The organism is Planifilum fulgidum (genome assembly GCF_900113175.1).
Classification (GTDB): domain Bacteria; phylum Bacillota; class Bacilli; order Thermoactinomycetales; family DSM-44946; genus Planifilum; species Planifilum fulgidum.
Map to the genome: position 1 here is coordinate 56,782 of NZ_FOOK01000003.1, position 57,671 is coordinate 114,452.

The 57,671-nt window shown below is 59.2% G+C and carries 51 protein-coding genes and 1 pseudogene (2 of these 52 only partly in view); 33 read left to right on the forward strand and 19 right to left on the reverse strand.

Going from position 1 to position 57,671, the window contains the following annotated elements:
* The 4 genes in view from BM063_RS02285 to BM063_RS02300 are tightly spaced (at most 39 nt apart) and all read left to right on the forward strand, a layout consistent with a single transcriptional unit that may run on beyond the window.
* Positions 1 to 227, forward strand: the 3' portion of a protein-coding gene (locus BM063_RS02285; RefSeq protein WP_218154398.1) for a DsrE/DsrF/DrsH-like family protein. It extends 178 nt beyond the left edge of the window; the window shows 227 of its 405 coding nt (coding positions 179-405); its start codon lies beyond the left edge, outside the window; its stop codon occupies positions 225 to 227.
* A gap of 39 nt (positions 228 to 266) precedes the next feature.
* Positions 267 to 506, forward strand: a complete 240-nt coding sequence (locus tag BM063_RS02290; RefSeq protein ID WP_092035708.1) for a sulfurtransferase TusA family protein — start codon at positions 267 to 269, stop codon at positions 504 to 506.
* Between the two features lie 30 nt (positions 507 to 536).
* The gene (locus tag BM063_RS02295; RefSeq protein WP_092035709.1) at positions 537 to 1,676 is read left to right on the forward strand and encodes an NAD(P)/FAD-dependent oxidoreductase; all 1,140 of its coding nucleotides are present in this window, start codon (positions 537 to 539) and stop codon (positions 1,674 to 1,676) included.
* 13 nt (positions 1,677 to 1,689) lie between these two features.
* A complete protein-coding gene (locus BM063_RS02300) occupies positions 1,690 to 2,232 on the forward strand; it encodes a helical membrane plugin domain-containing protein (protein ID WP_092035710.1) in 543 nt (180 codons plus the stop codon).
* Positions 2,233 to 2,374: 142 nt separating this feature from the next.
* Here BM063_RS02300 and BM063_RS02305 read toward each other — a convergent pair.
* Positions 2,375 to 3,053: pseudogene (locus BM063_RS02305) on the reverse strand (ABC transporter ATP-binding protein); the annotation flags it as partial.
* Positions 3,054 to 3,220: 167 nt separating this feature from the next.
* On the opposite strand from BM063_RS02305, the gene BM063_RS02310 reads away from it, so the two are divergent.
* Entirely contained in the window at positions 3,221 to 5,842 is a 2,622-nt protein-coding gene (locus BM063_RS02310) for a phosphoenolpyruvate synthase (RefSeq protein WP_092035711.1), read from the forward strand.
* A 1,300-nt stretch (positions 5,843 to 7,142) separates the two neighbouring features.
* Complete coding sequence (locus BM063_RS02320) at positions 7,143 to 7,652, forward strand: hypothetical protein (protein ID WP_245751981.1); 510 nt, start codon at positions 7,143 to 7,145, stop codon at positions 7,650 to 7,652.
* A 165-nt stretch (positions 7,653 to 7,817) separates the two neighbouring features.
* Here BM063_RS02320 and BM063_RS02325 read toward each other — a convergent pair whose 3' ends face one another.
* Positions 7,818 to 8,636, reverse strand: coding sequence for an ion transporter (locus tag BM063_RS02325; protein ID WP_092035714.1), 819 nt, complete (start codon positions 8,634 to 8,636; stop codon positions 7,818 to 7,820).
* Between the two features lie 1,654 nt (positions 8,637 to 10,290).
* Complete coding sequence (locus BM063_RS02345) at positions 10,291 to 11,034, reverse strand: ABC transporter permease (protein ID WP_092035718.1); 744 nt, start codon at positions 11,032 to 11,034, stop codon at positions 10,291 to 10,293.
* A gap of 412 nt (positions 11,035 to 11,446) precedes the next feature.
* Between BM063_RS02345 and BM063_RS02350 the strand changes: the two genes are divergently transcribed.
* The 12 genes from BM063_RS02350 (at position 11,447) to modB (ending at position 22,553) form a co-directional block, all read left to right on the forward strand.
* Positions 11,447 to 11,902 carry an SRPBCC family protein gene (locus BM063_RS02350; RefSeq protein ID WP_092035818.1) on the forward strand — a complete coding sequence of 152 codons (456 nt, stop codon included), beginning with the start codon at positions 11,447 to 11,449 and terminating at the stop codon, positions 11,900 to 11,902.
* Positions 11,903 to 11,928: 26 nt separating this feature from the next.
* Complete coding sequence (locus BM063_RS02355; RefSeq protein ID WP_092035719.1) at positions 11,929 to 12,465, forward strand: (2Fe-2S)-binding protein; 537 nt, start codon at positions 11,929 to 11,931, stop codon at positions 12,463 to 12,465.
* Between the two features lie 2 nt (positions 12,466 to 12,467).
* The gene (locus BM063_RS02360) at positions 12,468 to 14,816 is read left to right on the forward strand and encodes a xanthine dehydrogenase family protein molybdopterin-binding subunit (RefSeq protein WP_092035720.1); all 2,349 of its coding nucleotides are present in this window, start codon (positions 12,468 to 12,470) and stop codon (positions 14,814 to 14,816) included.
* Positions 14,813 to 15,670 (forward strand): FAD binding domain-containing protein, encoded by an 858-nt coding sequence (locus BM063_RS02365; RefSeq protein ID WP_092035721.1) that lies wholly within the window; start codon positions 14,813 to 14,815, stop codon positions 15,668 to 15,670. The genes BM063_RS02360 and BM063_RS02365 overlap by 4 nt, the downstream gene beginning before the upstream one ends.
* A gap of 54 nt (positions 15,671 to 15,724) precedes the next feature.
* Positions 15,725 to 16,669 carry an AAA family ATPase gene (locus BM063_RS02370; RefSeq protein WP_245751982.1) on the forward strand — a complete coding sequence of 315 codons (945 nt, stop codon included), beginning with the start codon at positions 15,725 to 15,727 and terminating at the stop codon, positions 16,667 to 16,669.
* Positions 16,670 to 16,688: 19 nt separating this feature from the next.
* Positions 16,689 to 18,002, forward strand: coding sequence for a vWA domain-containing protein (locus tag BM063_RS02375; RefSeq protein WP_143085207.1), 1,314 nt, complete (start codon positions 16,689 to 16,691; stop codon positions 18,000 to 18,002).
* Between the two features lie 5 nt (positions 18,003 to 18,007).
* Positions 18,008 to 18,400, forward strand: coding sequence for an XdhC family protein (locus tag BM063_RS17825; RefSeq protein ID WP_218154399.1), 393 nt, complete (start codon positions 18,008 to 18,010; stop codon positions 18,398 to 18,400).
* The gene (locus BM063_RS02380; RefSeq protein WP_218154400.1) at positions 18,397 to 19,212 is read left to right on the forward strand and encodes an XdhC family protein; all 816 of its coding nucleotides are present in this window, start codon (positions 18,397 to 18,399) and stop codon (positions 19,210 to 19,212) included. The genes BM063_RS17825 and BM063_RS02380 overlap by 4 nt, the downstream gene beginning before the upstream one ends.
* An 18-nt stretch (positions 19,213 to 19,230) precedes the next feature.
* Positions 19,231 to 19,860 carry a nucleotidyltransferase family protein gene (locus BM063_RS02385; RefSeq protein ID WP_092035723.1) on the forward strand — a complete coding sequence of 210 codons (630 nt, stop codon included), beginning with the start codon at positions 19,231 to 19,233 and terminating at the stop codon, positions 19,858 to 19,860.
* Positions 19,861 to 20,069: 209 nt separating this feature from the next.
* Positions 20,070 to 21,083: a GTP 3',8-cyclase MoaA gene (gene moaA / locus BM063_RS02390; RefSeq protein ID WP_092035820.1), complete on the forward strand. Its 1,014-nt coding sequence runs from the start codon at positions 20,070 to 20,072 to the stop codon at positions 21,081 to 21,083.
* A gap of 13 nt (positions 21,084 to 21,096) precedes the next feature.
* Positions 21,097 to 21,900: a molybdate ABC transporter substrate-binding protein gene (gene modA, locus BM063_RS02395; RefSeq protein ID WP_245751983.1), complete on the forward strand. Its 804-nt coding sequence runs from the start codon at positions 21,097 to 21,099 to the stop codon at positions 21,898 to 21,900.
* Positions 21,897 to 22,553 carry a molybdate ABC transporter permease subunit gene (gene modB / locus BM063_RS02400; RefSeq protein ID WP_092035725.1) on the forward strand — a complete coding sequence of 219 codons (657 nt, stop codon included), beginning with the start codon at positions 21,897 to 21,899 and terminating at the stop codon, positions 22,551 to 22,553. The genes modA and modB overlap by 4 nt, the downstream gene beginning before the upstream one ends.
* Before the next feature lie 102 nt (positions 22,554 to 22,655).
* Here the strand turns inward: modB and BM063_RS02405 are convergent, their stop codons facing one another.
* Positions 22,656 to 23,588, reverse strand: a complete 933-nt coding sequence (locus tag BM063_RS02405; protein ID WP_177198934.1) for a prohibitin family protein — start codon at positions 23,586 to 23,588, stop codon at positions 22,656 to 22,658.
* 321 nt (positions 23,589 to 23,909) lie between these two features.
* On the opposite strand from BM063_RS02405, the gene BM063_RS02410 reads away from it, so the two are divergent.
* From BM063_RS02410 to BM063_RS02420, 3 genes are all read left to right on the forward strand, one after another.
* Positions 23,910 to 24,602, forward strand: a complete 693-nt coding sequence (locus tag BM063_RS02410; RefSeq protein ID WP_143085209.1) for a uracil-DNA glycosylase — start codon at positions 23,910 to 23,912, stop codon at positions 24,600 to 24,602.
* A 273-nt stretch (positions 24,603 to 24,875) separates the two neighbouring features.
* The gene (locus BM063_RS02415; RefSeq protein WP_092035821.1) at positions 24,876 to 25,769 is read left to right on the forward strand and encodes an LCP family glycopolymer transferase; all 894 of its coding nucleotides are present in this window, start codon (positions 24,876 to 24,878) and stop codon (positions 25,767 to 25,769) included.
* Positions 25,770 to 25,912: 143 nt separating this feature from the next.
* Positions 25,913 to 26,776 carry a CDP-alcohol phosphatidyltransferase family protein gene (locus tag BM063_RS02420; RefSeq protein ID WP_092035728.1) on the forward strand — a complete coding sequence of 288 codons (864 nt, stop codon included), beginning with the start codon at positions 25,913 to 25,915 and terminating at the stop codon, positions 26,774 to 26,776.
* A gap of 190 nt (positions 26,777 to 26,966) precedes the next feature.
* Here BM063_RS02420 and BM063_RS02425 read toward each other — a convergent pair whose 3' ends face one another.
* The 9 genes from BM063_RS02425 to BM063_RS02465 form a co-directional block, all read right to left on the reverse strand.
* Complete coding sequence (locus BM063_RS02425) at positions 26,967 to 28,007, reverse strand: CDP-alcohol phosphatidyltransferase family protein (RefSeq protein WP_245751984.1); 1,041 nt, start codon at positions 28,005 to 28,007, stop codon at positions 26,967 to 26,969.
* Positions 28,008 to 28,014: 7 nt separating this feature from the next.
* Positions 28,015 to 28,758 carry an ABC transporter ATP-binding protein gene (locus tag BM063_RS02430; RefSeq protein ID WP_092035729.1) on the reverse strand — a complete coding sequence of 248 codons (744 nt, stop codon included), beginning with the start codon at positions 28,756 to 28,758 and terminating at the stop codon, positions 28,015 to 28,017.
* 2 nt (positions 28,759 to 28,760) lie between these two features.
* Positions 28,761 to 29,573 carry an ABC transporter permease gene (locus BM063_RS02435; protein WP_092035730.1) on the reverse strand — a complete coding sequence of 271 codons (813 nt, stop codon included), beginning with the start codon at positions 29,571 to 29,573 and terminating at the stop codon, positions 28,761 to 28,763.
* A gap of 14 nt (positions 29,574 to 29,587) precedes the next feature.
* A complete protein-coding gene (locus BM063_RS02440; protein WP_092035731.1) occupies positions 29,588 to 30,682 on the reverse strand; it encodes an iron-containing alcohol dehydrogenase family protein in 1,095 nt (364 codons plus the stop codon).
* 15 nt (positions 30,683 to 30,697) lie between these two features.
* Positions 30,698 to 31,411 (reverse strand): phosphocholine cytidylyltransferase family protein, encoded by a 714-nt coding sequence (locus BM063_RS02445; protein WP_092035732.1) that lies wholly within the window; start codon positions 31,409 to 31,411, stop codon positions 30,698 to 30,700.
* A gap of 21 nt (positions 31,412 to 31,432) precedes the next feature.
* Positions 31,433 to 32,197, reverse strand: a complete 765-nt coding sequence (locus BM063_RS02450) for a CDP-alcohol phosphatidyltransferase family protein (RefSeq protein WP_092035733.1) — start codon at positions 32,195 to 32,197, stop codon at positions 31,433 to 31,435.
* Positions 32,157 to 33,200 carry a glycosyltransferase family 2 protein gene (locus tag BM063_RS02455; RefSeq protein ID WP_092035734.1) on the reverse strand — a complete coding sequence of 348 codons (1,044 nt, stop codon included), beginning with the start codon at positions 33,198 to 33,200 and terminating at the stop codon, positions 32,157 to 32,159. Before BM063_RS02455 ends, BM063_RS02450 begins: the two co-directional genes overlap by 41 nt.
* 697 nt (positions 33,201 to 33,897) lie before the next feature.
* Entirely contained in the window at positions 33,898 to 34,089 is a 192-nt protein-coding gene (locus tag BM063_RS02460; protein WP_092035735.1) for a hypothetical protein, read from the reverse strand.
* The gene (locus BM063_RS02465) at positions 34,086 to 35,006 is read right to left on the reverse strand and encodes a hypothetical protein (protein ID WP_092035736.1); all 921 of its coding nucleotides are present in this window, start codon (positions 35,004 to 35,006) and stop codon (positions 34,086 to 34,088) included. The genes BM063_RS02460 and BM063_RS02465 overlap by 4 nt, the downstream gene beginning before the upstream one ends.
* A gap of 587 nt (positions 35,007 to 35,593) precedes the next feature.
* Between BM063_RS02465 and BM063_RS02470 the strand changes: the two genes are divergently transcribed.
* The 5 genes from BM063_RS02470 (at position 35,594) to ligA (ending at position 42,468) form a co-directional block, all read left to right on the forward strand.
* The gene (locus BM063_RS02470) at positions 35,594 to 36,592 is read left to right on the forward strand and encodes a DUF3048 domain-containing protein (RefSeq protein ID WP_143085210.1); all 999 of its coding nucleotides are present in this window, start codon (positions 35,594 to 35,596) and stop codon (positions 36,590 to 36,592) included.
* A 189-nt stretch (positions 36,593 to 36,781) separates the two neighbouring features.
* Positions 36,782 to 37,090: a YerC/YecD family TrpR-related protein gene (locus BM063_RS02475; protein WP_092035738.1), complete on the forward strand. Its 309-nt coding sequence runs from the start codon at positions 36,782 to 36,784 to the stop codon at positions 37,088 to 37,090.
* A gap of 222 nt (positions 37,091 to 37,312) precedes the next feature.
* Positions 37,313 to 38,038 (forward strand): heptaprenylglyceryl phosphate synthase, encoded by a 726-nt coding sequence (gene pcrB / locus BM063_RS02480; RefSeq protein ID WP_092035739.1) that lies wholly within the window; start codon positions 37,313 to 37,315, stop codon positions 38,036 to 38,038.
* Positions 38,039 to 38,113: 75 nt separating this feature from the next.
* Positions 38,114 to 40,294 (forward strand): DNA helicase PcrA, encoded by a 2,181-nt coding sequence (pcrA, locus tag BM063_RS02485; protein ID WP_092035740.1) that lies wholly within the window; start codon positions 38,114 to 38,116, stop codon positions 40,292 to 40,294.
* A gap of 161 nt (positions 40,295 to 40,455) precedes the next feature.
* Positions 40,456 to 42,468 carry an NAD-dependent DNA ligase LigA gene (ligA, locus tag BM063_RS02490; RefSeq protein ID WP_092035741.1) on the forward strand — a complete coding sequence of 671 codons (2,013 nt, stop codon included), beginning with the start codon at positions 40,456 to 40,458 and terminating at the stop codon, positions 42,466 to 42,468.
* Here ligA and BM063_RS02495 read toward each other — a convergent pair.
* The 3 genes from BM063_RS02495 to BM063_RS02505 form a co-directional block, all read right to left on the reverse strand.
* Positions 42,422 to 43,408, reverse strand: coding sequence for a HipA family kinase (locus tag BM063_RS02495; RefSeq protein WP_143085211.1), 987 nt, complete (start codon positions 43,406 to 43,408; stop codon positions 42,422 to 42,424). The two genes, ligA and BM063_RS02495, sit on opposite strands and share 47 nt — an antisense overlap.
* Positions 43,409 to 43,450: 42 nt before the next feature.
* On the reverse strand, positions 43,451 to 44,542 hold the full coding sequence (locus tag BM063_RS02500; protein WP_177198935.1) for a YheC/YheD family endospore coat-associated protein: 1,092 nt from the start codon (positions 44,540 to 44,542) through the stop codon (positions 43,451 to 43,453).
* Between the two features lie 190 nt (positions 44,543 to 44,732).
* Complete coding sequence (locus BM063_RS02505) at positions 44,733 to 46,094, reverse strand: tetratricopeptide repeat protein (RefSeq protein WP_342713730.1); 1,362 nt, start codon at positions 46,092 to 46,094, stop codon at positions 44,733 to 44,735.
* Between the two features lie 435 nt (positions 46,095 to 46,529).
* Between BM063_RS02505 and BM063_RS02510 the strand changes: the two genes are divergently transcribed.
* Positions 46,530 to 48,212 carry a transglutaminase domain-containing protein gene (locus tag BM063_RS02510; RefSeq protein ID WP_245751986.1) on the forward strand — a complete coding sequence of 561 codons (1,683 nt, stop codon included), beginning with the start codon at positions 46,530 to 46,532 and terminating at the stop codon, positions 48,210 to 48,212.
* A gap of 13 nt (positions 48,213 to 48,225) precedes the next feature.
* Positions 48,226 to 49,140 (forward strand): RluA family pseudouridine synthase, encoded by a 915-nt coding sequence (locus BM063_RS02515; RefSeq protein ID WP_177198936.1) that lies wholly within the window; start codon positions 48,226 to 48,228, stop codon positions 49,138 to 49,140.
* On the opposite strand, the gene BM063_RS02520 is transcribed toward BM063_RS02515, so the two are convergent.
* A complete protein-coding gene (locus tag BM063_RS02520) occupies positions 49,141 to 50,007 on the reverse strand; it encodes a patatin-like phospholipase family protein (RefSeq protein WP_092035747.1) in 867 nt (288 codons plus the stop codon).
* 172 nt (positions 50,008 to 50,179) lie between these two features.
* Between BM063_RS02520 and BM063_RS02525 the strand changes: the two genes are divergently transcribed.
* The 3 genes from BM063_RS02525 to BM063_RS02540 all read left to right on the forward strand — a co-directional run bounded on the left by BM063_RS02525 (position 50,180) and on the right by BM063_RS02540 (position 53,192).
* Positions 50,180 to 51,823: an esterase/lipase family protein gene (locus BM063_RS02525; RefSeq protein WP_092035748.1), complete on the forward strand. Its 1,644-nt coding sequence runs from the start codon at positions 50,180 to 50,182 to the stop codon at positions 51,821 to 51,823.
* A 256-nt stretch (positions 51,824 to 52,079) separates the two neighbouring features.
* The gene (locus BM063_RS02535) at positions 52,080 to 52,337 is read left to right on the forward strand and encodes a hypothetical protein (protein WP_092035750.1); all 258 of its coding nucleotides are present in this window, start codon (positions 52,080 to 52,082) and stop codon (positions 52,335 to 52,337) included.
* A gap of 87 nt (positions 52,338 to 52,424) precedes the next feature.
* Positions 52,425 to 53,192 carry an SDR family oxidoreductase gene (locus tag BM063_RS02540; protein WP_092035751.1) on the forward strand — a complete coding sequence of 256 codons (768 nt, stop codon included), beginning with the start codon at positions 52,425 to 52,427 and terminating at the stop codon, positions 53,190 to 53,192.
* A 160-nt stretch (positions 53,193 to 53,352) separates the two neighbouring features.
* On the opposite strand, the gene BM063_RS17510 is transcribed toward BM063_RS02540, so the two are convergent.
* Positions 53,353 to 53,517, reverse strand: a complete 165-nt coding sequence (locus BM063_RS17510; protein WP_177198937.1) for a hypothetical protein — start codon at positions 53,515 to 53,517, stop codon at positions 53,353 to 53,355.
* A gap of 172 nt (positions 53,518 to 53,689) precedes the next feature.
* Here BM063_RS17510 and BM063_RS02545 point away from each other — a divergent pair, with 172 nt between their 5' ends.
* Both BM063_RS02545 and BM063_RS02550 read left to right on the forward strand, forming a co-directional pair.
* Complete coding sequence (locus BM063_RS02545; protein ID WP_092035752.1) at positions 53,690 to 56,245, forward strand: transglycosylase domain-containing protein; 2,556 nt, start codon at positions 53,690 to 53,692, stop codon at positions 56,243 to 56,245.
* Between the two features lie 131 nt (positions 56,246 to 56,376).
* Positions 56,377 to 57,429, forward strand: coding sequence for a YkvI family membrane protein (locus BM063_RS02550; RefSeq protein WP_092035753.1), 1,053 nt, complete (start codon positions 56,377 to 56,379; stop codon positions 57,427 to 57,429).
* A gap of 105 nt (positions 57,430 to 57,534) precedes the next feature.
* On the opposite strand, the gene BM063_RS02555 is transcribed toward BM063_RS02550, so the two are convergent.
* A protein-coding gene (locus BM063_RS02555; protein WP_092035754.1) for a hypothetical protein crosses the window boundary here: on the reverse strand, positions 57,535 to 57,671 show its 3' portion. The gene runs 91 nt beyond the window's last position; only the last 137 of its 228 coding nucleotides appear in the window; its start codon lies beyond the right edge, outside the window — the gene reads right to left on this strand; it ends in the stop codon at positions 57,535 to 57,537.

Consider the following 57,671-nt stretch of genomic DNA (forward strand, 5'->3'; position numbering starts at 1 on the left):
TTCAGACCGGAACCGTCGGAGCGGAAATGCTCAGCAAAAACATTCCCTTGTTTTGCGATCTCCTTCGGGAAGGAAAAGAGAACGGCGACCTCCGCCTCTACGCTTGCTCCATGGCGATGGATGTGATGGGGTGGAAGCGGGAAGATCTGATCGATCTCTTCGACGACGTGATCGGAGTGAGCTCCTTCCTGGGGATGTCGCAGGGGGCTCAAGTCATCACGATGTGATGCGGCAAGGGGAAAACGAGGTGAAGGGGAGGCGAAATCATGTCGGAGGTGGAAGTGAAAACGTCGATCGATGCCAGGGGCTCCTTTTGCCCCGGGCCGCTGATGGAACTGATCAAAGCGATGAAACAGGCCCAAACGGGAGACGTGATCGAGGTGCTGTCCAGTGACACCGGATCCGCCAAAGACATTCCCGAATGGGCGAGGAAAATGGGACACGAAGTGGTCTATTGCGAACAGGCCGGCGATCATTGGAAAATCGCCGTTCGCAAGGCGAGGTGAGCGGCGGAAGCCTGGGAGGGAGGGAGATTCATGCCCCGAAGGATTGTGGTCCTTGGCGGGGGGACGGCCGGCACCATGGTGGCCAACCGGCTGGCCCGACGCCTGACGGATCAGATCCGGTCCAAGGAAGTGGAAATCCTGTTGATCACCAACACCGAGAAGCACATTTATCAGCCGGGATACCTGTCCATCGTCTTCAACGAACAGGCCCCGGAGCATTTCATTCGGGAGGAAAAGGATCTGATCCGCCGGGATGTCCACCTGATCGTCGACGAGATCCAAAGAATCGAACCGGAACAAAATCGCGTCCTGTCTGATCGGGCCGAGTACCCTTACGATTACCTGGTGATCGCCACGGGCTCCCGCCCCGACTTCGGCAGCGTCCCCGGCCTGAGGGAAAGCGCCCACAACTTTTACACCCTGGAGGGGGCCATCCGCCTCCGGGACACCCTGGCCGGAATGAAAAGGGGGAGGATACTGATCACCGTCGACATCCCCCACAAGTGTCCGGCGGCGCCCCTGGAGATCGCCCTCATGCTGGACGACTATTTCCGGAGGCGGGGTGTCCGGGAGCAGGTGGAGATCAAATACACCTACCCCATCGGCCGGATTCACGCCTTAGAATCCGTGGCCGAGTGGGCCTTGCCCCGGTTCGAGGAGCGGGGCATCCTGCATGAGACCTTTTTCAACCTGGAGAGGGTGGATCCGGAGCGAAAGGCGGTCATCACCATGGACGGGGAGGAGCATCCCTTCGATGTGCTGATTTCCGTCCCGGCTCACAAGGGCGCCCAGGTCATTCTGGATTCCGGGATCGGCGACGGGATGGGGTTCGTCCCCACCGACCGGCATTCGCTGAAGATGAAGGGTTTCGACAATGTCTACGCGATCGGCGATGCGACCGATCTGCCGATCAGCAAGGCCGGTTCCACCGCCCATTACCAAAGCGAGCCCTTGATCCGCAATCTCGTCAGCCGGCTGCGGGGCCTGCCCGAAACCGCCGTCTATGACGGCAAAGTGGCCTGCTTTTTGGAAAACAGCCTGCGGGACGCCAGTTTCATTGTCTTCGATTACGAGCACCCTCCGAAACCCGCCGCCGCTTCCGAACTTCTGCACTGGATGAAGATGGCGTACGGGGAGATCTACTGGCTCAACGTCCGCGGAATCCTGTAAGGGGGCGAAGCCCATGAGCAATTCCATGACAAGGATGGGGCCTGGGGCGGAATGGGGGGAAGCCGTCCTGCAGTCCCTGACGGCGGAGATGGTGGCGGATTTGGCCGCCAAATTGGCTTCCGCCCTGGAGTCGGCCGACGAACTGCTGAAGCCGGAGACCCTGGCCCTCCTGCGCAGTCTGTCCGATGCGAGCGAAAGCCTGTCGAACGTTTTGGCCGAAGTGCGGCGGCTGGAGGAAAGCGGCACGCTGAAAAGCCTGGCGGAGTTGGGCGAGCTGTTGGCCGGCATGAAGGGGGCTTTGACCGGCCCCATGGTTGCGGACCTGATGGAACAAGGGGTGAGGCTTCTCGAGTGGGCCGATCTCCTGGGGCAAAGGGATGTGCGGGAGCGGATGACGGGCCTTTTGGCCGCCCTGGAGTCGGCCCGGGAAGAAAGCCGGAAAGCCGACGCCCCCCTGACCCTCTTCCGCATGTTCCGGGCCTTGTCCGATCCGGAAGTTCGCGAGGGGATCCGCTTTTTCCTCGCCTTCGCCCGGGCCTTGCCCAGGAAACTGTGAGGATTGCGGAAAATATTGCTTGGAAGGCGGTTCCGTCCCGCTCCGCGCGGCGAGACGCCCGGCGAAATCGCCTTCCTCTGACGGCTTGCGGGCGGCTTCGGGCCCCGATACTGATCCCTGCCTCAAGGCAGGGCTTTTTCCGTCATGCGGACGGTTGCAGCTGCTGCTTGGCCAGCCGCCGGTACAGATCGTGGGAGGTCATCAGTTCCTCATGGGTGCCTCTGCCGGTGATCCGTCCCTCCTTAAGGCCCAGGATCCGGTCGGCTTCCACACCGTGGACAGGCGGCGGGCGATGATCAGGGTGGTCCGGCCCTTCATCAGGTTTTTCAGCGCCTGCTGGACGTACATCTCCGATTCGCTGTCCAGATTGGAGGCGGCTTCATCCAACAGGAGGATCCGGGGATTTCGGAGAAAGGCCCGCGCGATGGCGATTCGCTGTCTCTGCCCTCCGGACAGCTATCCCCCTTTGTCCACTTCGGTTTCGTACCCCGCGGGAAGTTTCTCGATGAATTCGGCGGCGTTGGCCAGCAGGGCGGCCTTCCGGATTTCATCCTCTCCCGCCTCTCTGCCCAGGCCGTAACAGATGTTTTCCCGGATCGTCCCGGACATGATCGGGCTCTCCTGGGAGACGTGGCTGATCGCCCGGCGCCAGGCGGTCAGATCCAGTTTCTCGATGGGCACGGCACCCAGCCGGATCTGGCCCGCGTCGGGGGAAAAAACCGCTCGATCAGCGAAAAGATGGCGGTTTTGCCGCCGCCGCTCGGCCCCACGATGGCCACGGTTTCCCCCGGCTTGACGGTGAAATCGATTTCCCGCAGGACCGGTTTGCTTCCCGATTCCCGTCCCTTTCGCCAAAAAATAAAGTGAGTACTCACTTCACTGTTTGAGGTGATTCGTATTACAATGGATTTGGAATGACGCTCCTCGGCAACCGACCGGAAAAGCGCTTCATCATCCGCCGAATCCTTCTGAAAAGGGTGATTTCTGCATGAAACCCCGCGTTCTGTTTTTTGAAGAAGTTGACCGCTCCCGCCTGCCCGAAGTCGGGGGAAAGGGAGCCAACCTGGGGGAACTGGCCAGGGCAGGCTTTCCCGTCCCGGAAGGCTTTTGCGTGACCACCTCCGCCTACCGGGAATTCGTCGCCACCAGTTCCGAAATGGAGGAGCTGCTGGAGGAACTCGATGCCCTGGATCCGGAGGATGTGGAGGGTTTGCGGGCGCTGGGCGGGCGGATTCGCGCCCATCTGCTGGAGATGGAGATTCCCGCATCCCTCAAGCGGGAGATCACGGAAGCCTGGAGGAGGGCCGGGGAAGAGCACGCCTATGCCGTCCGTTCCAGCGCGACGGCGGAGGATTTGCCCACCGCTTCCTTCGCCGGGCAGCAGGACACCTATCTGAACGTGAAGGGGCGGGAAGAGCTGCTTTGGCACATCCGAAAATGCTGGGCTTCGCTGTTTACGGACCGCGCGATCGCGTATCGGATGAAAAACGGCTTTGACCACCGGCAGGTGTTTTTGTCCGTCGTGGTGCAGCGGATGGTGAACCCGGAGGTTTCCGGCATCCTCTTCACCGCCGATCCGCTGACCGGAAACCGGCGGGTCGTCTCCATCGACGCCAGCTTCGGGCTGGGGGAAGCGATCGTGTCCGGAAAAGTGTCGGCGGATTTGTACAAGGTGAAGGAGGGGCGCATCCTTCAGCGGGAGATTTCCGAGAAAAAAATCAGGATCCGCCCCCGGCCGGAGGGGGGAACGGTCACCGAGGACGTGCCGCCGGAGGAAAGGAACCGGCCGGCTCTCGCCGACGATCAGGTCCTGCGCCTGGCGGAGATGGGCAAGCGCATCGAAAAACATTTCGGCGCGCCGCAGGATATCGAGTTTTGCGTGGAAAAGGGACGGATCTATGTCGTGCAGAGCCGTCCGATCACGTCCCTGTATCCCCTGCCCGCCGACCTGCCGCAGGAACCCCTCGGCGTCCTGATTTCCTTCGGCCACATTCAGATGATGACCGATGCCATGAAGCCCCTTGCCCTTTCCATCTTTCGCAGCGTTTTTCCAAAGACGTTCCTGTATGAAGCGGGAGGGCGCCTGTTCATCAACCCCTCGGCGGTGCTCCGGACCCGGCCGGGCCGCAAGCTGTTTCCCAAGGTCCTGAAGAACCTGTTTGACGAGTCCCTCGGCCGGGCCGTCGAAGAGGTGATCCGGCGCCCCGAATTTCACCGCGTTCCCCCGCCGCCGGGGACCGGTCGGTTTTTTCGCAGGCACGTGCTTCCCATTGCGAAGAATCTGTGGAGAAACCTCTGGGCAAACGATCCGTCGGCGGTGAAGGAGGAAGTGGAGCGCTTCATTCGGGAAAAAAGGGAGGAGGTTCGCGGGGCCCTTCAGGGGGTGAGCGGCCACCGCCGCCTGGAGGAAGTCCGGCGGCAGATCCAAGGGCTGCCCAGGGAAGCGGTACCCAGACTTCTGCCCTATGTGCTCAGCTATCCGGTTTCCTTCCTGCTGCTCAGGCGGCTCCTGGGGGACGTGGACGAACTAAATCAGCTGAACAAATCCCTTCCCGGCAACGTCACCAGCGAGATGGGGCTTGCGATCGGCGATCTGGCCGACCTGCTCCGGGAACTGCCGGAGGTGGAGGCGTACCTGGCGCGGGCGGAGGATGAGACGTTTTTCGAAGGATTGCAGGAGGTGGAGGGCGGGACGCGGTTCAAAGAGGCCTTTGAGGAATTTCTCGACAAATACGGCCACCGCTGTCCGGGGGAAATCGACCTGACCCGGCCCCGCTGGCGCGAGGCGCCCACCCTGCTCGTTTCCGCCATTTTGGGGCACATGCGCAGCGTAAAGCCGGGGGAGCACCGGCTGCGGTTTAAAGAGGGAGAAAGGGAAGCCCGGGAAGCGGCGGAGCGGATCCTGGACCGGGTGGGAAGGCGCGGGTTCCGCGCCCGGCGGGTGCAGCGGTTGATGGTGGTGTTCCGCGAGATGGGCGGGCTCCGGGAGCATCCCAAATACTTGATCACCGCCGTTTTGGACGAATGCAGGAAGGCGATTTTGGCCGAGGCGGAGAGGCTGGCATCCGAGGGAGTGCTGGGGCGGCCCGAAGACGCGTTTTTCCTGACCCTGGACGAGTTGATCCGTCTGGCCAAAGGGGAGCCGTTCCGGGATGTTTCCGCGCTGATCGAGGAGCGGAAAGGGCGGCACGAATGGCAACAAACCCTGAAACCTCCCAAGGTGATGACCAGTGAAGGGGAGATCGTGACCGGCACCCCCCGCCGGGGCGAATATCCCGAGGGGGCGCTGGTGGGGATGCCCGCTTCCGCCGGCGTGGCGGAAGGGAAGGCCCGGGTCATCCTGAGCCCGGAGCGGGCGTCGCTTTCGGAAGGGGAGATCCTGGTCGCCCCCCACACCGATCCCGGCTGGACCCCCTTGTTTCAATCGGCCAGGGCCTTGGTGACCGAAGTGGGCGGGCTGATGACCCACGGCTCCGTGGTGGCGCGGGAATACGGAATTCCCGCCGTGGTGGGGGTGGACGATGCCACCCGGAAAATCCGGGACGGACAGCGCATCCGGGTGGACGGAAACCGGGGATATGTGGAGATTGTGGAGGACGCAGGTGAATAAACAGGCCCGCCCGGGTGCTCACGAGGATCTTGCCGGGGGCGGCGGCGAACCGATGATGAAAGACGTCCGCGGCCGCCATTTTGCCGCAGATCGTGGACCTGTTGGGAAGCTTCCAGCTGTTCGGATGGGTCTTGAGGGCGGAGTGGATCCCGCTCTTCGCCCGGATGGCGGATCTGTATGGTTATCGGCGGTTTTGCATTCAGGGGACGGCCCGGGATTTTGGAGCCGTCCCTTTCGTTTTTCCTCCTTGCCCGGCTGATCCAGGGCGCCGGCGTTCTCGGCCCTACATCGCTGGCTCGGCGTCTTGTTCCCCTGCGCCGTCCGGGGCAGTGCCCTGAGCGCCTTTGCCGCCGTCCAGATGCTCTCCCATCTATTGGAATCCGTCGCCGGCGGACTTGTCACCGCCTCCTTCGGCTGGCCCTTTGCCGATTCACTAACCCCCTTGGAGGAGCTTGTCTCCGTCTTTCGCACAGTTTTCCCGGTTCCGGAAGCGGCGCCTCGGACCCCCGAGCTGAAAAAAATGTCCTTTTGGGCGCACTGCTCTTCCGACGCGGCTTTTCGGCCGGCAGCGGACGATGGGCTGGGTCCCCTTCGGCAAAAGTCCGTCACGATCGGGACGAACCGGCCGCTTTTTCGCTGGACCTTAAGCGGCGTCTGGTCGATCGGCGGCTCCATTCCGACCCCGTCATATTCCCTGCATGAAGAAGATCCGGAACGGGCCAAGGAGGCTTTGTTCTGCTTTCCAAGAAAGCCAAACGACCGCCCGTCTCGGATTTCCGTACGCGAAGCGGTCACGTCAGGCGTGCCCCCAGGCGGCCGGCCGATGACGGCAATTATGGCGAGGGCTGCATCCCTCCAGCCGGCCTCGATGATTCCCCGGTCGGGAGGTTGGCTGGGCAGCTTCAGCGCCGCACCTCTGGCGAAACGATTTCGCCGGGGATTTTATGCGGGTGTTGCCCTTTGCCGGCATGGCGGGGTTTCGCTTGGTGTCGTGAAGGGCTCCGGTAAGCTGGAAGATGGTTATTTTGCGACGGCCTGCAGTGGGGCGTGAAACGCCATCCTCCACGCGGTGCGTCGGAAGACCGCTCCCCCGGATATGCCGGGGAGCGTATAAACCCCGGATGATGACTCGCCCGGGCATGCCCTCGGGTGCGATGAGGGCGGGCTGAATTCGTTTTGATCCGGCGGCGGTTTTCGAGTTTTGAGAGGATGGTATCCATGCTGTGTTTGACGGATGTAACAACATCAAAAACCCTTGCGTTTTTCAAGGATAAACCATCTGCTCTACAAGGTGATTCTGATGGATTATTTGCGGCTCGTTGCAATTTCCAGAGTAATTCCGGCCTTTTATTTATTGCTCCCAACAATGCTTTTTCTGATGGGTCGCCATGGGATACGTCATCTACAACCGTTCAGCGGCGGACACCGTCCACAACCGGCTGGCCAAGTATGCAGGCGGGTATGGGGCGTGGGACCGCGGGAAAAAACGAGCGAATTTCGCCGTTCTCAGGGAAACGACTATGCCGCCCGTGTTGATCGGGATGGCGTTTATCTCCAATCCTCGGGAACTGTCACGGTTGAAGAACAATGCATTCCTGAAAGGATTCGCCCGGAAGCCGGCGGCCCCGGCAGAAATCTTCGGACTGAAAAAGAAGCCGGATCCGCCCCCGGAGCCATCCGACCGTCAATACGCTTCTACGTCGACGGAAAAAAGTTCGGTTTCTCAACCGATAAAGGGGTTGTGGCGGATCGGGTCAAGGAAAACATCGGATGCAAGGACAAGATCGTGACGGAGCGGTACAGCATGTAGCAGTAAAATTGGGTCGAAGCCAAGATCCAATGGCACAATAAAGCCGGGCGGGGACATTCCTGCCCGGCTTTCTTTATGGGCATGAGGGGGGCAAGTGTAACAGGAACAAACGTACATAATATGCAGGATCAGCCTCACACCTTTGCTTTTACTTTGGTCTGTTTGTCATTCTTTGGCCTGGTGAATCAGTTTTTTTAACTCAGCGATCTCCAAACGCAATCGATGAACTTCTCGATACAGATCATCCACCTTCGTATCTTCTATGTTTTCCACTTTATTGACAATGATCCCCACAAACAAATTTAAAATGACAAAGGTGCCCATCATGATAAACAACACAAAATAGATCCAAGCCCATGGGACCTTCTCCAGTAAGGGCCGCATAATGTCACTCGCCCAAGACTCCAGCGTAACCATTTGAAAGAGAGTGAGGAAAGATTGATGGAGCGAACCAAAATACTCCGGAGAAGCCTTGGCAAATAAAGTTGTACCAGTTACAGCAAATATGTAAAAGAATAATCCGAGCAATAACGAAATATTGCCTAAGGTTGGGATCGTCAAAATGAGCGCTTCTACTAAGCGGCGCAACGAAGGAATGGCAGAGATTGCTCTTAGAACACGTAAAATGCGTAAGACTCGAAACACAGTCATAAAGTGAGCGCCGACAAAGACATATCCACTAACCACTAGAAGGAAGTCAAAGACGTTCCAAGGGTCCTGAAAGAACCGATAAAACGGCTTTTCCGACAAGAGGCGGAGTCCTAATTCGATGGTAAATACAGCGAGTATACATCGGTCCATGATATAAAACAACGTATGATGTTGATTTGCTATTTGAGGATAGGTCTCTAAGCCAACAAGAATGGCGTTCAGCAAAATCACCACGATGACGGTATTGGAGAAGAGAGGATGCTCAACAATTTTTTTAATCCAGTATCCACTCCACCATCTCACACGTTGTTTTTCCGCTTGCAGTTCTGACATCCCACAGTTTCCTTTCTTACTGAAATTCTGGGTATATAGGTTCCTTCGTATTTTTCTTCGGCTTGTTGGGTGAAGGGAAGTGCCTAAGAATTTTCGGCGCTTTTTACCATTAGCCCCGGGGATTCCAAAGATCTTTGGGGCACACGCTGTTTTCCTTTTTCACCAACAGACGGGTGATTCTCCGCCGGTCGGTTTCCTGCACAGTGAAGCAATTCATCGTGACGGACCGGATTCCCCGCCGCCGGTACCTGGGGGAATGCCCATCCACCGATGGCGTCGTTGTCGGATCTTCAATATTCATGCCGGCCGTTCATTTTTTTCACCAGAGGGCGTCGGTGGAGGTTTCCTCCCCGACGGCCTGGAAGAAGGGGCGGTTGTCGTCAAATTCGACCTGGATTTCACCCGCGACCTTCTCGATGATGTCCTCGGTGGTCACAAGACCGGACGTTCTCTCCGTACTCGTCGATCACGATGGCCATTCCGGCCCGGTTTTTCTGCAGGACGCATGGGACGCCCTTGATCGCCATTGTTTCCGGGACCAGGAGGCGGGTCGGGCCGAACGGTTCAAGTCCGGCGTCTCCCCTGCCGCAAAATCATCCGCTTCACGGATATGGATGATGTCCCGGATGTCGCCTTTGTCCCTCCCGCACAGGGGGAAGCGGGTATATGGGCTTTCCCGGAGGGCGGCCCGGTGTTGCTCCAGGCTTTGATCAGTGCAAAGGCAGACCATGTCCACCCGCGGGACTGCTTTTCGGTCCACCCGGTGGATGAACCCGAAGATGTTGTCGAAGAGGAAAAGTTCCGTTTGGTTGATGATGCCGCTTTTGCGCGCTGGGGGACCAGCATGCGGATCTCCTCTTCGTCGCGGACCTGCCGATGTTCCGGGCCCATTTCCACCTCCATCCGGCGGAGGAAGCGGTTGGACGCGCGTTCAAAATGAATGGATAAAACCCCTTGTAAAACCAGTGAAGGAAGGCGGCCGCCGCGACATCACCGGTTCCGCCTGCTGGATTTCTCCGAGAACGATGTGCAGAAGGTTGATGAAGGAAAAGGCGATGACAAAGCAGTGTGGACCAGCCATTCCGGGATACCCAAGGGAACCAGCGCCGGCTCGATTAGCCGGACAGCGTCCGATTCCCCGATCCACCCCGCCATTGAAGCCAGCGGGATTCTCAACTGGGTCGCCGAGAAATGGGCATCCAGGTTGGCGAGCGCCCTATTCCGCCACCCTGGCCCGCCGGTTTTCCTGTTCCGTTAACCGGTGATTCGGGTGGAACGCACTTTGACGATGGCAAACTCGGCGGCGACGTAGAAACCGTTCAACAGGACAAGGTCAGGTCCAGAAACAGGTTGAAAGAGGTTATAAGGGACTTCGCCCGCCCCGGCAAGCTGATCCGGGTGAAAGTCGATACACAGGGGGCGGCAGGGGATCAGTCAACTGGAAGGTGATCCGAAACGCGATGGGTTCGGGCCGTGTGCAAACGGGATTTTAATAAATATTCCCCGTTTGTTTTAATATTACCACACCTTCGCCGTTCAGGGGGATATTTTTGGCGAGCAACCACTGCCGTATATCCGATGTAAAATCCCGACATTCAGCCGCGAGGGGCTGACCGTCGGGATTTGTTATTACGTTGATATTTTTTCTAAGGGATTAGAACATCGATGTTTTAAACAGGCGCCTGTAGCTGAGAAAGCTTACGGTCAGGGCAGAGGTCACCGAAGAGGCCATCAAGCTGAGCAGGATCACGATCTGATACTTGACGGCGATGACCGGAGAGGTGCCGGCGATGATCATTCCCGTCATCATTCCGGGCAGATGGACCACGCCGATCGTTTTGAAGGAGTCGATGCTGGGAATCAGGGCGGCTTTCACCGTCGTTTCGATCAGGTCTTGGCTGGCCTGGCGGATCGTGGCGCCCAGGGCCAGCTTTCCCATGACCTGATCTTTGGTTTGCTGGAATTCGCGGAAAAGCCGCTCGAAGGAAAGCCCGGTGATGACCATCACGTTTCCGATGATCATTCCGCTCATCGGCAGGATGTACCGCGCCTGGAAGGGGACGACGCCGAAGAGCAGCCAGACGGAGAGGGAGACGACCTCGCCCAGAAAGATGGAAACGAAGGCGATCCCGAAGGGGTTGCGGAGCCACTTGCCCCGCTTCGCTGCGTCCCGGGAGGCGATGGTGATGATCAACAGCAGCAGTCCCGCCAAAAGCCAGCCCGTCTCGATGGAAAAGATCCAGGTGATCAGATAGCCCATGACGAGCAGTTGTGCCGATCCCCGAAGGGTGGACCACAGGATCTCTCTTTCCAGCCCGAGGTGCTGCCGGTATGAGATGAACAGCGGAATGGTCACGACGGTGGCCGTCAGCATGAGCACAGTCAGATCGATATCCATGACAATCCTTCCGTTTAATGGAGTGGATGCATGTGGACACGGAGATGTTCATCGTCATTTTTCATGATCCCCCTTTTTTTGACGGGCAGTCAAGGGGCGGCGGATGTGGGCAGGACCGTCGCGCCTTTCATGTGTCCGCTTCATTTGAAGCTTCGATGGCAGGGGCGATGGGTCCAAGGCGCCGGATCCGCCGGACTTGGCAAAGGACGGGGGGATCTCAGTGTTCAAGAGGTTGTTTCAAAATGAAACACCGAAACAATCTTCGGAACAGTTTGTGAAACAGCCGCGAGGGGCGGTTTCCCGTCAGGATGGCGGGAAGGCGGATTGGTACACATTTTGCATGGATAACCGGGTGCAGCAGGATGAGACTTCCGTGATGCGTTTTCACCCGTTGGCGCGAGGGGGGGATGACTTGAGGCTGGAGTTTCGGCACACCTTTTCGGCTCCGCGGGAAGTGGTCTGGTCGTCGCTGCAGGATGAACAGGTGTTGCGTCGCTCCCTGCCGGGTTGCCGGAAGCTCGTGGGAGTGGCGGAGGGCGCATACGATGCGGAACTCGGGCTGAACGTGGGGCCCGTCAAGGGCGTGTTTACAGGGGAGGTGAAGCTGTCCGAGCTGAGGGAGCCGGAATCCTACCGCCTCACCATGAGCGGAAAGGGAAAACCCGGCGAGATCCGGGGAGACGCCCGGATTCGCCTCGAAGAGGCGGAGCGGGGGACGCTCCTCGTCTGCGATGCGGAGGCTCAGGTGACGGGCGTGTTGGCGTCCGTCGGACAGCGGGTCATGGCCAGTGTGGCCAAGCTGATCCTCGGACAGTTCTTCAAAGCGGTGGAAAGGGAGATCCAGGGCCGACACCCGGTGGACGGGTAGCCAAAGTCTTTAGGGAGGTGGGCTTTTTGGAAACCGGCAAGGTGAACGTGACCATCACGGTCAACGGGACCCGGAGGAGCGCGGAAGTGGAGCCCCGGATGCTGTTGGTCCACTTTCTCAGGGATCAGCTGGGCCTCGTCGGCACCCACATCGGCTGTGACACCAGCCAGTGCGGGGCCTGCACGGTCCTGTTGAACGGGGAGGCGGTCAAATCCTGCACCGTTCTCGCGGTTCAGGCCGACGGCTCGGAGGTGACCACGGTGGAGGGGCTGGGCGATCTGGAGAACCTGCATCCCGTCCAGGAGGGTTTCTGGGAAAAGCATGGCTTGCAGTGCGGATTCTGCACGCCGGGAGTCATGATGACGGCGGTGGAGCTCCTGAAGCAAAACCCCAACCCGACGGAGCGGGAGATCCGGGAAGGATTGGAAGGGGTGATCTGCCGCTGCACCGGTTACCAGAATATCGTCCGCGCCGTGCAGTATGCGGCCGCGCGCCTGGCCGAGGAGGAAGGGCGGCGGGAAGCGGCCGCCGCCGGCAGTGACGGAACGGAGGGGGGACGCTGACGATGCCGAACGTGTTTGGCTCACCGCTCAAGCGGCGGGAGGATCCCCGCCTGATCACCGGACAGGGGAACTTCACCGACGACATCCAACTGCCGGGCATGGTGTACATGGCGGTTCTGCGCAGTCCCCACGCCCACGCCCGAATCAAGCGGATCGACGTTTCCGCGGCCCGTCGGGCGCCGGGGGTGGTGGCCGTCTATACGGGCAAGGATCTGGAAGGGAAGATGGGCACCATCCCCACGGCATGGCTGGTGCCGGACTCCGACATCAAAACGCCTCCCCACCACGCTCTGGCCGTGGACAAGGTGCGCTACGTGGGAGACGGCGTCGCCCTGGTGGTGGCGGAGGACCGCTACACCGCCCGGGACGCCCTGGAGTTGATCGAGGTGGAATACGAGGAGCTCCCGGCGGTGGTCGACCAGGAGGAGGCGATGAAGGAGGGGGCGCCGCAGCTGCATGAGGAGGTGCCGAACAACATCGCCTTCCGCTGGAAGGCGGGGGAGGTGCCCAACGAGGTTTTCGACCAGGCGGAGGTGGTGATCCGCAGGCGCTTCCGCCAGCAGCGCCTGATCCCCAACCCGATGGAGCCCCGGTCGGCGGTGGCCAAGTATAACCCCTCCACCGGGGAGATGACCATCTGGTGCACCACCCAGAATCCGCACATCCACCGGTTCATCCTCTCCGGGGTGTTGGGAATTCCCGAGTCGAAGCTGCAGGTGGTGGCGCCCGACGTGGGGGGAGGATTCGGCTGCAAGATCCCCGTCTACCCCGATGAGGCCCTGGCCGGTTACGTGGCCCGGGATCTGCGCCGCCCGGTGAAGTGGACGGAGGAGCGGCGGGAGAATTTCGTGGCCACCACCCACGGCCGGGACATGATCCTCGATGTGGAGCTGGCCGGCAGGCGGGACGGCACCCTGACCGCGCTCCGGGTGAGGAACACGGCGAACATGGGGGCTTATTTGTCGACGGCGGCGCCCGGCGTGCCGACGATTTTGCACGGACTGATCGTCCAGGGACCCTACAAGATTCCCCAGGTGGCGGTGGAAGTGATCGGGGTGATGACCAACACCACCCCGACGGACGCCTACCGGGGGGCCGGCCGGCCGGAAGCCACCTATCAGATCGAGCGGATGGTCGATCTGTTCGCCGACGAGATCGGCATGGATCCGGTGGAAGTGCGCCGGAAAAACCTGATCCGGGCGGAGGAGTTTCCCTATGACAACGCTCTGGGACTCCAGTACGACTCCGGAAACTACCACCGGGCGCTGGAGAAGGCGCTGGAGATGATCGACTATGACGCCTTCCGCAAGGAACAGGAGGAAGCGCGCAAACAGGGGCGTTATCTGGGGATCGGCTTTTCCACCTATGTGGAGATCTGCGGACTGGGCCCCTCGAAGGTGGCCGGCGCCGTCGGCTTCCAGGGGGGACTGTGGGAAAGCGCCACCGTCCGCGTCCATCCCTCGGGCAAGGTATCCGTCTTCACCGGCGCTTCCCCCCACGGACAAGGGGAGGAGACCACCTTCGCCCAGATCGTATCCCAGAAGCTCGGCGTTCCCTTTGAAGACGTGGAGATCATCCACGGGGACACCAACCGGATTTCCATGGGCTGGGGCACCTACGGCTCCCGGACCACGCCGGTGGCCGGCAGCGCCATCGCCATCGCCTGTGACCGGATCCTGGAAAAGGCGAAGAAAATTGCCTCCCACGCCCTGGAGGCCTCCGAGGCGGATCTGGAATTCGAAGGCGGTGCGTTCCGAGTGAAAGGGGTCCCGGACAAAAAGATCAGCTTCCAGGACATCACCCTTAAGGCCTATCTCGCCTGGGACCTGCCGGAGGGCGTGGAGCCCGCCCTGGAAGCTCAGGCCTTCTACGATCCCAGCAACTTCGTCTATCCCTTCGGCACCCACATCTGCGTGGTGGAAGTGGACGGAGAGACCGGCCAGGTGGAGCTGAAGCGGTATGTGGCCGTCGACGATCCCGGGCCGGTGATCAACCCGGTCGTCGCCGAAGGGCAGGTCCACGGCGGGATCGTGCAGGGGATCGGACAGGCCCTCTGGGAAGGGGCGGTTTATGACGAGCGGGGGCAGTTGATCTCCGGAACCTTCATGGATTACGCCATGCCGAAGGCCCGTTTCTTCCCCAACTTCGAGACGGCGTTCACCGAGACGCCCTCTCCCGTCAACCCCCTCGGGGTGAAGGGAATCGGGGAAACGGGAACCATCGCCTCCACCCCCGCCGTGGTGAACGCGGTGGTGGACGCCCTGAAACCCTTCGGTGTGAAGGATTTGGAGATGCCCCTGACGCCGGAGAAGGTGTGGAAAGCGATGCAGCAGGGGAGGGGAGACGCGTGATTCCCGACACCTTTGAATACGCGCGGGCCGGTTCGGTGGAAGAAGCCCTCAGGATGCTGAAGGAGGCGGGCGGGGAGGCGAAGCTCCTGGCCGGGGGGCACAGCCTCCTGCCCATGATGAAGATGCGGCTGACATCCCCCGGAAAGCTGATCGACATCAGCCGAATCCGGGAACTCCGGGGGGTTCGCAGGGAGGAGGACCGCCTGGTGGTGGGAGCCCTCACCACCCACCGCCAAGTGGCAGGCGATCCCCTCGTCCGGGAGCACCTCCCCGCCTTGGCCGAGGCGGCGTCCCAGATCGGGGATCTCCAGGTGCGCAACCGGGGAACCGTGGGAGGAAACCTGGCCCACGCCGATCCGGCCTCCGACCTGCCGGCGGTCGCCGTCGCCCTGGAGGCGGAGCTTGAGGTGCAAGGTCCGGACGGGAAGCAAACCTTCGGCGCCGACGGGTTTTTCCTCGGCCCGCTGATCACCGCCCTTCCCGAAGACGGCCTTCTGACGTCGGTCTCCTTCGCCATCCCGCCGGAAGGGGCGAAAAGCACCTATGTGAAATTTCCGCATCCGGCTTCGGGATACGCCGTGGTGGGTGTGGCGGCGGCCCTGGGAACCGGGGCGGACGGGACGGTGAATTATGTCCGGATCGGCATCACCGGCGCGTCCGACACGGCCTACCGGGCGGAGGCGGCGGAGCAGGCGCTTCTGGGGAAAAAGCCGACGGAGGAGACGATCCGGGAGGCGGCCGCCCGGGCGGCGGAGGGAAGGGAAATGAACGGGGACCTGTTCGCCTCGAGCGGCTACCGGCGCCATCTGGTTCAGGTGTATACCGCGCGGGCGCTGCGAAAGCTGCTGGGTTAGCCGTTCGGTTTTGACCGCGACGCAAAGGGTGGAAAGGTCGGGTGCGGGCACGTCGTGCCGGTCCCGGCCTTTTCTTTCCCCGGATTGTCCCAAAGGGGGTGCCGGAACATACTGGATCGCATCGAGTCCATCGAGAAGGCTTTTCGCGAGCAGGGATACATCGCCGACCGTCCCCTGGTGACCGCCCTTCACCTGGTGAGCACCCTCGAAAAGCCCCTGCTGGTGGAAGGTCCGGCCGGGGTGGGGAAGACGGAGATCGCCAAGGTGTTGGCCGCGGTGCTCGACACCCGGCTGGTGAGACTGCAGTGTTACGAGGGACTGGATGTGCATACGGCCTTGTACGAGTGGAACTATCCGAAGCAGATGCTGCACATCCGCCTCACGGAAAACAGCGGCGCGACGGTCGAAGAGCGGGAAAGGGAAATTTTCAGCCCTTCCTTTTTGCTCCGCAGGCCCCTCCTGGAGGCCATCTCCGCCGAGGAGAAATCCCCGGTCCTTCTGATCGACGAGGTGGACCGGGCGGACGAGGAATTTGAAGCGTTTCTGCTGGAGATTCTCGGGGAGTTTCAGGTGACCATACCGGAGCTGGGGACGATTCGGGCCAGGCACAAACCTTACGTGGTCCTCACCTCCAACCGGACCCGCGAACTGAGTGATGCCCTGCGCCGCCGCTGTCTCTACCTGTGGATTCCCTATCCCGACCCGGAGAAGGAAATCCGGATCCTGGAGGCGAGACTTCCGGGAATCCGGAGGCGGCTGGCGGAACAAATCGCCCGCGTGATGGCCCGGATCCGGACGATGGCCCTCCACAAGGTACCCGGCGTCGCCGAAAGCCTGGACTGGGCCCGGGCGCTGATGGCCTTGCACCGGGGGGAGCTGGACAGGGACTCCGTTCGGGAGACCCTCGGGTGTCTCGTGAAGGATCAGGAAGATTGGGAGGCTCTCGAGGGGGAGCTGGAAAAGGGGAGCCTGCTTCGGGACGCCGGAACCGGGACATGAGGAGGGCGTCGCCGGTTTCGTGAAAGTCTGTCGAAGGGAGCGTCCCTCCATGGTCCGATTCTCTTCTTCTGCAACTCCCAACCTTGTCGATCATCTGCTCCGTCTGTGCCGGGCTCTCCGCTCCCGGGGCTTTTCCATCGGTCCCGGGGAGGAGGTCGACATGTTTCGCGCCCTCGAGGCGGTCGACATCGGGGACCGGGAGGAGTTTGCTTCGGCCCTGCGCCTCGTGCTGTGCTCCAGCCGGGAGGAACAGGCCCTGTTCGACACCCTTTTTGAGCGGTTTCTCCTGGCGGCGGAATCGGATGCGGGCGGACGTTTCATCCAGCTCATCCCGGAAGCGGGGGCGGCGGAAGAAGAAGGGGAAAGGAAGGTTCCGCCGGACGGGTCGCCTTCCCGCCGGGAAGGGGAAAAAGCCATCCGGGCGGAAGGGAAATTCGCGGGATCGGAGCGGCCCGGGACGGAAGGGGACTCGCTTTCCGGAAGGGCGGAGGAGGGTTCCCGGAGAGGAGGCGGTCAGGCGCATCCGGCGGGCGGGGAGGAGAAGTGGGATGTTCCCCTTGCGCGGGTGGCCCGCTTCAGTGCTGACTTTCTGGCTGGCCGATCGGCCGCCGAAATCCCCGCGGACGGTCTGGAGGAGATGATGGAGGCGGCGGCCGCCCTGGTTTCCCGGATCCGGATCCGGCGAAGCCGCCGGCTGAAACCGCTGCGGCAGGGAAGTCGCCTCCATTTCCGCCGGGTGTTTCGCCGAAGCGCCAGCTCGGGCGGGGAGATGGTCCTTCCGGCCTGGTCGGGCCCAAGCCGCCGCCAGGCCCGGTTTCTCCTTTTCTGCGACGGCAGCCGGTCGATGTCCCCCTATGCCGGGCGTTTTCTCCAATTTGCCTATGCCCTCATCCGAAAGGCCCGCCGCGTCGAGGTTTTTCTCTTTTCGACGGATATCCGCCGCATCACCGACGAGCTCCGCAGGGACGCGAGGGGACGGCTGCCTCCGCTGACGGGTCTGGGCGCCGAGTGGGACGGAGGCACACGGATCGGGGAGTCACTGGAGCGCTTTTTGAGGGAACACGGGCAGCGCATGCTGGACGGGGACAGCCTGGTCATCATCGCCAGCGACGGCCTGGACGCCGGGGAGACGGACCGGCTGTCCCGCTCGATGGCCGAACTGCACCGCCGGTCCGCCGGAGTGATCTGGCTCAACCCGCTCCTTTCCCTCCGGGGATACCTGCCGGAGGCGGAAGGGATGAAGGCGGCGCTCCCTTACATCGACATCTTTTCGGAGGCCTGCGATCCCCTTTCCTTCCGAAAACTGGCCAAACGCATTTCCTTCCGGAGGTGACGGACGTGAAGGAGAATCGGGAGATTGCCCGGGCGATGGAGGAGGCGAAGCGGGCGGGCCGGAAGATGGCGCTGGCCACCGTCGTCCGCGTGAAGGGGTCCGCTTATCGCCGCGAGGGCGCCAAACTGCTGATCGATGAGGATGGAAACACCGTCGGCGTGATTTCCGGCGGGTGCCTGGAGCCGGATGTGGCGGAGACGGCGAAAAAGGTGATGGCCGACGGGCGCCCCGTCCTCAAGAGCTACGAGTTGGACGAGGAGCTGGTCTGGGGGTTGGGATTGGGATGTCCGGGAACCGTCGACATCTGGATCGAGCCGGTTCCGGACACGGACGTTCCGTCTTCCTTCCGCGAGGCGCGGAAGGCGGAAGGGGTTGAGGAAAGGAAGGGATCGACGTGAGCGGGGAGAAGGAACGGGAGCTTTATGCGTCGTGGCTCCGCTGTCTCAGGAAGGGACGGGCCGCGGTGCTCGCCCGGCTATTGGAATCCTCTTCGCCGGATCTTCCGGTGGGCGCCCGCCTCTTCATTCCCGAGGAGGGGGAGCCCGTGGGGGATCTGGGGGAGCCTTCCCTGAACCGGTCGGTGATCGAACGGGCCCGGGAAAAAATGGACGCCCTGTATCCGCGGTCGGAGACCTCTCTTCTTTCCCTGCCGGGAGGGGAACAGGTGCAGGTGTTTTTCGACGTCAACCTTCCTCCCTTCGAGCTGATGATTTTCGGCGCCGGCCATGATGCCGTTCCTGTGGCCCGGTTTGCCCGGGAACTGGGATTCCGCACGACGGTGGTGGATCCGAGACCGGCGTACGCCACCGGGGAGCGTTTTCCTGGAAGCCGGATCATCCTGGCCGATCGCCATTCGTGGGAGAAGAAGGTGACGATCGGGCGGCGGACGTTTGTGTTGGTGATGAATCACCACCTGGAGCGGGATCGGGCCGCCCTCCGCTTCGCCTTGAATTCGCCGGCTCCCTATGTGGGCGTGCTCGGGCCCCGGTCCCGCCGGCAGCGGATGCTGGAGGCCCTCGAGCAGGAAGGGGTCCGCTTCGACAAGGAGCAGCTGTCCCGGATGTACAGCCCGGTCGGTCTCGACATCGGCGCCGAAACGCCGGAGGAAGTGGCGATCAGCATCTTGGCCGAGATCTTGGCCTTTCGCAGCGGCCATCAGGGCGGCTTTTTGCGGGAGCAAAGCCGAAGCAGCATCCATCAGCCCCTGTGAGGGGGGAGGGTGTTGGGTATGGATGCGGGTGTGTTTGCCGTCATCCTGGCGGCGGGGACGTCTTCCCGAATGGGAAGGCCGAAGCAGCTCCTCGACTGGGGAGGTGTCCCCCTGCTCCAGGCGGTGATTCGCAAGGTGCTGGTTTACCCCTTTTCGGAGGTGATCGCCGTCATCGGTTACCGGGCGGCGGAGATTCAACGGGCGATCCGGATCGATGACGGCCGCTTCCGCTGGGTCGTCAACGGCCGTTATTCCTCCGGGCAGAGCAGTTCGCTGCTCGCCGGGGTGAGATCCGGAAAGGGCCATTCGTCGATGATCTTTTTGGGGGATTTGCCCCTGCTTGAGGACGGGACCATCCGCCGCATCGCCGAGGAGGGCTTGTCCAGGCTCCGGCGATGTGGTCCGTCGCAGCCCGTGGTGGTCCGTCCGACCTTTCGGGGAGTTCCGGGCCACCCGGTTTTTCTCGGAAATTGCCGGAGGATCGATTGGGTTCAACTGAGGGGAGATGCCGGGGCCAGGGGATTCCTTTGCCGCGTGCAAAACCGGACGCTTCTCCCCGTGGAGGATCCAGGGGTCGTCATGGATGTGGACACTCCTGAGGCCTACGAAAGCCTCCGGCATCTCGCCTTTCCCCCGCGGAAGGGGTGAGCGATTCCCCTGTGATATACTGAAAAGTGTGTCGCTTGCGGGCGCCAGATCCGCGTGACCCGGTTAAACCATCCGTCAAGTCGCCAAGGGTTTCCTGAGCGGGATTGTTGCCTGTTTCCTTCAAACTTTTCGCCTTTCGACCCTGTCGACGGGCGCTGTGGTCGGCGGTCATGGCGGGAAATGCGGAAAAAATGGGGGAGCGTGAGAACATGACGGGGATCAAAGACGCCCTGGGCCGTCCGCTTCGGGATTTGCGCATTTCCGTGACGGACCGCTGCAATTTTCGCTGCCGGTACTGCATGCCGGAAGAGGTGTTTGGTCCCGGTTATCCCTTTTTGCCCCGGGAAAAGATCCTCCGTTTCGAGGAGATCACCCGCCTGGTGCGGATCTTCTCCGGCCTGGGCGTGGAGAAGGTCCGGATCACCGGGGGGGAGCCCCTGCTTCGGCGGGATCTGCCCGAGTTGATCCGGATGATATCCGGGGTGGAGGGGATCCGGGACATCGCCCTGACGACCAACGGCACCCTGCTGGCCCGATTTGCCGAAGCGCTCCGGGAGGCGGGGCTGAAGCGGGTCAATGTCAGCCTGGATGCGATCGACGATGACATTTTCGCCCGGATGAACGGGGGCCGGTCCGCGGTCCGCCCCGTGCTGGAGGGCATCGAGGCGGCGGCGCGGGCCGGTCTCAAGGTGAAGATCAACATGGTGGTCCAAAGGGGAGTCAACGACGGGCAGATTCTGCCCATGGTCCGCCGCTTTCGCGGGACGGGGCACATTCTGCGCTTCATCGAATTCATGGATGTGGGCAACAACAACGGGTGGAACCTGGAGCAGGTGGTTTCCAAGCGGGAGATCCTCGAACGGATCCATCGGGAGATGCCCCTGGAACCGGTGGAGCCGTCCCATTACGGCGAAGTCGCCTCCCGTTACCGCTTTCAGGGCAGCGACGAGGAGATCGGGGTGATCTCCTCGGTGACCGATTCCTTCTGTTCCACCTGCACCCGGGCGCGGCTGTCCGCGGACGGCCAGTTGTACACCTGCCTGTTCGCCTCCGAGGGATATGACCTGCGGGGGCCGCTGCGGGCCGGGGAGAGCGATGAGGCGATCGCGGAGCGCATTCGGCGGGTGTGGAGTCGCCGGCGGGACCGGTATTCGGAGGAAAGGCTGCACCATGCGGGGATTCGCAAACGCAGGAAAGTGGAAATGTCCTATATCGGCGGGTGAAAGAAAGCGGGGGTTGTCCGGATTCCGCCGGATCGCGGCGCTGATCGGCTCTGTTGCCCTGCTTCTTTCCTCCGCCTGTTCCGTCGGGGAGACGGAGGGGCGCGCTTCGTCCGGAGAGGTCCGGCTTTACGTGCTGGCGGCGGCCAGTTTGACGGATGCGGTCCGGGAGATCCAAGCCCGGTACGAAGCCGACCATCCGGGCGTCCGGCTCGTTCCGACCTTCGCATCCTCCGGCCGGCTGAAACAGCAGATCGAAAGGGGGGCGCCCGCCGACCTGTTCCTGTCTGCAGGAACCGGGGAGATGGAGGAACTTTTGGGGAAGGGCCTGATCGATCCCCGGTTTCATGCCGAACTTCTCGAAAACGAACTGGTGCTGATCGCCCCCGAAGGCGCGTCCTTGAAGGGATTGGCCGATTTGGCCTCGAACCGGGTGAAGCGGATCGCCGTCGGCCATCCGGAAACGGTCCCGGCGGGAATGTACGCCCGGGAGGCGCTTGTGCACTTCGGTCTATGGGAGAAGTTGCAGCGGAAACTGGTTTTTGCGGGGGACGTCCGGCAGGTGCTGGCCTATGTGAAGACGGGAAATGCCGACGCGGGCATCGTTTACCGGACGGACATCCGGCACGGCGGAGTGTCGGTCATCGCGGAGATGCCTCCCGAAAGCCACCGCCGGATCCTCTATCCCCTCGGGCTGGTCAAGGGGACGAAACACCCGTCGGAAGCGCAAGCCCTTTATCGCTGGCTGCAGGAGAAAGAGGCCCGGTCCATTTTCGAAAAGTACGGGTTTAAAGGAGTTGCGGCAGAGCCTGCGAAATGATTTCCACCGATTTCTGGAGTCCGATTCTCCTGTCCTTCAAAGTGAATGCGGTCGCCAGCCTGATCGCCTTCGCGGCCGCGACGGCCTTCGCCTGGTGGCTGAAGGACCGGTCGTTCCCGGGGAAAACGATCCTGGAGACCCTTTTGATGCTCCCCCTCGTTCTTCCGCCCACCGTCGTCGGTTTCGGCCTGCTCGTGCTCCTGGGGCGAAACGGACCCGTCGGCCGGTTTGTCGAGTGGCTGTGGCATCAACCGGTGATCTTTACCTGGTGGGCGGCGGTGGTCGCCGCGGCGGTGGTTGCCTTTCCCCTGATGTATCAGACCTTCAAAGCGGGGTTTGAGTCCGTCGATCGGGATCTGGAGGATGCGGCCCGGGCGATGGGGGCGGGGGAAGGGCAAGTCTTCCGGCACATCACCCTTCCGCTGTCCTGGCGTTTTTTGTTGACGGGAACGGTGCTGGGGTTTGCGAGGGGAATCGGGGAATTCGGCGCCACCTTGATGGTGGCGGGCAACATTCCCGGTGAGACGCAAACGGTTCCGACGGCCATTTACATCGCCGTGGAGACGGGGCGCATGGACCTGGCCGCCTCCTGGGTGCTGGCTGTCGTCTTCCTCTCTTTTCTGCTGCTGGGAATTGTGCAAAGGATGAAATGACGGCATGAAGGCACCGCCTCCATGGGCGGTGCCTTCGGTTTCGGGCTGGAACGCTGCCGCCCCCCTGCGGGACGCCCGCCGGACTCAAGGTCCGGCCAGCCGTCACTTGCCCTTCGACTCCGAAGAGGAGACGAACCAGTTGGAGGGGAGGTTGAGCATGGCGTTTCCGCCGGTCATCATGGGAAGCTGACCGTTCCAGCGCTTCACGGTTTCGTACTGGACGAGGACCGGGCTGAGGGAGGCGCGGAGGATCCGGTTGGCTTCCGCCTGGGCCTTCGCTTCGATCACTTTGGCCTCGGCCTTTCCTTGGGCTTCGATCTTCAGCTTTTCCGCCTGAACCTTGGCCTGTTCCCGCTGCACCTTCAGGGTCTCCAGGCGCTGCTTGGCGTTCACCTTTTCCTGGATCGCTTTCAGGGATTCCTTGTCCGGCCGGATGGCGGAGAAGTTGAAGGTTTCCACGATGATCCCGTGAGGCGCGAGGGAATCCCGAAACTTTTCAAACACCTTCCGGTTCAGCTCCGAGCGCTTCTCCCCGTAGACTTCCATCACGTCGTATTGCGTGGTGACCTCCTGAATCGCTTCCTTCAGCCGGTCCTTCATGAAGCCGGCTTCGATCAGATCGCTTTCCTGTCCCCGAAACTTGGTGAAGATGGCGGGAAGCTTTTCCGGGTCCATGTGGTACGAGTAGACCACGTCCACATTCACATTTTTTCCGTCCTTGGTGGAGATGTCGAAGCTGTGGTCCCCGTCGTCGCCATCCTTCGAAAGATAGACGGTCTCCGTCGACACGGGATATTCCGTCACCCGTTTGAAGGGGGCGATGATGTGCCATCCCTGGTTCAGCATGTCCTCCTCCACGCCGCCGCTGGGGCTGTACACCACCCCGGCGAATCCCGGTTCGATGCGGGCAATCATCAGAAAAGCGAGGATCACAATCAGAACCAGGGCCACTCCCACCACGGCTGCGCCGACATGGAAGGACCGGTTGGGACGGTTCGGGAGTGCGGGATGTTGAGCGTTTTCGGCGTTGTTCAAGGACATCGCTCCTTCGTTATTGTTTGAAAGAATTGAAGAACCTGATCACAAAATCCCCCACTCTTTGGAAAATGCCTGTTTTGGCCAGCAAAACATAGATAAAGATCAAGCCGAGAAGGACCAACAGGATGCCGGCGATCACGGGTGACCCTCCCCGTTCGGATTTTTCGGCAGGGGTTTTCCGGGCGCGTTTTTCCGTTCCAACCCGCGGATATCAAAAATTATACCAATTTGAAGGGCGGAATTGGATGCTTTAAGAAAATCCCGGGAAAAATGTTCGGCCGCCGAAGAGGCGGAACGGACCGGCAGGAGGTGGCGGTCATGGCTTCTTTGGATCCCGTGACCCTTTTTGTGGAGAAACTGGCCGGGTTTGCCGCCCCGTTCCGGAACAAACTGCGAAATCCCTACTCGGACCCCCGGCGGCGGGAGAATCTGCGCCTCTATCTCACCCTCATGCGGCACCGGCGTCCCCGCGTCCTGCTGGTGGGACGGGATCCCGGCCACAGGGGCTGCGCCCTCACCGGCATCCCCTTCACCAGCGAAGCGATTGCCGCCCGGGGGACCCTTTCTTCCGGCGAGCGGCTGGCGTGCTCCGGTACCGTCGTGGGGCCGGGGGCGGGTTACCTCATTCCATCCGACCGCCCTCCCGTGTCGGAAGTCTCCGCTTCCATCGTCTGGGAGGGGATCCACCGCTATTTTCAGGATCCGCCCCTTTTGTGGAACGCGCTTCCCTTTCACCCGCACCGTCCCGGCAACCCCCGAAGCAACCGCCTTCCGGCGCTGGTCGCGGAGACGTTGGCCTTCGGGCTTCCTTACCTGATGGATCTTTTCGATCTCTTTCCCTCCGTCGACACGGTCCTGGCCGTCGGCGGGAGGACAGGGGAGGTGTTCCGCCGGCTGGAAAAGGAAAACCGGTTGCGCCAAACGGTTTATTACCTTCGCCATCCTTCTTACGGAGGGAAATGCAACTTTTTCGAGCAGTTGCAACGTCTAAAAAGAGAAGGGCGGATATAGGAGATGCCATTGCACCGACCCGCTGCGCTTTAAAGCGGTTTTATCGGGAGATCCACAGGTCGGAAAAAGGGGATGCATCACCGGATCTGTGGAGATGAACCGTCACGGATGGAAAGGAGGTGTCGGTGACCCAGGCGTTTTTCGCCCCTTTCTTCCAGCTCTCCTCCGAATCAACGATCTCACGGAGGAGAAGCTGGATGCGCTTTCCTTCTTGATTTGCGACAAAGAATGGAGTAAGATGGGGTGACGCGTTTTGGAAAAGGGGCCGTGACCATGAAGTGGCTGAAAATTTTCCTCGCGCTGTTGATTATTGCCGGCGGGGCCGTCGGGGGCTATGCGTTATATCTGTACAAATCGATCGAGAGGACGGCCGATCGGATGTATCAACCCGTCACGGGGGAAACGGAAGCTCCCAAGGAAATCATCGAGAAGGAGAAGCCTTTCTGCATCCTGATCATGGGCGTGGATGAAAGGAAAGGCGATCGCGGCCGTACCGACACCATGATGGTGATGGCCGTCAATCCCCGGAAGGAGTCCGCCCTGCTCTTCAACATTCCGCGGGATACGCGCACGGAAATCGCGGGTCGGGGGATCCAGGACAAAATCAACCACGCCTATGCCTACGGCGGGGTGAAGATGTCCATCGAGACGGTGGAACAGTTCCTCGACGTCCCGATCGATTATTACGCAAAAGTGAACATGCAGGAATTTGCGAAGATCGTGGATGCGTTGGGAGGGGTGGAGGTGGATAACCCCTTCGCCTTCCGGTATGACGGGCACACCTTTGAGAAGGGGCGCATCCATCTGGACGGCGACACGGCCTTGAAGTACGCGCGCATGCGCTATGAGGATCCGCGCGGGGATTTGGGCAGAAATGAGCGTCAGCGTCGGGTGTTGAAATCGATGATTGAGAAAGCGGCGTCGCCCGGGATTTTGGCCAATCTGGGCACCGTTTTGGAAAGTCTGGGATCCAGCGTGACCACCAACATCACCTTTGAGGAAATGAAAAAATTGGGCAATGACTATCGAAATGCGATTCGGCAGGTCGAGACCCTGGAAATCAAGGGGCGCGGCCGAAAGATTGACGGAATCTACTACCTGATCGTCAGCGAGGAGGAAAAGCGGCGGGTTCGGTCTCTTGTCAAAAAACAACTGGAACGGGACTGAGCGGCCGGGTCCGCCTGTTCTGAAGGGAAGACGGAAGGGCCGCGACCTGCTGCACCGGATATCCCGAATGGGATGCCGAAACAAAAGCATTTTAATATGACATGACTTGTACGTCAGACGTTTTTGACGGGGGAGAGTAAACCATGTACACACTGGATGATGTGCGATCGACCTACAAGAAACGCGACGCCTGGTGGACCGTTTTTCTGGTGGATCCGATTGCTTCCCGGATGATGCTGATCATTGCCAACCACACCAATCTCACGCCGAATCATATTACGGTGATTGCGTTCATACTGGGGATTTTGTCGGCTGTTTGCTTTTTTCAGGGAACCCCCGCCTTTTTGATCGCCGGGGCCCTGCTGTTTCACCTCAGCTTCACTTTCGATTGCATCGACGGGAAGCTTTCCCGGCTCAAAGGCAACGGAACCATGTTCGGCATGTGGCTGGATTACATGCTCGATAGGGCGCGGGTCGCTTTGTGCAGTCTGGCACTGATGACGGGCCAGTTTTTAAAGACCGGCGAGCCCTTGTACATCTACCTGGCCTTTTTGATCGTCCTGCTGGATATGACCCGGTATATGAACGCCCTTCACATATTCAAGATTCGTTCCAAAATGAACAAGGAAGTCAGGAAAACCATAAGGCAGATTTACGGCGCCACTCAACAGGAGCATTCCGAGGAGCGGGAGGAGCCTGTCGGGGAAAGAAATTCGAGGGTTGTGGACCTGAATCAGCACTTTAAATCCAGGTTCGGGTTTTATCTTCGCGTGAGGGACTGGTTGGAGAAGTATCGGATCCGGCCCCACCTGTTCAGCGGGATCGAGTATCAAATGTTCATTTTCATCATCGGCCCGCTTGTCGGACAGATCGTGGAGATGGTCGTCGTCAGCTCGGTTCTGCTTCTCCTCTTCGAGCTCGCCATCCTGTATAAGCTTTGGCTCAGCACCCTGGACTTCAAAAAGATGATGGAAAAACTGAAACACAATCTCCCAAATGTCTCGTGATGGCTCCCGGAGGCAGGTGTCGTCGGCGGGGGACGGTCCCCCGCGCCCAGGGGGCCGGATGAAAAAATTGCGCCGCTACCTTGGGTTCCAAAAGGCAACGGCGCAAATCTCCTTTCGTTGAAGGGATTCGGATGCGGCTCAGTCCCGCGCTTTATCGGCGGCGATAGTCCGTCGGGTTCAAAACGGCCCGTCAACCGGTTTGTTTGGCCGGTTGACCGGATGCCTTTTCCGTTTTCGGATCGTCAGGCAGCGTCGCCGCGATCGATTCCTTGGCCTTGAGAATTTTGTCGTGTTCCCTTTCGAAATCCTGGGTGCTCAGCCACATCTTATATATGATGGCCGCCTCAAAGGCGAACAGGAGGAAAGAGCCGACGAGGATGGTTTCCTTGATGATCCCCAGGATCGGTGCCACGATGAAGATGAACATCTGGAATTCGATGCCGCTGAAGAGGTGCATGCGGATCCGCTTTGCGAGCAAAAACTCCCGGATTTTCATGTAGGTGGTGAATTTGGACTTAAACGCCTGCTGCAGATCGGTTTTGGAGTTCACCGCGACGTCCAGGGGAGCGAAAGCTTCTTCGGCTTTTGGCGTTCCCTTTTCTTGGAGCCCATCATCAGCGGATTCCTCGTCCTCTTCCTTATCCTCCGCTTCCTTTTCTTCTTCCATCGGTTTCAGGGCGATTCCGGCGGCTTCCGCCGTTTCATACAGTTCCTTCCGGGCTTTCCGCAGCTTTTTTCGCATCTCCCGGCGCAGTTTGTACAGATGAAGGGCGTTGATGTGACGCGCAAAGTAGGCGATCAAAAACAGAGACAACAGGTAAAGGTATGCAACGTCACCGGTGAGACGGAACTGGCCGAAGGTCAAAGCCACGCCGCAAAGGGCCACGCGGACATGGTCCAAACTGATGTCCAAAAGCATCCCGAAGCTGGTTCCGTTCCCCTTCAGCCGGGCGATTTTTCCATCCATGCAGTCGATGACGAAACTGATGTGATACAAAAGCGCCCCGATGACCAGGGCCCAATAGCTGCCCAGGTAAAAACAGAGCGCGGCGGTCATCCCTATGATGAAAGACGCGATGGTCAACTGGTTGGGGGTGATCTGGGTCCGATTGGCCACCGGCAGGATCAGGCGCGCGGCGACGGGGTCCACCAACAGCACGGTCCACCAGGCGTCTTTCTTTTTAAAGGTTTCCTTCACATCCTCCATTGTGTAAGTGCGTTGATTGCTCAATCTGGGATCACGCCCCTTTCTTCTTTTTCTTCCCCTCTTTCTGGTACTTTTCGAGGATGGTTTCGATGTCTCCGATGTCTTTGATTTGCCCCTTCTCCAAAATCATTCCCCGGTTGCAGATCTTTTTCAAGGGGGAAAGGCTGTGGGACACGATCACGAGCGTTTTCCCTGAATCCCTCAGCTCCTGCATTTTGGCGTAGCACTTCTTCTTGAAATCCTTGTCACCCACCGCGAGCACTTCGTCGATCAGAATGATGTCGGCGTCGATGTGGATGGCGATGGAAAAACCGAGGCGGGCCTTCATCCCGGAGGAGTAGAATTTCACCGGCGTGTTGATGAAATCCTCAAGCTCCGAAAACTCCACGATCTTGGGGAAAACCTCTTGGATTTGCTCCTTTTTCAATCCGAAAATGGCACAGTTGAGGCGGATATTTTCGGCTCCGGACAGATCCCGGCTCAAACCCGCCCCGAGCTCGATGAGGGGGGCGACCTTTCCATTGACTTGCACTTCCCCTTCGTCGGGATAGATGATGCCGCTCAGGATTTTGAACAGCGTGCTTTTTCCCGCGCCGTTATTGCCCACGATGGCAAAGGATTCACCCTGCTTGATGGTGAAGGAGACGTTTTTCAAGGCGGTGAATTCGGAGTACCGCTTTTCCCCCTTGGTCAGGGAGATGAGGTATCCCTTCAACGTTTTGTCGTAGGCCTTTCGGAAATGTTTGGTCAGGTTCCTGACGACAATCGCGTCCATTGTCAAATCACTTCCCCTACTCTACGATTGAGCCGCTTGAAAACCCCCCAGGAGATGAAAAAGATGACGATCGTTATGACAATGGTGTAAATGATCCATCTCGCTTCGACTCCTTGAGTATCCCCGTAGAAGATGGTGTGATACAGGGAAATCATGACAGCCATGGGGTTCAGCAGATAGAAATCGGCGAACCGTTCGACGACAGGCGAATCGCTGTTCATGACGAAACTGATCGGATAAATGATGGGGCAAAGGTACATCCAGGCCCGCATCAGGAGGTTGGTGATAAATTCCACATCCCTGTAGAATATGTTGAGCATGGAAACCAGGAACATGCAGGCCAGGGTGAAGACGGATTGCAGCAACAAAAACGCCGGGAGCAGGGCCAATTTGTCCCAGTGGATCGGATGACCGAAGGCCAGGGCGGCCAGGAGAACCAAAGCGAAGGCCGGAATGAAGTTGACCAGGTTGGAAAGCAGGATGGTAATCGGAAAGATTTCCCTGGGAAAGTACACTTTTTTAATGAGGGAAGAATTGCTGGACAGCGCTTTGGTTCCCGCCCTCACCGCGTTGTTGAAAAAGGTCCAGGGTATGAGTCCCGAAAGAATGAACAGGGGGTAGTTTTCAATCTTTTCCCCCCCTCTTCCGTCGATTCCCAATATCAGGGAAAACACAATCGTGTAAATCACCATCAATCCCAGGGGTTCCAACAGGGACCAGAAAAAGCCGAAGAACGAGTTGCGATATTTGATGCGCACCTCTTTGTGCACGAGAAAATAAAGCAATTCCTTGTACTTCATCATCTCTGCAAACATTCCCGGTTGACTCCTTATTTGGCTGATGAACCGATGGGCCGGTAGCGGTTTTTCGCTTCCTCGGGGAAGACTTCTTCCAAAATGGCATCGATCTGCTTGTCCGTCAGGCTGAATTCGTCAAGGATGGTGTACCGGTTACGCATCGAGGGAGCCAGGCGGATGGCCCGGCGCATCTCCTCTTTTGTATAGCCGAGGTCCTCGTAATGGGTCGGCAGTCCCAGCTTTTCATAATAGGGGCGGAGCAGTTCCACTTCTTGGCGCTTGCTTTGCAGGTACTGGGAGATCAGGACGCCGATGGCCACCTGCTCTCCGTGCAGGGCCTTGGCCCCGCAGTGGAAGTCCAGGGCATGGCTGATCAAATGTTCCGAACCGCTGCAGGGACGGCTGGATCCGGCCACGGACATGGCGATTCCGCTCATGATCAGCGATTCGGCGGCGGACTTCAACAGGCTGGACCGGTCCAGATCTCCCCGGTTCACGGTGTTCATGAAGGATTCAACCGCATTTTTGGCCATCAAGGCGGCAAAGGTGTTCATCTCTTCGATGCCGGCCTGGTGAGCGAGTTGCCAATCGAACAGGGCGGTCCTGTTGGACAAAAGATCGCCGATCCCGGCGGCCGCCAGCCGGGGAGGACTGGATGCCAGGATGTCCAGGTCGATCACCACCGCCAGCGGCATTCGAACCCCGATGCTGGTGCTCCGGTGCATCATTTTAATAACGGCAACCGGCGAGCAGATGGCGTCACTGGAAGCGGCGGTGGGGAACAGGACCACCGGCACGTTGCAGCGGGTTCCGACCACCTTGGATACGTCCAGGGCTTTTCCTCCGCCGATGCCGAAGATGTAGTCGGGGGTATCCTCCAACACCTTCCGTTCCAGCCGGTTGATGGTGTCCAGCGTGTTGCTTTCGCAGGACAGGATGTGGATCTCTCGCGCCTGGGGCCGGATGGTGTCCCGGATCATTCCGGCCAGGTTGAGGGTGTTGTTGCTCCCGCAGATCAGAAACACCTTTTTGTCCTTCAACCATTCGTACACCGGGGTCTTCGGGAGGCGGGAGACGGCGCCGTGTTCGATGATCAAATGGATGGGAATGCGAATTTTGTTTGCCAATGGAATCACTCCGTTTTAATTCAACACGGTTGCGGCCATTTTGCGGGCGGTTTCCAAGTCGTTGAAGTCGTCGATTTCGATCCAGGGATATCCGCAGGTGTCCACGCCGACGATGGTGACGGCGTCGGCACAAGCATCGTATACGTTCTCATACCAGGCATTGGTGTCGCCGGCTTCGATCATTTGCCGGGCCGTGCGGTAAAGGATTTCCAAATCGGGCTTGGCCAGTTTCGAAATCCCGATGTATTCCCCGTCTGCTTTATCCAACGGGATTTTCTTGCTGATCTCCGTCAACCGGCCGTTTTCAAGCTTGACGCGCATCGCTTCTTCCGTCAGTTTCTTTTGCCGGTCCACCAGGATTGCCGTCGGGGCGTCGTGGTTCAGGAGCAGGGGAATCATGCGATCGTCGTAAAAATCGTCGGAATTGATCAGGAGCAGGTCGTCCCCGATCGATTCGGTCAAAAGAAAGGAGTAGATGTTGTTCATCGTGTCAAAATGGGAATTGTAGATGAACCGGACATCCGTGCCCCGGAAATGTTCCTGGATCCGTTCCATCTTGTAGCCGCCGAGAATGTGAATGTCCTTTTCCTTGAATCCGGCCTTCAGGACGCTCTCCACCTGATATTGCACCAGGGGTTTGTCCTGAACCCGAATCATTGCCTTCGGTTTGTCATCCGTTTCCGGCCGCAATCGGCTGCCTACACCGGCTGCGAGAATAACCACTTTCATTATTCGACACTCCTTGCATCCTCAATTCGAATTCAGTGCCTTCAGCACGTGATATAACCGGAACGCTGTCTTTCCCCCCCACAGGATGAGGAAAGAGGCGATGAACCAGGCGATCAAAGGCAGGCCCGACAGGGATTCCAGCCAGAGAAACAGGGGAAGCATGGCGAAAAATCCGGGCAGCCCGGTGACAAAGGCGACACATTCCCAAAAAAAGGATGTGGTCCGCATGTCGCTGACCGGATCGCTTTCCTCCGTCTGCATATGGGTGTAATGGTAGGCGAAGGGAATGGCCAAGCCCATCGTGGCAGCCAGGGTCGCAAGGTAAACCCCCGAGGCGGACCACAGGTCAAGGGATGTTTCCGCGGCCAAGGCGTGAGCCGAAAGGGCGAAGGCTGCCAGAATGGGGATGCTCGTGTAACGGATCAGCGTGTCGAGGAAGACCCCCAGCCTGCCGGTTTTCCCTCTGAGACGGGCCAGTTCGCCGTCGATGCAGTCGCACAGATAGCCGAGGTTGTAGGCGAGGACCGCCGTCAGCATCGCCCAGGGCTTTGTCCACAGCATGAGCCAGCCCGAAAGGATGAAAAAGAAAAGGCTGAGCCAGGTTACCGCGTTGGGGGTGATCGGAGTACGTCGAAGCAGCAAGGTGATGTAGATGGAGATCCTCCTGAGCACATACCAGGACCAGAGGTCTTCCTTCCGCCGCGGTTTCTGACACTGGACTCGGTATTCGAGGATCTTGGCCGAATCAACGGGAAGCGTCGGCAAGTTCTTGCGGAGCTCTTTCATGATTCCTCCAGTAGTGTTTGCTAAATAAACTCGCGACGGAACCGAGACCCCGGCTGAAATGGAGCAGGAAAAAACTCAACATGCAGGGGAAGAAGTATTTCCATCCCTTTTTTTTGACGATCCCCCAGGAAGAATAAATCAGCAGCGCAAAATAGGCGCCGATCAGGCTGAGCAGGGTGTATCCGGCCAAAGGGCTGAAAAAGGCCCCGATGCCCAGAACCAGTCCCACCAGCACGGTCAAAAAGGGGATGAGATGGCGCCACCTCAGCACGCCGATCCCCCGTTTGCTGGCCACCATGGTCCATTTGCCGTCGCTGAAGGACTTCTTGATGAAGGCGGACAGGGTGTTGCGCACAAAATAGGTGGAACGGATGGAAGTGGACAGGAAGAAGGTGCCTCCCTGGTTCCGGATCCGGGCATGCATTTCCAGATCTTCATTCCGCTTCAGGGTCTCGTCGAAGTAACCGACCTTGTCGAATATCTCCCGCTTGTATGCCGCATAGGGTACGGTGTCCACATATCCTTCCCAATCCGATTTGGTCGTGCGGAATTTGGAATTGCCGACCCCGAAGGGATGGGAGTAGACGTACGCGTTGACCTCTCCCCAAAAGCCCTTTCCAACGGTTTCCACAATCCCGCCCACGCAGGCGGCGGAGGGCACCCGCTGCACAACCCGGTAGGTGCTGGACAGAAAATCCCGGGGAATTTGACTGTGCCCGTCGACGCGTATCACGTATTCCCCGTTGGCATGCTGGATGCCCAGGTTCCATCCCGTCGCCAGCGTTTTCTTCGGATTGTTGTACACGCGGATCCGGTCCCGGTGACGTTTCCGGAATGACTCGATGATTTCCGGACTGCGGTCCACGGATTCCCCGTCCACCACGATGATTTCGTACTTGTCCTGGGGAAAGTCCTGGTTTAAAATCGCTTCCAGCAGGTTTTCCAAATATTTTTCCTCGTTTCGGACAACCAGCAGAAACGAAAAAATCGGTTTCTCCTCGATGGCGGATCACTTCTCTCTTCTGCACTTGCGGCAGTTAATCCCTCGGTCGTACCTATGATAACACGTACCCGTTGTTACGACAATTCTTTTTCCGCCTGTGAGGACTTGGCGCCAATATACAATTGATAAAATTTAATATATTACTAATTATTAGTTAAATTACAACCTCCCCATTCCTCAATTTTTCCCGATCGCTTGATGTGACAGGGGTTGGGAGAGATTGCGGAACAGGCGAAAATGATTCTGTTTTACAAACCTGTAACGATGATGAAACACTTGATCCCGGGCCGGGAGGGGATTCGGAGACCCCATTTTTGATAAAAATTACCATGAACAATGAAACAAATGGAGACAATGCTCGGCATTGGGCCCGGGATGAAAACGAATGTTCCGAAACGGTTTCTGCCGATCGGCCGATCGGCACCACCTGGAACCACCTTTTGTGGGTTTCGCAGGTGGTTAAGGCTGTTCGTCGCTCAGGAAGGGGGAGGGCGGATTTCGCTTCTTCCCCGGGGAATCGGTTGCCGGGGTTGGGGATGCTTCCCCCGGTAAGCCGGAGCGGGAAGTCGGCTCTCCAAAAAAAAAACCGGGACAGTCCGTCCCGGTTTTTTGCGGATAATTTAAAAGAGAAAAAGGGGAGGGATTCGCCGTTTTCCCGTGGATGGGATGGATGGCCCGAAGGCAAATCGGCTTTGCGTCAAGCCTTGTTGTCCGCTTGGCTGTCCAGCATTCGCCGATATCGCTCAAACTTTTTGTCGATCGATTGAATCACCTGGTCAAACCGGCCGGCTTTCACCAGCTCCATATACTCTTCTCTGCTGATCTCGCCGGCCCGGTACTGGTCGTGCAATGCCTTGACCCGTTGATGGAAGGTCGGCTTTTTTCTCATCCCGGTTTACCCTCCTCAAAGGATCCTTGCGAGAATTTCCGATCGATGTACAGCAGGGAAGTCAGCACCTTTGCGAAGGCCGCTACATAGCGGGGATACAGGGGGTGCTCGAAAGCATCGGGCACATCGGCGTTCACGGTCAGGATGCCCAGTTTCTCTTCGTTGGCAAAGATCGGACTGGCGATCATCGATCGGGTTTGGGGTGGGAGCTCGGCAAAGGGGATTTCGCAGTCCAGGAGTTTGTCCCAATACTTGGTGGACTCGTTCAGCCAGACCCATCCTTCCGGTGATTTGATGGTCAGGGAGGGGCGGTAATTGCGGAAGCTGGAGCCGAAGCCGATCACTTGATAGGGCCGGAGTCGTCCGCGGTCCTCCGGATCGACGATGAAAACGGCGACGCCCGGATGAACGGCTTTCTCATTGGCCATGGCCGACTGGATGCTGTCGATCACGTAGGGGTAGTCAATCTCGAAAGCATCTCCCGATTTATTGTACGAACGGATCAGCGCGGTTGATACCCCGTCCGCCAGGATTTCCAGCACGGCGATGAAATTGTTGTTCCGATCGGCCTCCCTTTTCATGTCCTGTTCAATATGATGCAATATCCTTTTCAACATGTCGATCTTGCGATCCTTTTCGTCCATGTAGTCCTTGAGCGGATACAGTCCGGGGGCCACCTCGGCGGCGGACTCCATCTCGTCCGGCAGGCCGCTGATTTCCACATCGGATCCCGTCGTTTTGTCCATACCCTTTTTTTCGGGGGTTTGAAACCCGTAGGGGATCCATTTGCCTGTGAAAATTCGGTAACAAATCGCGATTGCTGCGAAGAAGAGCACCAAGGCGAACCCGAGAATGACATATTTCATCCAGGAAAATTCGTCCAGGTTGCCGATGATGTATTCGTCCCACGACGGCATGAAATCTCCTCCGAAGCCAGTTGTAGTACAAATTTATTCGATTGTCAATTTCTCAATTCCTTCCTATTTTATATTATATAATAAAAGTTTAAACTATGCTGCCATTTTCCGCGAAACGTCATGCTGCATTTATAAGGAAAAATAATGAGGCATTCATTGGGCTGTGGCTGTGTCCCGCGTGATTGCGTCTTGTTCCGAAAAAACCTAATGTTTTATGAGGTTCGGAGGGATTCTTGAATTAGCGCGGGTGTCGATGGGCCGGACGGCTTTCCGAAAATATGGGGCTCGAAATCCTCCCTTCGCTCCCTTTTCCTATGCCTATGACATTGGGGGGCATCCCATGCCCCCGGGCCGCCCTTTGCCAAAAAAGGGATGGAGCAGAAGAAAGGAGAAGAAGGTGGTAGGATCTTTTTTGTCGGCGGAGATCCCGGGGATGGACGCCCCGGGTCGGGCGCTTTTTCGTCTGGTATGTAATTTATTATCATTTAAGGAAAATAAAGTTTCTTACAGGCGTGTCGGGTGAGGCGAAACGGGTTTTGGGAAATAATGGGTGAATAACTTCGGATTTCGTGAGGAGCGTGATCGCTTTGCGCGGATGGAGTGCGCTGCTGCTCGCTGTGACGCTGTTGTTGCTGCCGGTGGGATGTGGGTGGATGCCGTCCAAAACCGAGAGGGAAGCGACGGGGGAGCCCGGGGAAGCGGAGCAGCCGCCTCCGCCGGATCCGCTCACCGGACTGCCTTCGGAGGGGCCCGCTCACCCCACGCTGATGGTGATGGTGAACAATCACCAAAAGGCGAGGCCCCAATCCGGATTGAACCGGGCGGATCTGGTGGTGGAGATCCTGGCGGAGGGGGAGATTACCCGCTTTGCCGCCTTTTATCACAGCCGGACCGAGGGAAAAGTGGGGCCGGTTCGCAGTTTGCGCCCCTATTATTTGGAGTTGGGCCGGGGGTTGAACGCGGTGGCGGTTCATGCGGGCGGCTCGACGGAGGCCCTTGAGGAGGTCCGCACCAGCGGATGGCCCAGCCTGGACGGGATCCACCAGGATGCCCGGTATTTCCGCAGGGAATCGGACCGGCGCGCGCCCCACAACCTTTACACGGATCTTGGCCGGCTGCAGGAAGCCGCGCGGATCAAAGGGTACGGGGACCGGGAGACGAAGCGGGTTTATCGGTTCGACGAGGAGGGAGCGACGTCGGAGGGCGAGCCGGCCGCTGAGATCGACCTGGTTTATCACCGGCTCTACAAGGCAGGCTACCGTTATGACGAAGAATCCGGGGAATACGTCCGCTACACCCAGGGGGAAAAGCAGGTGGACCGCGAGACGGGCGAGCCTTTGACGATGGACAATGTGCTTGTGATCAAGGCCAAACACCGGGTGAAGGATGCGGCGGGACGCCGGGAAGTGGACCTGAAGGGGCCCGGTTCGGGGGTTTTGTTTCAGCGGGGAAAAGCGATACCGATCCAGTGGGAGAGCAGAGGCGGGGTGATCGTCCCCGTCCGGAACGGGGAAATGCTTCCCCTCCTGCCCGGAAAGACCTGGATCAATGTTCTGCCGGAAGACGGGAAGGTCGCGTACCGCTGATCGCGGCTTCGGCACCGAAAGGCGGCGGTTTCCCGGGGGAAGTCGCGCCAATCCGGCGAGGCGGAAGTTTCCGCCCGGGAACTCGCGGGGAGACGGCCGTTCCCTTTCTGCGGGGAGGAATTTCGACGGATCGGGTCGAATCGTTTTTATCGGGCAAACGAGCCTCCCGTCGGGAAGGAGAGAGGATGGATGCCGTTGGATAAAATCAACAAAAGGGAGCTGCACCAACTGTTTCGGGCGATCCTGAGCCTGAAGACCATCGACGAGTGCTATCAGTTTTTTGACGACCTGTGCACCGTCGGGGAGATCAAGGCTTTCGCCCAGCGATTGGAGGTGGCCCGCATGCTCAGGGAAGGCTACACCTACAATCAGATCGAGATTGAAACGGGTGCCAGCACGGCAACCATTTCCCGGGTGAAACGATGTCTCCATTACGGAATGAACGGCTATGAACTGGTCCTCGACCGGCTTGAGAAGGAAGCGTCGGAAAGCGAGTGAGGGGATCGGGCTGGATCGACGGGAGGCCGAGCGGATGATGCCGAAGGACGGGGAAGGGCGGCGGGCGATCGGTCTAACCATGCAGGCGGGGGCGACTCCGCTTTTTTTGTGCGCAGGGGGCGCCTCAAGCGGCTTCTTCCGTCCGGCGGGCGGACAGGGCGAGGCATGCCGCATTTGCGTTATAATGAGTTAGAGCGTGCGACGAACAGGGGGGAGCCCGAAATGTTGTCGGAACGGGTGGCTTCGTGGCGGCACGTGTTTAAACTGGATCCGAACCGGGCCATTTCCGACGGGGCCCTGGACCGGATTTGCCGTTCGGGGACGGATGCGGTGATCATCGGCGGAACCGACGGGATCACCTTTGAAAACACCTGGGAATTGCTCAAGCGGGTTCGCCGCTATGATGTGCCCTGTTATCAGGAAGTATCGACGAAGTCGGCGGTGATTCCCGAATTTGACGGCTTTTTGATCCCCGTCGTCCTCAACGCCGAAGATCCCCGTTGGCTGATCGGCGCCCACCACGAAGCGATCCGGTTGTACGGCCGCTATATCCCCTGGGAGCGGGTCGTGCCGGAAGGGTATGTGGTCCTGAATCCGGATTCCAGGGTGGCCCGCCTGACCAAAGCCCGGTCTTCCCTGTCCGAGGAGGAGGTGACCGCCTATGCCCGCCTGGCGGAACACCTCTTTCGGATGCCGGTCGTCTATGTGGAATACAGCGGGCGTTACGGCGACCCCCGGTTGATTCGGGCGGCCCGGGCGGGGATCGTCCGGAGCCGGCTTTTTTACGGCGGGGGGATCAGCACCCCGGAGCAGGCCCGGGAAGCCGCCCGCCTGGCGGATACGGTGGTCGTGGGCAACCTGATCTATTACAATGTGGATGCCGCGGTGCAAACCGTTCGCCACGTGAGGGAGACCCCCCGGGAGGCGGGGCCTGACGCTCTGCGATGACGGCCCTCCGCGATTGGGCCGGGGGATGTCTTTTGATCTACCTTATTTGAACCGCGAGGAAAAAGGAGTGCGAATATGAGCCGACCCACGGATACGGGACGGGAATTGCTGGCCGGACTGAATCCGGCCCAGAGAAAAGCGGTGGAGACCACGGAAGGGCCGGTGCTGATCGTGGCCGGCGCGGGAAGCGGAAAGACGCGGGTGCTGACCCACCGGGTCGCTTATCTGCTTTCGGAGAAGGGGGTCCACCCCTGGAACATCCTGGCGATCACCTTCACCAACAAAGCGGCCCGGGAGATGAAGGAGCGGATCACCGCCCTCGTGGGGCCGGAGGCGGAGGAGATCTGGATCTCCACCTTCCACGCCATGTGCGTGCGCATCCTGAGGCGGGACGGGGAGCGGATCGGCTATTCCCGCAATTTCACCATTCTGGATGTGCCCGACCAGGTGAGCGTCGTCAAACAGATTCTCAAAGAACAGGACCTGGATGCGAAGCAGCACGATCCGCGCAGTTATCTTTACTGGATCAGCCAGGCCAAAAACCGGCTCCTTTCGCCCCGGGAGATGCGGGAACAGGCGGAGAGCTTCCGGGAAGAGATCGCCGCGCGGATCTACGAAGCCTACCAGAACAAGCTGCGGGCCAATCAGTCGATGGATTTTGACGACCTCCTGATGAAGACGGTCCGGCTGTTCCGCCAGGTACCCGACGCCCTCGATTATTACCGGAGGAAATTCCAGTATATCCACGTGGATGAATATCAGGACACCAACCACGCCCAGTACGTGCTCACCAACCTGCTGGCTTCCCATCACCGGAACATTTGCGTGGTGGGGGATTCGGACCAGTCGATTTACGCCTTCCGGGGGGCGGACATCACCAATATCCTGGATTTCGAGCGGGATTATCCCGAAGCCGAAGTGATACGCCTGGAACAGAACTACCGCTCCACGCAGACGATCCTGGACGCGGCCAACGGCGTGATCTCCCACAACACCCGGCGGAAGCCGAAACATTTGTGGACGGAAAACGGCACCGGCCAGCCGATCCGCCTGTTCGAAGCGGAAAACGAGCACGAGGAAGCGTTTTTCGTGGCGGAAACCGTTCTCCGGGGCAAGCGGGAAGGCAGGAACTACGGCGACTACGCCGTTCTCTACCGGACCAACGCCCAATCCCGGGTGCTGGAGGAGGTGCTGCTCAAGTCCAACATCCCGTACCGGGTCGTCGGCGGCATCAAGTTTTACGAGCGAAAGGAAATCAAGGATCTCCTCGCGTATCTCCGGCTGGTGGTCAACCCCGACGACGACCTCAGCCTGAGGCGGGTGATCAACGTGCCGCGCCGCGGGATCGGGGAGGGGACGATGGAAAAGATCGTCCGCTATGCGGAAGAAAGGGGGATTTCCCTCTACCGCGCCCTGTTGGAGGCGGAGCAAATCGGGCTGGCTCCCCGTTTCCTGCGGCCCCTGCAGTCCTTTGCCGCCCTGATCCGCGACCTGCACGGGATGGCGGAATATCTGTCCGCCCGGGAATTGACCGAAGAAGTGTTGGAGAAGACTGGTTACCGGGAATCCCTGGAACGGGAAGGAACGCTGGAGGCGGAGGGGCGCCTGGAGAACATCGGCGAATTTCTGTCGGTGGTCCAGGAGTTTGAACAGCGGAGCGAAGAGAAATCCCTGGTGGATTTTCTGACCGATCTGGCTCTCCTGTCCGACATCGACACCCTGGACGAGGAGGCGGAGGGGGACGCGGTGGTGCTGATGACCCTCCACAGCGCCAAGGGACTGGAATTTCCCTGCGTCTTTCTCGTCGGCATGGAAGAGGGGCTGTTTCCCCACCTCCGTTCCCTGGAAGATGACGATGCCCTGGAGGAGGAGCGGCGGCTGGCTTATGTGGGGATCACCCGGGCGAAGAGGGAACTGTATCTCACCCGGGCCCGGATCCGGTCCCTCTTCGGACACACGGTGAGCCATTCGCCCTCCCGCTTCCTGGACGAGATCCCGGGGCATCTGGTGGAACGCGTCCAGTCCCGGACCCCGGTTTTCCAATCCCCGGCCCGGAGGCGGGAGCCGGTCCGGCCGGTCGGCGCTTCGGCCGACGCTTGGCGAGTCGGGGACAAGGTGCGCCACGCCAAATGGGGAACGGGCACCGTCGTCAAGGTGGAGGGGGAAGGGGAAGAGGCCGAACTGGATGTGGCCTTTCCCAGCCCCGTGGGCATCAAGCGGCTGCTCGCCCGCTTCGCGCCGATCAGCCGGGCGTGACCTTTTCCGCCGAAGGGAAAGTGGCGGTTGACAAACCTGTAGCCGGATATAGGGGGATTTTTCGCCGGGCGGCTCGAAACCAAGCGGAACCGGGCCGAAAACCTTCTCCCGTTGCGAGATCCCCGGTGTTCGCATCTGTCAAGCAGAGGAGGCCGATGGCGTTGGACCGGCAAGAAGCCGAAAAGCGGATCGAAGAGCTTCGCCGGGAAATCGAGGAGCACAATTACCGTTACTACGTCCTCGATGACCCGGTGATCACCGATGCGGAGTACGACCGCCTGATGCGGGAATTGATCGCGCTGGAGGAGGCCTTTCCCGACCTGATCACCCCGGACTCCCCCACGCAAAGGGTGGGAGGGGAACCCCTTCCCTTCTTTGAAAAGGTGGAGCATTCCGTTCCCATGCTCAGCCTCGGCAACGCCTTCAGCGAAGAGGATTTGAAGGAATTTGACCGGCGAATCCGGCGGACGGCCGGCGTGGATCGGGTCCGTTACGTGTGTGAGCTGAAGATCGACGGCCTGGCTGTCTCCCTCCGGTATGAAAACGGCGTGTTTGTCCAGGGGGCCACCCGCGGGGACGGACAGACCGGGGAAGATATCACGCAAAATCTGAAAACGATCCGTTCCCTGCCCCTGCGGCTCAGGCGGCCGGTCACACTGGAGGTGCGGGGGGAGGCCTTTTTGCCCAAGGGGGAATTTCAGCGGATCAACGCGCAAAAAGAAAAGCGGGGGGAACCCCTCTTTGCCAACCCGCGCAATGCCGCGGCGGGTTCCCTTCGCCAGCTGGATCCGCGGATCGCCGCCGAGCGGGCGCTGGACATCTTTCTGTACGGGATCGGCCGGATCGAGGGGGAGGAGGCGCCCCGGACGCACGCGGAATCCCTCCGGTTCCTTTCGGAACTCGGTTTCAAGGTGAACCCCGAGTGGCGGCCGGCGGAGCGGATCGAGGACGTGATGGCCTATGTCGAAGAATGGCGGCGGCGCCGGGCGGATTTGGACTATGAGATCGACGGGGTGGTCATCAAAGTGGATGATCTTGCCCTGCGGGAAATCCTGGGGACGACGGCCAAAAGCCCCCGTTGGGCCATCGCCTACAAGTTTCCCGCCGAAGAAGCGGTGACCATCCTGCGGGACATCGAGATCAACGTGGGACGCACCGGCGCGGTCACCCCCACCGCCGTTTTGGATCCGGTCACCCTGGCGGGAACGACGGTGAAAAGGGCCTCCCTCCACAACGAGGATATCATCCGGGAAAAGGGCATTCTGATCGGCGACCACGTCATCGTGAGGAAAGCGGGGGACATTATCCCCGAAATCGTCGGGGTGCTGCCGGAACGGCGAACGGGGGAGGAACGCCCCTACCGGATGCCCGAGCACTGTCCGGAATGCGGCAGCCGGCTGGTCCGCCTGGACGGGGAAGTGGCGCTCAGGTGCATCAATCCCCAGTGTCCGGCGCAAACCCGGGAGGGCATCATCCATTTCGTCTCCCGGGGCGCGATGAATATCGAGGGCCTCGGGGAAAAGGTGGTCACGCAGCTGTTTCGGGCCGGTCTGGTCCGGAGCGTGGCCGACCTGTATTACCTGAAGAAGGAGGACCTGCTTCCCCTGGAGCGGATGGGGGAAAAGTCGGTCGAAAACCTCCTCGCCTCCATCGAGCGGAGCAAGCAGAATTCGGTGGAACGGCTCCTGTTCGGCCTCGGCATCCGCTTTGTCGGTTCGAAGGGAGCGCTGATCCTCGCCCGCCACTTCGGCCACCTGGACCGGATCATGGAGGCGGATCGGGAGGAGCTGGAGTCGATCAACGAGATCGGCCCCAAGATGGCGGACAGTATCGTCACCTACTTTGCCAAGCCCGAGGTCCGCGAAGTGGTGGAACGGCTGCGCGCCGCCGGCGTCAACTTCTCCTACAAGGGACCGCGGCAGGCTGAGGCGGCGGAAAGCCCCTTCGCCGGCAAAACCGTCGTCCTCACGGGGACCCTGCAGCATTTCAGCCGGAAGGAAGCGTCGGAGCGGATCGAAGCCCTCGGCGGAAAGGTGACCGGCAGCGTAAGCAAGAACACCGACCTGCTCATCGCCGGGGAAAAGGCGGGATCCAAGCTGAAAAAAGCCCGGGACCTGGGCGTTCGGATCATCGACGAGCAAACCTTCCTGGAGATGTTGGGACAGAAGGGGTAGGGCGCAGAAAGGGCATCCGCCGTTTCGGGACCTCCCGTGACATGCGGGGAGCCCGTCGGCGGGCTTTTTTCCGCCTGTTGGCTTTCATAAGGCGCACTTTTTCCGAAAGGAAGGGGTGCGCCCTTTTTTCGGGACCGGGTTGTTCCTCGGCCTTGCGGAGGTGGGGTTTGATCAAGTCCGGAAGCATTTTTTTCGCCCTGATCAGATAATTGTACAGGGCTTCCCTTTCCATCCGCGATACATTCCAATCCTTCGGAATGGATGCGATTACCTCGCGGATTTTATCCTCCGACAGCCGCCGGATTTTATCCAGGTAGTGGATCAAATCTTCCTCGCGGCTTTGCCTCCTGCACCAACGATAAAAGGCGTTGAACCTCAGTTTTTGCGGCAGGATTCGAAGCCCCGCCGGAGTCCAACGGCAATCCCGCCTGTGGGTCAAGTAGTCAAAATGGGAAAAACAGTGCCCCTGGTCGATCATATACAGCCAAAAGCCGCGGTCCCCGGAGACCGGCCGCAGGAGGATGTTGCTTCTCCGGCGGTCGATGTTGTTGACCCATTGATCGAACACGATGATGCCGGCGAGATGTCTGCGATTGACGATGTTTATTTTGGGCAGGGATTCCTTGTCGATTTTTTTGAGACAGTCGGGGATGTATTCACTGGCAAACTGGTGGCCGGGCCGGAAGCGATGGCGGAGCAAAACGGGGTTCTTTTTGAAGAAGTGTTTGTCTATGTGAACGATTTTGAAGGGGGGGACGGGAAGGTCGAGGAGGCGGGCCAGGCTGCTTGCGACGTATTCATTGACAAGGGCCCGGGTTCCCTGGACGGGGTTGTTTTTGAATTTCACGATATATTGGCGTCCGTCGCTGAAGAGGATCAGCTGCGGACGGGAACTTCCCCTGGGCATCCCCCGAATATGCCTCACAGGTCGTATCGTCATGATCAAACCGTCCTTTTGATGGATTTTCAGCGGTTGAAGGTTCTAATCGGCGGAGGCCTGCTGGCCGGCGGATAATAAAAATTTAGCGTAGCACATGGGGTGGAAATAGGTATTTTGGAACATTTGGGGTTCTCCGGCCGAGCGGAAGGAATATCGAAGATCGCGGAAGTTCACCTCGATAAACCAGGGCTTTCCCCTTTGATCAATGCCGATATCCAGCCCGGCATCGGCGAAACCGGGATGGGATTTCTCCAAGGTTTGGCAGATCTCCAGAGAGAGATCGTAAATTTTTTCCAAAAGATCCTCGGGATTTCTGCCGGGAAACGCATGGGATAAAACGGTTTTCGCCGGGACGGCCCTTCCGTTTTGCGACAGGTTCGTCAATATTCCCTTTCGCGGAGCCACCTTGGCCACCGCTCCGCTGATTTCCCAACGTCCTTCCGCGCCCTTCTGCACCGATACCCGGAGATCGAAGGGGGATCCGCGGTATTTCGCCAGGGAAATGCCCTGTTGGAGAAAAAAGTCGCGTTGGGAGGAGAACAATTTGGAAAGGAATCGTTTCAACTGATCCTCGGAAAGGGATTGGTTCTTTCCGCGATGCGATTGAAGAAGATATCGGCCATCACCCGTCGCCTCGATTTTGAGGATGGAATGCCCGAGGGATCCGACAACGGGTTTGATGAAGATTACGGGATGCCTCTGAAACATTTTGGGGACCGCATCCCAATGATTCCCGCCCCGGGTTTCGGGCAGATGGGGCTTGAGACGGGCGTTTTGCCGGAGCAACGCGTGAATCCGCAATTTGTTGCGGTTGATGGGAGGATTAAACAGTCTTTTCCCCAGTTTCCGGAAGAGGGAGGCCAGTTTCGGAGAGGATGATAATATGCGCTTGTGGATCACCCGGGGGAGGGGCTGAACTGTTCGAAGGTATCGTTTGCTTGTAGGACTCCAAACATATCCCGACACTTGCTCCTTCGTCAGATCCAAACCTTCCAGGTTGAACAAGACCGGAGTCAAACCGATCCGATGCCCGCATTCAAAATAGAGTTCCGCCCGTTCATAGGTCGGTTTTCCGGAAAGGATTTTGTGAATTACCGGGCTTCCCAATAAAATCCCGACCGAGTCATGGGGCAAAGGAGACACCTCCCTCCTTCTATATATCTGCTTATGTTTTCGGAAGATGGCGGTGCGGGCGGGAAAGGAGGAGACCCAAATTTCCGCTTCCACCCGGCGGGCGCTTTCCTTTCCGGAAAAAACAAAAACCGGCGCGCGCCGGTTTTTGTTTGCGGCGAAAAATCGCATAAACCGGATGAAGGAAGGGCTGTCACGGGAGGTGTTGGATCGTGCTTGAAGCGTGCCGCTTGTCTTTGCCGACCGGCAATTCGGTGCCGAAGTCGACGGTCGGGACCAGCTTGTTGTAATGTCTGGCCGCGATCTTCAGATAGCGGACGGCTTGATACGGTTTGTCATTTTTGCTCATGAATTCCCCGAGGGTTTGGGCCGCCCGCGCCGCTTTTTCATGGATTCCGAGGGAGAGGAAAATGTCGATCGCCCGGCGGTAGCAAAATTCAAAGCGCTTGAGATCCCCTTCGGCGTGGTGGATCATGCCGAGATACACCAGGCATTCCGCATACAGGTTGAGCCGGTCCTTCAACCGGCGCATCGCCGATTTGATATACCTTCTGGCCTTTTTCAGGTTGCCCGCCTTCAGGTGGGCATAGGCGAGGGATTGGTGAACGACCCCGATTTCCCATTCCGGCAGTTTGTTCGGTCCCGCCACCCGGATCGATTGGTGAAAAAGGCGGATGGCGGTGTGATGGTTTCCGCGTTTCATGTGGCAGATGCCCATTCCGTGGTAGGCCCGGGAGGCGAAGAGCCGACACAGGAGAAACTGATTGCACATGCGAATGATCCGTTCAAACAGCAGAATCGCCTCGTTGTACTCCCCGATGTGACAGAGGCAGGTTCCTTTCAGGTGCAGGAGATTGCAGACTTCCAGCAACCGGTCGTGGCGGTTCATGATCTCCAGGGCTTTGTCCGCATACAGAATGCCCATCGACGGGTGGGCCAATAGGACGTAGGTGATTCCCAGATTGCTGTAAACGTACCCCTTTTCAATATCATCGGTAATTTCGGGAAGGTACCGTTTGGCCGCCAGATAATGGTGGAGCGCCTTTTCAAAATGTCCTTTTCGATATTGGATGTTTCCTTTGATGCGCAGGTAGGGGACTTTGACGGAGGGGCGGTCCAGGACCGATTTCCAACGCTCTTCAAATTGTTCCAGCAATTTTTCGGACTGTTCGGGGCGGTTTCGGTGTTCCAAAAGGTTGAGCTCCAACAGTTCGATCTGGACCAGCATATCGGGATCCGCGACGGTGGACGCCAAGGCACGAAGGGATTGGATCGTCTTTTCGGAAGAGGCGTGTTCCTCGTAATTTAAGGCGGTTCGGGCCTGTTCCACCAGTTCCCGAAACTGTTCCGCCTTCTTGGCGTCCCGGATGCCCATCAGCGTTTCCGGATCCGTGTTCAGCCGTCGCGCAAGCAGTTTTAAAATGTCTTCGCCGGGCAGCGCTTTTTCGTTTTCGATCAGACTGAGATAAGGGACGGAGATGATTCCTTCCGCCAGCTGTCTTTGGGTCATGCCCAGAATTTTCCGCCGGCGGCGTATGTTGTTGCCCAGGCCGATCGGCTGTCACCCCTTTTTGGACATGGTTTCGCAGGATGTGGAATGCTGTACAAACAATCATACCCGGAACCGGTCGACTGTCAAGCGAATGAAAGGGATTTCATCGGGAGGTTTTAAAACATGGCCGGCAGAAGGGTCGATATTGCTTGAAAAATATGTCGTATGTTGTCGAATCGAGTCGAAGTTTTAAAAACAAAGTTGCTCCGATTCATAGTAAAATAAAGATAGCCTCAGCGATGGAAACTGAGTCTTTTGATCTTGGTCTCGGCTTCGGGGATCGCCTTCTTTCAGGCGGTCCCTCTTTTTTTCAAACGGGGAGTTCGCACCGGAGAATAATCGATATAATGTTACTGACGGTTTTGTGCATCGTGATACGGGCACCGTGGGAGATTCCCTGAAAGAAGGATGGAAGAAAGAAAAAATGGGGGAAAAGCAGTGAAATACCGGACTCGTTTGTTGGTTTTTTCGCTGGTGGTCGCTTCGCTTGTGCTTGCCTCCTCCTGCAGCGCTTTGGGGATTCTCAGCGGGCAGCCGAAGGACAAATGGCAGCAGCTGGTGGAGCAGGAGAATGAAAAAATCGGCCTGAAACCGCTGAAATTGGAGCCCTATGCCAAAGAAGTGGGGGGCGAGCTTCAGGAGCCTCGCTATGAGAAGTTTGCGGTGAACAGTTCCTTCATGGTGGCCGGTTCGGTGAAGAAGACTTCGGGGATGAAATCGAAGCACGTGTGGATCGAAATCCGAAAATTGGGCGGGGATGAAAGCCCCGGAGAGAAGAAATTTTCGTATTACACGCCCTTGAAGGACGGATCCTTCCGGCAAAGGGTCCAGCTGTTCGCCGGAAAAGGGGAGTATCAGGTCACCGTTCGGATGCCGAGTGAGGCAACGGAGGGGTATTACCACGACTTTGCCCGGTTCCAGGTGGTCAATGTCAATCCCAAGTTGAAGCGGGACATCGGCTGGACGCCCGCGGGCCTGGAGGCGGGGCTGAAACTGACCCGGCCGAAGACGGGATACCTGCGTGCCGACGGCATCGTCGTTTTGGAGGGGAGCATTGCCAACTCTTACGGAAGCCCCTATATCATGGTGGTGTTGCAAAAGGGTTCCGAGAAATGGCAGCGGGTGGTCCGGCTGAAGGACGGCCGCTTTGAGGTGAAAATCCCCCTCTATTACGGAAAGGGAACCCACGAGTTGAAAGTGATGGTTCCCATTCCGGACAGAGAAAATTATTACCAGGAAGGGGCCTCCCTTCTGGTGAACAATACCTCCGCCGAACGACGGGAGCCGATCAAATTTTACAAACAGTACGAAGAACGGGGGGTTAACCTGGAACATCCCGTGGCGGGCGGAGGGAAGGCCAGCATGAAGTACCGGATCGCCGGGTCGATCGATCCGCAGGCGCCCGATGCCTCCCGAACCACTCACCTGATCGTTCAGACGAAAAAAGACGGGGAAGAGGCAACCTATTTCATACCGGTCAACAACTACCGTTTTGACGGGGAGTTCTGGCTGCGTTTCGGACCCGGCGAGTATGAAGTGACGGTCAATGTGCCGGAGATCACCGATGAACGGCGGGATTATTTCCGCTTCTACAGCGTGGCCGAATTTACCGTGATCAACACGGCCCAGGAGGACATGCGCTATTTGCTGCCGTCCCGGGGGATTCAGTCCGACGCGCCGGAGATCAAGGAGCTCGCCGAGCGGCTGACCGCGGGGAAGAAGAGCGACCGGAGCAAAGCCAAGGCGATCTACGATTTCGTCGCCAAGAACATCACCTACGATGTGCAAAAATACCGGAACGACGAATTCGCCCTGGACGACAGCGCCCTGAAGACCCTGAAACAAAGAAAGGGAGTGTGTCAGGACTACTCCTTCCTCGCCATCGCCCTGCTGCGTTCGATCGGAATGGAGGCCCGTTTCGTCGAGGGGATTGCCGACGGTGTCCGCCACGCTTGGGTGGAAGTCAAGGTGGACGGCCGGTGGCTGACCATGGATCCCACCTGGGGATCGGGCTACCTGAACGCGAACGGATGGTTTGTGAAGAGGTACACTCCCAAATACTTCGATCCCTCTCCCGCCGAATTCCGGAAAACCCACACCCGCACCGGGGTGATGTATTGAAGGGGGGGTGCCGGTGAACCGGGACGAGTCCGCCGATTTTTTCCACCGCGTTTTGGAAAAAGAATCCGGAAAGACGGTCCGGGATGTGCTTCGGAACCGATACCGTTTTTCGCGGCGCCTTTTTCGGAGACTGAAGGAATCCGGCCGGGTGACGTTGAACGGCCGTCCGGTCCTGTTGGCCGACCGGGTGGAAGAAGGGGACCTTATCGGGGTGAAACTGCCCGAGGAACGCACCGACATCCCCCCGCAGCCGGTTTCTTTCACCGTTGTCCACGAGGACGCCGATCTGGTCGTCGTCGACAAACCGCCGGGGCTGGTGGTTCACCCCACCAAGGATTACAGGGAATATACCCTGGCCAACGGGCTGGTGCACCGCTGGACGGAGCGGGGCGAGACCCATGCCGTCCATCCCGTCACCCGTTTGGACAAGGACACGTCGGGGCTGTTGGTGATCGCAAAACACGCCTATGCCCACGATTTTTTGGCGGGTCAGATGTCCCGCCGCCGCTACAGGCGGGGATATTTGGCCGTTGTTCACGGAGAAGTGCCGGAGGAGGAAGGAGTCATTGACGCTCCGATCGCCCGCTGTCCGGAGCGCCCCTCCCGCCGATGCGTGATGGAAGGGGGAGCCCGGGCGATCACCCGCTTCGCCGTGGTGGAGAGACTGCCCGGCGCGACCCTTTTGCGCCTTTTTCTGGATACGGGACGGACGCACCAGATAAGGGTCCACCTGGCCCACAGGGGGCATCCGATCATCGGGGATCCCATGTATGCGGAGGGGTGGGACACCCGGGGAATCGGCCGGCAGGCCCTCCACTCCGCCTTTCTGCAGCTGATTCACCCCCGTGACGGCCGAAAACGGTCCTGGGAGTCTCCTCTTCCCCCCGACATCCGGGAATTGATCCGCCGGTTGAAGGGAGGGGGTTAGCTAAAGGGAAACCTTCTCCTCCGCCTGTCCCAGCACGCGCCGGATCTCCCCCATCCGTTCCCGCACGTGGCGATATCCGCATTTGACACAGGCGATGGTTTGCGTGAAATCCAACAGGGTATCGGGAGCCACCTCCGGTTCAAGAACGATGTCCGCCTCTTTGAGCTGTTGTTTCAACTGGTTGTTCAGGGTAATGCTCATCACCCGCTTGACGATGGCCAAGAGGGAGTCGAAGGAGCTTTCGACCGGAGCGGCTTCCCTCGTCCGGACGGCGATGGTTTTCTCCGCCCCCAGCGCCTTGACGGCGCTGATCGGGCAATTGTCGATGACTCCGCCGTCCACCAGGATCCGGTCCCTGTGGCGAATCGGCTGGAACAGCACCGGAATGGCACAACTGGCGACCACGGCGTCCGCCACCGGGATGTCGGTGATCACGTCCGCGCCGGGAAGGGGCCGAAGGAAGGGGCGCGAAGTGAAAATCACCGGCCGGGCGGTTTTCAGATCGGTGGCGATGAGCGCGACGGGAAACGGCAGGTCGGCCATTCGGGCATTTCGGGTGGTTTCCGCGATCAGATACCGCAGCCTCTCCCCCTTCGCCAGGCCCTGGACCTGCATTCCCCGCCGGAGGAAGGCGCGCACGAAGGAAGGATAATCATAATCGACCAATTCCTTATTGATCAAAGGGAGCAGTTTGGTCATGTGTTTCGGTCGGTAACCGTAGGCGTACAGGGCGGCGACGACGGCTCCCGCACTGGTTCCCGCGATGTACCGGACGGGGACCTTTTCTTTTTCCAAACCGTACAAAATGCCCAGGTGTGCGCATCCCGCCACACCTCCGCCGCTCAAAGCGATTCCCACGTCGTTCATTTGTGCACCCTCGCGAAGACTTGAATTCTTTGTTAATTTTTGCGATCCGCCCCTTTGCTATACCAGGGAGAAGGGGAGGCTCAATTTTTGAGGACAAAGTTAGAAAATTTACAAAAAAGGGAATCATTTAAAAAGGGGTGGGGAAAAAGTTTTGTGAGCGGGGGGCAAGGGGATGAGAAGAAAAAAACTCATCTCGTTGTTGACGGTGGTCGTATTGTGCGTGTCGGCATGGGTCGGTCCCGCATCGGCTCAGGAGAAAACGGTTCCTCATCCGGTGCGCGTCGGCGGGGATGCGGGGGCGGAGGCGGTTCCGGGGACCTGGTATGTGGGAGAGACGCCTCCCAATGTGGACTACGGCAAGCCGCCGATTGTCTTCGTCCAGGGCTTGCGCGGCTCCGCCGAAAGCTGGTGGGGGGAGACCGCCTACCACGGTCCCAACGACATGTACGCCACGGCCTACAGCAACGGGTACCGGACCGCTTTCGTCGAACTGTATGACTCGGGCGGCGAAGGGGCGAGCATGTGGGACAACGGCCGTCTCCTGGCCGACCTCCTGGCCCAGATTCGGCAATATTTCGGAGAACCCGTCAACATCGTCTCCCACAGCAAGGGCGGGATCGACAGTCAAACGGCACTCGTTCACTACGGAGCGTGGCCGCATGTGGGCAGGGTGATCACCTTGGGTTCGCCCCACCGGGGTTCCCCCCTGGCCGATCTCGCCTACAGCTGGTGGGCGGGATGGCTGGCGGAACTGCTGGGGGCCCGGGATGATGGAACGGAAGTGCTGCAAACCGGGTATATGGAGTATTTCCGGTCCATCACGGACAGTCACGAAAACGCCGGCAAAAATGCCTATTACACCGCCGCCGGGACCAGCTGGGGACCCTTTCCCTCGGCCCTGTGGATGGGAGGCGCTTATTTGTCCTCCTACGGACAAAACGACGGTCTGGTCAACGTCTGGAGCACCCCCCTTCCCAACGGACAACATCTGTTTACGGAGAACTTCGATCATGACAACATCCGCATGGGGAGCACCGCCTTTCCGCGGATCGAACCCGCGCTCCGCACCGCTTTGAGGGCGGAGAAGGCAGGACCCGGGGGAATTTTGGACAGGAAGGACCAAAAGGGGAAAAACGAGTCGGTGGTGCGTGGCGGACCCCTTGCCGCCGGGCAGAGGGCGGAGCAGTCCATCGCCGTCGAGGGCGGGCGGGAAGAAGCGGTCTTTCAAATCATGACCCATCGCTCCGATGTGAAAACGGCGCTCGTTTCGCCCGGGGGACGCATCTACACCCCGCGCAGCGCCGAATATTTCGCCGCCGAGGAGAAGGAGATCTTCAAGGGCGCGAAGATCCACGCGTACCGGATTTCCCGGCCCGAAGCGGGGGAATGGAAGGTGCGCATGACCAGTCCGGACGACGGGGCGTATCTGCTGGTCGTATCCTTTATCGGAGAAAGGGCGCTGGAGGTGCAAATGGATGCTTCCCGGGCCGGGGAGAGCGGGGTGCCCATCCGGGTCCGCCTGAAAAAACCTCATCTCTGGAATATGAAAAACTTTGATATCCGGGCAAGGGTGGTCGGGCCGGGGGCGACGGGCGCTCCCTTCAGGTCGGCGGCAAAGCAACCCGAAACGCGCCTTCTTCCCGATGCCAAAGACCCGGGAGCCTTCAACGGAACGATCCCTGCCGTTCAGCGTCCCGGAATTTACAACGTCACCATCGATATCCGAGGAAAGGCCCGGGACGGAACCGACTTTGAGCGGACGGTGATCCGGTCCTTCTTCGTGGCGGACGGGAAAGACCCGACACGGATCCGATAAAAGAAAAGGATAAGCTGCCCGGGCAGGCAGCCGCGTCGGGGCGGGCCGTCACCGGGAATAGGGATTGGGCGTCAGCTGTGAAAACCCATCAGGCGCCGAAGGGGCTGTGCCGCCTCGCCTCTTCGATGGAAAGGCCCCGGGCGGCACACCCTTTTCCCCACATCCTTTTTCACGGGGGCTTTCCGGGGGTATCAGCCGTTTCCGAATGGGTCAAACTGGGGATGAGCGGAAAATGGAGCAAGCGGAGGAAGGACCCATGACGGAATGGCCCTTTTTTTCCATCCTGGAGTGGCAAATCATGACCGCGCTCACCCTGCTTTCCACTCTGCTCAGCTGGTGGAAGAGGAGACGGTGGATGCAAGTTTTTTCCCTCGCCTGCCTTTCCGTGCTGATCCTTGCCATCTCCTTCCGGGAACCGATCCGCCCGGGTCTCCTGTTGCCGGGAATTTTTCTGGGATTTTTCACCCTGTTGTATATGGCCAAAAAGATCCTGGAGCCATCGGAAAAGCGTTGACCCGCCCGTCCTCGGGCGGGTTTCTGCTGCTTCAGGGAATTTGATTCGATAAAATGGAAGACGGAAAAAACGGGGAGGGGTGGAAGTGTGGAAGGATCTGTCGCCTGGGTGACCGGTGGCATCCGCGGTTTGGGTGCCCAGGTGGTGAAGGTGTTGGCCGAGTCGGGATTTCACATCGCCGTCAATTACCGGAGCAGCCGGGAGGCGGCGGAACGGCTGGCCGGGGAAGTCCGCGCTCTTGGAAGGGAAGTCCTCGCGCTTCAGGGGGATGTGGGCCGTCCGGAGGATGTCCGGAGGATGGCCGGGGAGATCCGGAAGCGATGGGACCGGGTGGATGTGCTCGTTTGCACGGCGGGGCCCTTTTTGTTCCGGCGCATTCCGGCGGCGGAACTGACGGACCGGCAGTGGCGGGAGATGATCGACGGGAACCTGTCGGGGGTGTTTTACTGCGTGCGGGAAGTGATTCCCTTGATGCGGCGACGCGGATTCGGCCGAATCATCACCTTCGGCTTTCCCGAAGCGGAGCACGCTCCTCCGTGGGCGGGTTTCTCCGCCTATGCGGCGGCCAAGGCGGGGTTGGTCTCCTTCACCCGGACCCTGGCGGAGGAAGAGGCACCGCACGGGATCACCGTCAACATGATCAGTCCGGGGGACATTCGCGATCCCTACAAGGAGGCGCCCATCCAAGCCGCCCGCGGAAAAAGGGATGACCGCAATCCCGTCGGCAGACCGGGAACCGGCGGGGACATCGCCCGGGTGGTCCGCTTCCTGGTGGATCCTGACGCCGATTTTATCACCGGGGCGGTCATCCCCGTCACCGGCGGTTTCGACAACCGCAACTTTCGGCTGCCTTAAGGCGCGAAATTCCCCGATTTGGAGGCTGTGAGCGCCCTGCGGCGCGTTTTTCTTCGTCCGGCGCCCTTTTCGCCGATATTTCGGCAGAAATCACCCTTTTGTTGACAAAACGAAATCCTTTCGGACTATAATTACGTTATAATAGAATAGCGTCTGTCCGTCATTGCGTTTTGCCGAATCGCCATCCCAGTAAAAACCAAACGAGGGAACCGAGCAAGCCGAGAAACAATCCGGCCGTTCCTTCCGTCTTCCATAACAGGAGGGAAGCAAACAGACCGGCGATGCCGGCGATCCGGCAGGCAAAGGCGGCAGCGCGGCCGTTCATGGCTCATCACCCCGTCCCCAACTATATCACATTCGGGGGCGAGGAGGGAAAGGGCCGGCGCTTCTGCGCCCTTGGGCCGGAGAAAAACAACGACGCCTGTTGAAAAAATAGAGAAAGAAATAAATCGCTTCCGCTTCCAACAGCTCGAATTCGTCTGCAGGGGGTTGTCGAGATGGATGATTACCGCCGGAGAGAGGAACCTTTTTCCCTGCCTCCCCGCAGGGAAAGGCACGGCTCTCTCCCGTCGCGCAAGGAGCGGTACGGTTCCCGTTCCGCCCGTTCAAACAAGCGCCGCTTGTTCACAAAAAAATGGTTTTTCCTTGTCATCATCACATCGCTTCTTTTGATCATCGGTGGCTGTTCCACAGTGGTGTTTACGGCGGGAACGGTCGATCTCAAAAAAATCGAGAACCTGGAATACGCTTCGGTCATCTATGATCAGGAAGGCAAACTGATCGGCCGGATCGGGGTCAACCGGGAGCGCATCACCATAGAGGAACTGAAGAAACACAACCCCGATCTCATCCAAGCCTTTGTCAAGGTGGAAGACGCCCGCTTCTACAAGCACAACGGGGTGGACTACTTTGCCCTGATGCGGGCCGTCGTGAAGAACATCATCAAGATGGGGGCGGCGGAGGGCGGCGGGACCATCACCATGCAGGTGGCCCGCAATGCCATCCTCCGGGACCACGACAAAAATATCAAACGAAAGCTGAAGGAAATCGGCGCGGCTTTGAACGTGGAGCGCAGATACAACAAGGATCAAATCCTCGAGGCCTATCTGAACAGCATCTACTTCGGCAACAACGTCCGGGGCGTCAAGCTGGCGGCCAAGATTTACTTCAACAAGGACATCAGCAAGGAAACGCTGGAGCCCCACGAAGTCGCCCTCCTGGCCGGTTTGCCGAAAGCGCCCGAGGGATACAATCCCTTCCGCAACCCGGAAGGGGCGAAGAATCGGCGGAACACCGTTCTGGCGATCATGGCCCGGGGCAAGGATGAAGATGGCCTGGATCCCATCATCTCCAAAGAGGAAGTTCAAAAATATCAAAACATGGATCTCGGGGTGAAGGAGGAATACCTCGAGGCGCATCTGAAAAACAACGAGTACGAGGCCTACAAGGCCTATGTCATCGGAGAGGCCAAACGGAACTACGACCTGTCGGAGGAAGAGCTGCGGGACGGGGGCCTGAAGATCTACACCGCCATGAACCCGAAGGCCCAGAAGATCCTCGAAAAAGCCTTGACGGATGACGAAACCTACCAGGGGCACGACAACCTGGACGGCGGGGCGACCATCCTCAAGGCGGACACCGGGGAAATCGTGGCGATCGGCGGCGGACGCAACTACAAGCCCGGCAGCATGATCCGTTCGGCGGAGAAGAAGGGGCACCAACCGGGGTCGTCCATCAAGCCGTTGACGGTGTACGCCCCGGCGATGGAGCTGAACGAGGACATCAACGAATATTCCAAGATCCCCGACAAAAAGTTCTCGATCGGTGACTGGACGCCCCAAAACTACACCCGGCGTTATTACGGGGACGTGGAGCTCTCCTATGTGGTGAAACAATCGCTGAACGCCTCCACCGCATGGCTGCTCCATAACAAAGTGAACTTGTCCCGCGCCTTTAACTTCGCCCAAAAGGCCGGACTCAATCTGCATCCCGAGGATCAGGGCTACGCCGCCCTGGCCCTGGGCGGTCTGACCGAGGGGGCAAGCACGGTGGAAATGGCCCAGGCTTACACCGTGTTTCCCAACAACGGAAAGGCGATGAGGGCCCACGCGATCCGGAAAATTGAGCAAGCGAACGGCACGGAAGTGGAGCTGACCGAAGAGGCGCAGGAAGCTCTGCAACCCGTCCAGGTGTTCAAGCCCAGAACGGCTTACTACATGACGCGGATGCTGATCAAGGTGGTGGAGGAGGGCACCGGGACGAGGGCCCAGCTGCAGGACAAACGTCCGGTGGCCGGGAAGACGGGAACCACCCAGGAATACAAGGATTCCTGGTTTGTGGGTTACACTCCCGACTACGTGATGGCGGCGACCATCTACAATCTCTCGACCGAAGAGGGCAAACGGGTGGAGCTGAGCGGGGGGACGAACGCGGCTCCCCTCTTCAGCAAGGTGATGTCGGAATTTCTGGCCGGCACACCCGTCCGCAACTTTGAAAAACCGCCGGGAGTGGAAGATCCCGAGCCGCCCTTTGAACTGAAGCCGGTGGCGGATCTGAAGGGAAGCTTCAACAGGGAAGCCGGCGCCATCCAGCTGCGTTGGACCGATTACGACGACCGGGTGAAATACCGGGTGGAGCGCTCCGAAGACGGGGCCAACTGGCGGCCGATCGGAGAAACGACGGAAGGAGCGTTTACCGACAACCAGATCGAAGTGCCGCAGCCCGGTGATCCTCTGTCGGGCATCTTCGGAGGCCGAACCTATCATTACCGCGTGATCGCCATCGATACAGAGACCAATGAGGAGGCGAAACCCTCCAATGTCGTGTCGATTCAAGTGAAGCCGCGTGAGGAACGACCGCCCGAGCAGCCGGGGGATCCGCAGGGAGATCTCCAGGGCGACCAGGGCAATGACCGGGGTCCGGGCGGATGGTTCGGTGGCGATCAAGGCCGCGATGACGGCCAGCCAGGCGGCGACCAACAGGGTGACCGCCCGATCCCGCCGCCGGGAGACCGACGCGATGATGGGGAAGATAACGGATGGCGCCTCTGGTGATGATGAGGGCGCAAGAGGCAAGGGGACCGGAACCAACCGGTCCCCTTGCCCTTTGAGCGGGCTTGGTTCTATTTGTCCCGCACCTTCCATACATTTATCCTGTGAGGACGAGTTTCCCGGGGAAGAGGTGTATGGAAGTGAAGGAGCGGTGGTTCCCGGCATGTCGGATCGGGTTCACTTACATCGGGACGGTGGTGGGGGCGGGTTTTGCCTCGGGCCAGGAAATCAAGCAGTTTTTTACCGTTTTCGGACTGGGCGGGGTGTGGGGCATCCTGCTGGTGACCGTGTTGTTCGCCTGGCTGGGGACGCGGATGATGTTGGTGGGAGCCCGGCTGAAGGCCCGGTCCTACGAAGAGTTTAACAATTATCTGTTCGGCCCCCGCTGGGGAAGATGGATGAACATTTTTGTCGGAATCGTTCTCTTCGGAGTGACGACGGCGATGATGTCGGGGACCGGCGCCCTTTTCCAGGAACAGTTGGGCCTTTCCTTCCATCTGGGAGTGCTGCTTTCCTCGGCGATCGCTTATCTGGTGATCATCCGCGGCATGGAGGGCATTCTGTCGGTCAATTCCTTCGTGGTCCCCTGCATGTTTTTCTTCACCATGCTGATTGCGGCCGAGGGGTTGCGCAGTGACGGGATCCTTCCCTTTTTGGAAATGGAACCGGTGGCTGAGGGAAGCTGGCTGGTTTCGGCCGTCACTTATGTGGCCTTCAACTTGGCCATGTCGCAGGCGGTGTTGGTGCCGATCGGCGGCGAAATCCGGGATGAGGCGACGCTGCGCCTCGGCGGAGTTCTGGGGGGATTGGGCCTCGGCCTGATGCTGCTCGCCGGCGATTTCGCCCTGACGCTCAAGGTTCCGGAGATTTGGGACATGGAGATTCCGATCGCCCTGGTGATCGCCACTCTGGGGGAAGGCATGAAGTACTTTTTCCTCGCCGTGATGTGGGGAGAAATTTTCACCACGCTGATCGGCAACGTGTACGGGTTGGCCGCCAATCTGGGGCAATGGGTGCCTTTCCGTCCGAAGACGGTGACCGGCCTCATCTTCATCGTCGGCTATTTGTGCTCACTGATCGGTTTTCCCGCATTTATCAATTATGTCTATCCCTTCTTCGGCTATTGCGGTCTGCTGGCCCTGCTCCTCCTGGCGGTTCGCCGTTATCCGGCCCCCTTCTCCGGTTAAGGGATCGGTGAAGAAACCGCCCTGCTCCGGGGGCGGGGCGTTTGTATTCCTCAGCGGCAACAATCACAATTTTTAAAAAATAACGACGAGGAAATGACCCCGCCGTCATCGCGTTTCTCCTTCCGCGAGGGCGATCAGCAAATGATCAAACTCCTCGGGACGGAGAAAATCCTCCCGCCGCCAGTGTTTGCGAATCCATTCCAGAAGCTCCTGCTGGGACTGGAAAAATTCGCCGGTAGTGT

Bases quoted from the DNA above. Each gene is read 5' to 3' on its own strand.
- BM063_RS02385 (WP_092035723.1), top strand. From the start codon at position 19,231: ATGGATGCGGGTGTGTTTGCCGTCATCCTGGCGGCGGGGACGTCTTCC.
- moaA (WP_092035820.1), top strand. From the start codon at position 20,070: ATGACGGGGATCAAAGACGCCCTGGGCCGTCCGCTTCGGGATTTGCGC.
- BM063_RS02435 (WP_092035730.1), bottom strand. From the start codon at position 29,573: ATGTTTGCAGAGATGATGAAGTACAAGGAATTGCTTTATTTTCTCGTG.
- BM063_RS02465 (WP_092035736.1), bottom strand. From the start codon at position 35,006: ATGCCGTCGTGGGACGAATACATCATCGGCAACCTGGACGAATTTTCC.
- BM063_RS02545 (WP_092035752.1), top strand. From the start codon at position 53,690: ATGGATGATTACCGCCGGAGAGAGGAACCTTTTTCCCTGCCTCCCCGC.
- BM063_RS02300 (WP_092035710.1), top strand. From the start codon at position 1,690: ATGAGCAATTCCATGACAAGGATGGGGCCTGGGGCGGAATGGGGGGAA.
- BM063_RS02360 (WP_092035720.1), top strand. From the start codon at position 12,468: ATGCCGAACGTGTTTGGCTCACCGCTCAAGCGGCGGGAGGATCCCCGC.
- BM063_RS17510 (WP_177198937.1), bottom strand. From the start codon at position 53,517: ATGAACGGCCGCGCTGCCGCCTTTGCCTGCCGGATCGCCGGCATCGCC.
- BM063_RS02410 (WP_143085209.1), top strand. From the start codon at position 23,910: ATGGCTTCTTTGGATCCCGTGACCCTTTTTGTGGAGAAACTGGCCGGG.
- BM063_RS02320 (WP_245751981.1), top strand. From the start codon at position 7,143: ATGGATTATTTGCGGCTCGTTGCAATTTCCAGAGTAATTCCGGCCTTT.
- BM063_RS02450 (WP_092035733.1), bottom strand. From the start codon at position 32,197: ATGAAAGAGCTCCGCAAGAACTTGCCGACGCTTCCCGTTGATTCGGCC.
- BM063_RS02520 (WP_092035747.1), bottom strand. From the start codon at position 50,007: ATGAACGACGTGGGAATCGCTTTGAGCGGCGGAGGTGTGGCGGGATGC.
- BM063_RS02430 (WP_092035729.1), bottom strand. From the start codon at position 28,758: ATGGACGCGATTGTCGTCAGGAACCTGACCAAACATTTCCGAAAGGCC.
- BM063_RS02345 (WP_092035718.1), bottom strand. From the start codon at position 11,034: ATGGATATCGATCTGACTGTGCTCATGCTGACGGCCACCGTCGTGACC.
- BM063_RS02420 (WP_092035728.1), top strand. From the start codon at position 25,913: ATGTACACACTGGATGATGTGCGATCGACCTACAAGAAACGCGACGCC.
- BM063_RS02475 (WP_092035738.1), top strand. From the start codon at position 36,782: ATGCCGTTGGATAAAATCAACAAAAGGGAGCTGCACCAACTGTTTCGG.
- BM063_RS02535 (WP_092035750.1), top strand. From the start codon at position 52,080: ATGACGGAATGGCCCTTTTTTTCCATCCTGGAGTGGCAAATCATGACC.
- BM063_RS02415 (WP_092035821.1), top strand. From the start codon at position 24,876: ATGAAGTGGCTGAAAATTTTCCTCGCGCTGTTGATTATTGCCGGCGGG.
- BM063_RS02310 (WP_092035711.1), top strand. From the start codon at position 3,221: ATGAAACCCCGCGTTCTGTTTTTTGAAGAAGTTGACCGCTCCCGCCTG.
- BM063_RS02495 (WP_143085211.1), bottom strand. From the start codon at position 43,408: ATGACGATACGACCTGTGAGGCATATTCGGGGGATGCCCAGGGGAAGT.
- BM063_RS02525 (WP_092035748.1), top strand. From the start codon at position 50,180: ATGAGAAGAAAAAAACTCATCTCGTTGTTGACGGTGGTCGTATTGTGC.
- modB (WP_092035725.1), top strand. From the start codon at position 21,897: ATGATTTCCACCGATTTCTGGAGTCCGATTCTCCTGTCCTTCAAAGTG.
- pcrA (WP_092035740.1), top strand. From the start codon at position 38,114: ATGAGCCGACCCACGGATACGGGACGGGAATTGCTGGCCGGACTGAAT.
- BM063_RS02295 (WP_092035709.1), top strand. From the start codon at position 537: ATGCCCCGAAGGATTGTGGTCCTTGGCGGGGGGACGGCCGGCACCATG.
- BM063_RS02290 (WP_092035708.1), top strand. From the start codon at position 267: ATGTCGGAGGTGGAAGTGAAAACGTCGATCGATGCCAGGGGCTCCTTT.
- BM063_RS02325 (WP_092035714.1), bottom strand. From the start codon at position 8,636: ATGTCAGAACTGCAAGCGGAAAAACAACGTGTGAGATGGTGGAGTGGA.
- pcrB (WP_092035739.1), top strand. From the start codon at position 37,313: ATGTTGTCGGAACGGGTGGCTTCGTGGCGGCACGTGTTTAAACTGGAT.
- BM063_RS02460 (WP_092035735.1), bottom strand. From the start codon at position 34,089: ATGAGAAAAAAGCCGACCTTCCATCAACGGGTCAAGGCATTGCACGAC.
- BM063_RS02550 (WP_092035753.1), top strand. From the start codon at position 56,377: ATGGAAGTGAAGGAGCGGTGGTTCCCGGCATGTCGGATCGGGTTCACT.
- BM063_RS02445 (WP_092035732.1), bottom strand. From the start codon at position 31,411: ATGAAAGTGGTTATTCTCGCAGCCGGTGTAGGCAGCCGATTGCGGCCG.